This window comes from Flavobacterium sp. UBA7680 (genome assembly GCF_002482975.1).
Lineage (GTDB): Bacteria > Bacteroidota > Bacteroidia > Flavobacteriales > Flavobacteriaceae > Flavobacterium.
In genome coordinates, this window is sequence record NZ_DLHA01000017.1 from 278,185 (window position 1) to 335,855 (window position 57,671).

Below are 57,671 nucleotides of genomic sequence, written 5' to 3' on the forward strand. Positions count from 1 at the left end.
ATTACGGGTGCAAATATAAAGCGGATTTTCGTTTTTCCAAAATAAATTTGCACTTTTTTACACTTTTTTTTGCTTACAAAGCGTTGATTTTTTCAATCAATTGATTAGCAGTTTGTTCTAATTCAACATTGATTTGTTTGAAGTGTGATTTTTTATTTTCAACGTTTTTAGCGTTCACTTTTGTAATCAAAGTATCAAATGCAGCGATAGCCTCATCGATTAAAGCATTCGTTTCTGGAGTAGGATTTCCTGTTGTAGACATCTCAAACAAGTAAACTGCCTCAATAATATCTCCTAATACAAAATTGATGTCTTTCTTTAAATTCTTAACGTTTGCCATTTTTATTATAATTTTAATTTGCGTCTGCAAAAATACACATAATCTTTAGATTACGTGCTATGAAATGTAAATTTCTAAAATTGAAGCTTTTCCACTTAAATTAAATGCATTTATCGCAGCTGGAATTAAAACAGTATCTCCTTTTATGTAAGTATGTTTAAATCCGTCGTATTCAATTTCAAAACTTCCTTCAATACACATATAAACCGTAAATGTTTCGCCAGATTTAGAAACTTCTACCTTGCCATCTAACGGAATAAGGTTTGTCGTGAAATAAGGACAATCTACAACTACGTTTGAAGTATTTGCTTTTGAATCGTATTTCTTTTGTGTATCAACTTTATTGTAGTTAATCGCATCAAGTGCTAAATCTACATGTAATTCTCTTTTATTTCCCTGAGCATCTACACGATCAAAATCGTATAAACGATACGTAATATCAGATGTCTGCTGAATTTCGGCAACCACCAAACCGGCACCAATAGCATGAACCGTTCCTGTTTCTAAAAAGAAAACGTCTCCGGCTTTTGCCTTTACACCATCTAAAATAGAAACTAAAGTATTATCATGTAAATGTTTTAAATATTCCTCTTTACTAGAGTTTTCTTTAAAACCAACAATAATTCTGGCATCAGTATCAGCCTGCATTACGTACCACATTTCAGTTTTACCAAATGAATTGTGACGCTCTTTTGCTAATTTATCGTTTGGATGAACCTGAATCGAAAGATCTTCGCGCGCATCTAAATATTTAAAAAGTAATGGAAACTGTTTTCCAAAACGCTCGTAAACTCTCGTTCCTAAAATTTCATTTGGAGTTTCATTAATAAGCTCCATTAACGATTTCCCTTTTAGGTCTCCGTTAGCAACAGTACTTACATCACCTTCTACTGTAGACAATTCCCAGCTTTCACCAGTAATTTTAGAGGTGATTGGTTTATTTAATAACGTTTTTAATTTCTCTCCACCCCAGATTCTTTCTTTCAAGATTGGTTCAAATTGAAGCGGATATAATTTTTCTGGTTTCATAATTTTTAAGTTTTCGGCTAATATCTATATTAATTAAACAATGATGTAATACTATTTTCTAAATCTACAATACTAATTCTTTTATTATTTCCAGTGCTTTCGGAATATGTTTTGCGGCATTCATACTATCAAAGATATAAATAACCACTCCGTTTCTGTCAATAATAAAAGTTACTCTTCCCGGCAAAAGTCCGAATAGATTATTTTTCACACCAAAAAGCTGTCTCAATCTTTTATCCTGATCAGAAAGCAAGATAAATGGCAGATTATGTTTATTCGCAAATTTATGATGCGATTTTACACTATCGGCACTTATACCAATTACTTCTGCACCTAAAGCTGAAAAATCTTCGTATTGATCTCTAAAGCTGCAAGCTTCTGTTGTACAACCTGGTGTATTATCTTTTGGGTAAAAATAAATCACTAAAGGTTTTCTTCCTAAAACACTTTTGCTTTCAAAAACTTCTCCGTGACTATCTTTTGCAGTAAAATTCGGAACTATATCTCCTATTTTTAATGACATTTATTATTCTCCTTTATAAGTTACAAAATTGCGGTCCGTTTCATAAAGCACGATTTCTAAATCAAAATCGGGCTGAATTCTTTTTCTAATTTTATTCCATATCACAACCGCAATATTTTCTGCAGTTGGATTCAAATCCTGAAATTCCGGAACGTCCAGATTCAGGTTTTTGTGATCAAACGGAATTTCTACTTCTTCCAGTATAATATCCGCTAATACTTTCACATCTAAAACAAAACCAGTTTCCGGGTCAATTTTTCCTGTAACACTTACTGTTAAACCATAATTATGACCATGAAAATTGGGATTATTGCATTTTCCAAAAACGGCATTGTTTTTTTCTAATGACCAATCTTTCCTATGCAATCGATGTGCAGCATTAAAATGCGCTTTTCTTGATATGGTTACTCTCATTTAGGTCTTTGGTTAGTTTGGTTATAATTTATGGTCTTCGAGATAATGATCAAATTCATCAAAAATTATCTTAAACCATACGGTATAAATTTCGGGCTGTTTTTCAATATCCGCTTTAACATCTTCAATACTCATCCATTTCCAGTCTTCAACTTCATCTGGATTTATATTGGGTTCTTCATTATAATAGCCAATCATAACATGATCCAGTTCATGCTCCGTTAAACCGTTGTCAAAAGGAGCCTTATATATAAAATGAAACAGCTCTTTTAACTCTGCTTTAAAACCCATTTCTTCAAACAATCTTCGGCTTCCCGCTTCAATATTCGTTTCACCTTCGCGCTGATGACTACAGCAAGTATTTGTCCACAGTAAAGGAGAATGGTATTTATGATGAGCACGCTGCTGCAGCATAATTTCATTTTTATTGTTTAAAATAAAAACCGAAAAGGCACGGTGCAAAACTGCTTTTTCGTGTGCTTCTAATTTTGGCATTAAGCCAATTTGTTCATCGTTTTGATTAACTAATATTACGTTTTCTTCTGTCATGGTTTGTATTGATGAAACAAAAATACGAAAAAAGAAATGGCTATAAAATCCTAGAAAACATTGTGAAAAGTTTAACTACTGATTACTTTTTATAATATTTTGATTCACAACAACCTATGTTTTGTTTCAGAACAAAAATCCGCTAAAAATAAGATATAAAAACTGCAGCTGTTTGTTTTACGTAAATAATAAAAAGTTAAAACATACTTAAATATATCTGAATTGTAATATAGGCGACATTTCGAAGCAAAATCTCATCGTATCTTTGAAATTCAGATAAATGATCCAAAAATTTATGAAATCGAAAAACTCAATTTTTAGCCTTTGCTTTTTAATTCCGCTCTTTATTTTACAGGCATGCGGACAAAACACAAAAAAAGAACCTGCAAAAATGGTTACTATGGAAAACAAAATAAGTAAGCCCGGAAATCCTTATTATTCAAACACCGATACAACAAAACTAAATGTAAGCAACGCCGAATGGAAAAAGGTTTTGCCCGAAGATGTTTATGCCGTAATGCGCGAGGCTGATACCGAAAGACCTTTTACCGGAAAATACTGGAACACAGATGAAAAAGGAACGTATTATTGTGCTTCTTGCGGAAACTTACTTTTTAGATCAACTGCTAAATTCTCAAGCAGCTGCGGATGGCCTAGTTTTTTTGAACAAGAAAACAAAAAAAGTGTTGTTTACAAAAATGATAATTCACTTGGAATGGAAAGAATTGAAGCGCTTTGCGGACGCTGCGGCGGACATTTAGGCCACTTGTTTGACGATGGCCCGGAACCAACCGGAAAACGTTACTGCATGAATTCGATTGCTCTTGATTTTATTCCTGATAATAAATAATATACAAATGAAAAATATACTTTTAATCTGCCTTTTTGCTTTATCATTAAATGGTTTTTCACAAAATAAAAAACCAGATTACGAAACTATTACACTTGGCGGAGGATGCTACTGGTGCGTTGAAGCAGTTTATGAAAATCTGGACGGAGTAAAATCTGTTGTTTCGGGATTTTCTGGCGGAAATGTAGCTAATCCTACGTATGAAGAAGTCTGCACGGGAGAAACCGGTCATGCCGAAGTTGTACAAATTACGTATGACAAAAATGTAACGGATCTTAATGAAATCTTTAAAGTCTTTTTCACAGTTCACGATCCAACAACTTTAAACCGTCAGGGTGCAGATGTTGGAACACAGTACCGTTCTGTAATTTTCTACAAAAATGCCGAACAGAAAAAAGCTGCCGAAAGCATTATTGCCGAATTGAACAAAGCAAAAGTGTACAATAATCCAGTTGTAACGAAAATTGAGCCTTTTAAAGCTTTTTATAAAGCCGAAGATTATCATCAAAATTATTATGCAAACAATAAAAATCAGCCGTATTGCAGAATGGTGATTCAACCGAAAATAGAAAAATTCGAAAAAGTTTTTAAAGACAAACTGAAAAAGAAACAAAACAACAGCTAATAAAAAAGGGGAAATGATTTTCATTTCCCCTTTTTCTTATATATAGATTTTAAAACTATTGTTTAGCCACTTTTTTAAATCTCATCATTGGCACATCGCCTTCAATTAAATTTAGTTTTCCGTCCTTATCAATAGAGTAACTAGTAATTTTTGCAATTTGTTTTAAAAATTGCTGTTCTCCTCCGCCTTCACAAAACATCATTGTAGTTGGTCCTGCTTCTCCAAAGGTTAAAGATTTTCCGTTTAAAGTATAGGGTGCGCTGTAACCATTGCATCCGTTATTTCCATAAACCCTTTTTTCTTTTTGATCAAAAGTAAGCTGTGGTTTTTTATTTGGAAACAATCCTTCAAAAGCAATTCTTGGTCCCGAAATATATTCTAATTCCCAAGTTGTATCATAAATACTGGCTGTGCCTTTTGTATCTTTTGATGCCATACACGAAGTTATTAATAAGGTTAAAACCGATACGATTGCAATAGTATACTTTTTCATAAATTTACTTTTTAAAGATTTATATAATTTGTTTTTTGAAGATTAAAATTATCCTGCAATATCACTTTCTCAATATTCATGCCTTCTTAGAAACTTTCGCTAAAAAAAATTCACTTTACTATCAGCCAAATTGTAATACAAATTGTATTTTTCTGATCTCTAATTTACGCCATTTTATTTAAAATATTATGATTCAAACATTTAAATTCTAATAAGCGATTCTAATTTTTTCGTAATTTGCATCTATCAAAAAACTAAAAACATCAATAAAAAACCAAAAAAAAATGAAGCCATTTCTTTTATTCTTTGCCTTCTTGATTAGTGCATTCCAAATTCAGGCACAAGAAAACCTTCCAACAGATTATCTTTCGAAAGAATTTCACCAAGGCCGCCGCGAAGCTTTTAGAAACCTAATGCCTGCCAATTCTGTAGCGGTAGTTTTTTCTTATCCGGAAAGAGTTTTTTCAAAAGACGTTAATTACAATTATCACGCAAATCCAGATATGTATTATCTAGCCGGATATAAAGAACCTGACGCCGTTTTATTGATTTTTAAAGAAGAGCAGGGAACCGAAAAATACAATGAAGTATTGTTTGTAAGAGAACGAAATGCCAACAGAGAAATGTGGACAGGAAGACGTTTAGGAGTTGAAGGCGCAAAATCTAAATTAGGTTTTACAACAGTTTACAACGGAAAAGATTTCAACGATTTTGCTATTGATTTTAAAAAATTTGACAAAATTATTTACGATAACATTCCAACAGATGTTGAAAGCAGTAAAAATAGCGATAACTTATATTCATTATTGCAATCTTTCAAAACTAAAGCTGGAATTGAAAAAGAAAATGAAGCTTCTATAACATTGTTTACTAACATTACCAATTCACTTCGCGAAATAAAAACGCCCGAAGAAATGGTTTTAATGCGCAAAACAGTAAAACTTTCATGTGTTGCACATAATGAAGTTATGAAAGCAGTTGGGCCGGATATGAGCGAAAATGAAGCTGACGGAATTCACGCTTATATTCACAAAAAATATGGTGCAGAAGGTGAAGGTTATCCGCCAATTGTTGGCGCTGGAGCAAACGGATGTATTTTGCATTATGGAGAAAACAATGCCGTAAAAATCGACAATCAATTATTATTAATGGATGTTGGTTCTGAATATCACGGTTATTCTGCCGACGTTACCAGAACAGTTCCGGCAAACGGAAAATTTACCGAAGAGCAAAAAGCAATTTATCAAATTGTGTATGACGCTCAGGAAGAAGTTTTTAAACTTTGTAAAGAAGGAACTCCAATTCAGGATTTAACAAAAAGATCGAGAGAAGTTGTGGCGGCTGGGTTAATTAAATTAGGCATTATTACAGATCCTAAAGATGCCAGAATTTATTACCCGCACGGTTGTTCTCACTTTCTTGGTTTAGATGTTCACGATAAAGGGAATTATATGGGAATGCTGAAAGAAAATATGATTTTGACAGTTGAACCTGGAATTTATATTCCGGCAAACAGTAAATGTGATAAAAAATGGTGGAATATTGGCGTTCGTATCGAAGATGATATTTTAATCAAAAAAGATTCCTACGAAAATCTTTCTGCAGAATCTCCAAGAAAATGGCAAGATGTTGAAGCTCTGGCAAAACAAAAAAGCACTTTTAATGACATGAAATTTCCAAAAATATAGTTTATTTTTTGCCACAGATTAAAAGGATTTACACAGATTATATTTCAGTTTTCGACTTTAAAAAAATCTTTTTAATCCTTTTAATCTGTGGCTAAATAAAAAACCAATTCAAAGCCTCATTTAACTTTTTAAGTGAGGCTTATTTTTTGATTTTTCACGTACTTTGTATTCTAAATTAATTAAAAATGAAAGCACTTACCTTCTCTACTTTCGGAGATTCAGATGTTTTAGAATATATCGAAATCCCAAATCCACAATTAAAAAACGATGAAATTTTAGTCGAAACAAAAGCCATTGGATTAAATTTTGCTGACGTTTACAGACGAAAGGGAAATTATCATTTAAAAGGAAATCCACCTTTTATCGCAGGCTATGAAGGTGCCGGAATTGTTGTCGATGCCAATAATCATCCTGAATATAAAGTTGGTGATCGTGTAGCTTTTGCCGACGCTCCTTTTGCAAACGCAGAATTAGTTGCCGTAAATACAAATCACGTCCTTCCTTTACCTGAAAATATTTCTTTTGAAACTGCAGCTTCTGTTTTATTACAAGGTTTAACCGCACATTATTTAGCAACAGACAGTCATAAAACTTCAAAAGGCGAAACGGTTTTAATTCACGCAGTCGCTGGTGGCGTTGGACAAATTCTAACGCAAATCAGTAAACTTCTGGGAGCAACTGTTATTGGTTTAACCTCATCTGCCGAAAAAGCAAAAGTTGGTTTTGATCAGGGTGCAGATCATGTTTTTCTTTATAATGAAGATTGGAAATCTCAGGTTTTTAAAGTTATTTCAAATGGAGTTGATGCTGTTTACGACAGTATTGGAAGTACTTTAAAAGAAAGCTTCGAAGTCACAAAAGAATGCGGACAAGTTGTTTTCTTCGGAATGGCGGGCGGCGATCCTGAACCTGTAGATCCAAGAATGTTAATGGATGGTTCTAAAACTTTAACTGGCGGTGATTTATGGAGTTATTTAAATTCTAAAGAAGAAAGAATTAAACGTGCCACACAATTATTCAATTGGATTATTGAAGGAAAAATTAAACTTTCTGAACCAACTTCTTTTAAATTATCAGAAGGAAAACTGGCGCATGATTTTCTGGAAAGCAGGAAAAGTACAGGAAAAATTATTTTGATTCCGTAAATAATAATCTGGGCGTGCCACCAATATAAAAAGGGGCTGACTATGCAATACGCTTAGTCGCCCCTTTTTATATTGCTGTCGGGCTATCCGCGCTACTTCGGTAGCTTGCTGCTATCCCTCACGCAAAACCCGTTTTTTGTATAACAAAATGTATAGTCCCTATGGGACATTTGAAATTCTTTGAAATATTTTTTCTACCGATATTTAACTCCTAACGGAGTTTTGATTAAAAAAATAAATTATCAGGATAATATCTCGTAGAGATTTCATATCGGTAAAAAAAGAAAACACACTGCACATTTGTCCCGTAGGGACTACACAAGTCACATCACCGAATTATTTATCAAGTTCTACAATTTATCAATCTCAATTTTAGTCAATTCAGATAATTCTAAAATTCTGCTCACATCATGTTTATTGGCAATAAAAAATAAATAATTATCACCATTTGTATTATAACTCATCAATTCTAAACCGCGTTTTTCTAACGCTGATTGAATGTACGGAAATAAATCATGGCTATATGTTTCTTCTGGATATTCGAAATTTAAATCTTCACCAATCATTTCAGAAATAAAATATTCAGCATCTTCGGGATCAAATTTCCAATCGCTGTTCCATGCATTTACACTTTCAAACAAATCATAATGTCCCTCAATAATTATGTGATATTCATCTGTATCTTTTTGATAATTTTTAAAAAGCTTTTTTGATTGTTTTTTGAGTTCTTTTTCTTCAATATTTCCTCTCGAAACTAAGTTTATAAACTCTTCAAAAATTTCCAGCTTAACTTCTTCCGTTTCTACTAAATTTTCTTGTGAGGGAAGTTCAACACTTTGCGGAATTTCAATATTTAAATACTGGCAAATTCCCAGCAAAACTATTTTCAAATCTTTAACTCCAATTTCCTGACTTTCATTCTTTGGATTATTAAAATCTAAAAGCTCACTTTCCAGCAAACCTTTTGTATAATCGAAGAAATGCGTTCCTGAATACAGAATTTTAAAATCATTGATTTCTAAACTATTCGTACCGCAAAAAAAGATAATGAAATTTTTTATGGAACGTTTAAAGAACTTTTTTTCATCAGAAGTAGGCTCAGAATAAAACTGAATGTGTATAAAATCATATTCTAATCCTTCCTGAATCATTTCTTCAGAAAGAATACCAATATCCATTTTTTTATAAAGCTCATTTAAAACTTCATAAGAATTATTGAAACCTGCTTTTTTAATTTCCGATTGGGCCTCTTCATGATCTAATGAACCGGGAAAATAAAATAGATTAACGGAGACATTATCCTGAATTCCTTTTACTTTAAATTCAAGATTGGATTTTTCATTATATAAATAAGAATAAATTGGATCTATAACATCAAAAGAAATAATCGATTTTGGATCGTTATTTCTATTAAAGAAATTGGAGAAAAAGTTTTTCATTGGGCATATAATTATTAAAACTAAATATATTACAAATTTTAATAATCAGAAAGCAATCGACAAGTTACTTCAAAGATTCAGCAATCATCAAAGCACATTTTTCACCATCGATTGCTGCAGAGATAATTCCTCCTGCGTAACCTGCTCCTTCTCCACACGGATACAATCCTTTTATTTGCAAATGCTCTAAAGTATAAGCATCTCTCGGAATTCTAACTGGCGATGAAGTTCTGCTTTCTGGTGCGTGCAAAATGGCTTCATTAGTCAAATAACCACGCATTAATTTCCCAAATTCCTTGAAACCTTCACGCAAAATCTGCGATAAAAATCCTGGGAAAACCTGTCCCATTTCAACCGAAGTTGTTCCCGGAACATAAGACGTTTTTGGAATATCTGCCGAAACTTTATTTTGGGTAAAATCGATCATTCTTTGAGCCGGAACTTTTTGAGTTCTTCCAGCTAAATGCCACGCTTTTTGTTCGATACTTTTTTGGAATTCAACTCCAGCCAAAGCACCAAATTTCGCAAAAGGTTTAAAATCTTCTAGTTTCAATTCGATTACAATTCCGGAATTTGCCGTTGCCTGATCACGTTTAGATGGCGACCAACCGTTTGTAACCACTTCACCCGGACTTGTCGCGCAAGGCGCAATTACTCCACCCGGACACATACAGAACGAATACATTCCGCGTCCGTTTACTTGTTTTACAATTGAATATGGTGCCGGAGGCAAATGTTCACCGCGATAATCACAACTGTATTGAATACTGTCGATTAATTCCTGCGAATGTTCTGCACGAACTCCCAAAGCAAAGGGTTTTGCTTCGATTAAAATTTTCTTTTTATCCAGTAATTCAAAAATATCTCTAGCCGAATGTCCAGTTGCTAAAATCAATTTATTAGCCAGAATCTTATCTCCGTTTTGAGTTACGATTCCTTCAACTTCATTATTCTTAACCAAAATATCAGTAACTCTGGTATCAAACAAAACCTGACCGCCAAACTCGATGATTTTGTTTCGAATATCTTCAATAATTTTCGGAAGTTTATTAGTTCCAATGTGTGGATGCGCTTCAACCAGAATATCTTCTGAAGCTCCAAAAGCTACTAAAAGTTCTAAAATTCTAGTTACATCGCCGCGTTTTTTAGAACGCGTATATAATTTCCCATCAGAATAGGTTCCAGCTCCGCCTTCTCCAAAACAATAATTAGAATCTTCGTTTACGATATGTTCTACGTTTATTGCTTTTAAATCACGTCGGCGTCCGCGAACATCTTTTCCTCGTTCGATTACAATTGGCTTTAAACCTAATTCAATTAATTGCAAGGCGGCGAAAAGTCCGGCTGGACCTGCGCCAACTACAATTACTTCCTGAGCAGAAGAAACATCTTTATAAACAGGAAGCTCAATTTTAGTTTCCTGAAACGGTTCTCCTTTTAAATATATAATAACTTTCAAATTGATTTTAATCGCTTTTTGGCGCGCATCAATTGATCGTTTTAAAATGGTAATATGCTGAATGTCCTGTGGAGAAACTTTTATTTGTTTAGACAAATAATCTTTAAGCAGCGATTCGTTTGCTGCAATTTCCGGCGTTACCTGAAGTAAAAGTTCTCTTGGCATTGTATTTTATTTATTAGCTTTTCTTTCTATGAAAAGAAGTTGCAAAAATAACATTTTAAAACGAGATTATGTCTCTACTGTAAAATTTGCCCACAGATTCACGCAGATCTAAACAGATTTTGTAGATTTTCAGCACAAAGGATATAGTAGAGACGCACTGCAGTGCGTCTACGCGACGAGTATCCACAATACCTTACACGCACTGCAGTGCGTCTCTACAGAAAAAACTCAGAACCTTAGTATCTCAGAACCTCAGAACCTTTTTTTTCAAACTAACCTTTGTACCTTTGCCACTCTGAACCTTTGCACCTATAAAAAAAATGTCTAGAAAAATAAAACTGATTTGGGATTTTCGTGGTCCGGCTGCTGCAAAAACTGCAGAACATCACGAAATTCATCTGAAAGAATATATCGCAATCGAAAAATTACCTTTAAACATTACCGGATTTAAAATCATAAACGACATGCATGCAATCGCTTTTATGGTTGTTACCGATGAAAATATGATTCAGGTAAGAGATGCTTTAAAACCGCATCGTGGGGAAGTTTATGAAGGGTAAAACTCCAATTACTCAGGAAAATCTCAAATAAAAAATTCCAAATTCCAATTGCTTCACTAGCTTGGAATTTGGAATTATATTTTAGTATTTCTTTTTTTGGTATTTGGATTTTTTTTATTGGAATTTAACTTTTAGTTTGCTACTTCACTAATAAACTTTATACGCATTAAACGCAATTCATCGATATCGTAATCACCGTCGAATTCTTTTAGGGCATCTTCGATTTTATCAGATTCCGATTCCATGAAATAGTCGTGAATTTCTTCCTGCTGATCATCGTCGAGCATATCATCAATCCAGTATTTGATATTTAATTTGGTTCCAGAATATACGATTTGCTCCATTTCTTTGATTAAAGCATCCATCGTTAGACCTTTTGCAGAAGCGATATCACTCAATGGCAATTTTCTATCGATATTTTGAATGATGTATAGTTTATTGGCAGAATTTACTCCGGTAGATTTTACAACTAAATCGTCTGGACGAATGATATCATTGTCTTCAACATATCTGCTGATAAGAGTAACGAATTCACCGCCGTATTTTTTAGCTTTTCCTTCACCAACTCCGTGAATATTGTATAATTCAGTTAATGAAATTGGGTATTTTAAAGCCATGTCTTCAAGAGAAGGATCTTGGAAAACAACAAATGGAGGAACACCTAATTTTTTGGCTACTTTTTTACGAAGTTCACGCAGCATTCCCATTAAAACTTCATCTGCAGTTCCAGAAGATTTTGCTGATGCTACAATTGCTTCGTCATCGGCTTCGCTGTATTCATGATCTTCAGACATCATAAATGAAACCGGTTTTTTGATAAAATCTAAACCTTCTTGTGTAATTTTTATCACACCGTATGTTTCGATATCTTTTGACAAATATCCAGTTACGAGAACTTGTCTCAATAAAGCCATCCAATATTTTTCGTCATGGTCTGAACCTGTACCAAAATAAGGCTGTGTATCTGTTTTGTGTGCTTTAATTACCGCATTGATTCGTCCAATTAAAGTAAACACAATTTCTTTTGATTTATAGATATGTTTGGTGTCTCGAACAATTTCAAGTAATTTGACAACTTGTTCTTTGGCTTCAATTTTATTTTTCGGGTTACGAACGTTATCGTCCATATCTGCACCTTCTCCGGTTTCGCTGTCGAATTCTTCTCCGAAATAATGCAACAGAAACTTTCTGCGTGACATTGAGGTTTCGGCGTAAGCCACAACTTCCTGCAAAAGTGCAAAACCAATCTCTTGTTCAGCAACTGGTTTTCCAGACATGAATTTCTCCAGCTTCTCTACATCTTTATAAGAGTAATAAGCTAAACAATGTCCTTCTCCTCCATCACGTCCGGCTCGCCCCGTTTCCTGATAGTAACTTTCTAATGATTTTGGAATATCGTGGTGAATTACAAAACGAACGTCTGGTTTATCAATTCCCATCCCGAAAGCGATTGTTGCTACAACGACATCAACATCTTCCATCAAAAACATATCCTGATGTTTTGCTCTGGTTTTTGCATCTAAACCTGCGTGATAAGGAACCGCGCTAATTCCGTTTACTTGTAAAACTTCGGCAATCGATTCTACTTTTTTACGGCTTAAGCAGTAAATAATTCCAGATTTGCCTTTATGTTGTTTGATAAACCGAATAATATCTGATTCGATATTTTTCGTTTTAGTACGTACTTCGTAATATAAATTTGGTCTGTTAAATGATGCTTTAAAAGTATTTGCATCAGACATGTCCAGATTTTTAAGAATATCTTCCTGAACTTTTGGGGTTGCAGTAGCGGTAAGTCCAATAATTGGCACTTTACCTAATTGTTTAATAATACTTCTAAGGTTTCTGTATTCTGGCCTAAAATCATGTCCCCATTCTGAAATACAGTGTGCTTCATCAATCGCAACAAAAGAAATTGGCACACTTTGTAAAAAGGCTACATATTCTTCTTTCGTTAAAGATTCGGGAGCAACATACAAGAGTTTAGTTAAACCAGAACTAATGTCTTTTTTTACTTGTGCAATTTCTGTTTTGGTAAGAGAGGAATTTAACACATGCGCAATTCCGGTTTCTGAAGAAAGGCTTCGAATCGCATCTACCTGATTTTTCATCAAAGCAATTAAAGGAGAAACAACAATAGCTGTTCCGTCCTGAATTAAAGCGGGTAATTGATAACAAAGAGACTTACCGCCGCCCGTAGGCATAATTACGAAAGTATTCGTTTTACCTAAAATACTCGTAATGACTTGCTCCTGCAAGCCTTTAAATTGGCTAAAGCCGAAATACTTCTTTAATTCCTTGTGTATTTCAATTTCGTTTGAATTCATTCTTTATTTAAATGGATATTTTTGTATAAATTTGCAACACATAAAGATACAACTTTCTTTTATACATACAAATTTTAAATATTCTGTTTTGATCTCAAAAGAAAATATACTGGCAATCGCCAAAAAAACAATACTCTCTGAAAGTGAAGCAATTATAAAGTTAATTGATTTTCTGGACGAAAATTTCTTCGAAGCAACACAACGTATTTACGAAACTAAAGGCCGATTGATCGTTACCGGTATAGGAAAAAGCGCCATAATTGCTCAAAAAATGGTGGCTACTTTTAACTCCACAGGAACACCTTCAATGTTTTTGCACGCTGCAGAGGCAATTCATGGTGATTTAGGAATGATTCAAAATGACGATATCATTATCTGTATTTCAAAAAGCGGTAACAGTCCAGAGATCAAAGTTTTGGTTCCGTTATTAAAACGTTTTGGGAATACCTTAATTGCTATTACCGGAAATGTAACTTCTTTTCTGGCTAAAGGTTCTGATTATGTTTTAAACACAACAGTTGACACAGAAGCTTGTCCTATAAATTTAGCACCAACAAACAGCACAACGGCACAACTTGTAATGGGCGACGCTCTTGCAGTTTGTTTAATGGAAATGCGCGATTTTAAACCCGAAGATTTTGCGGTTTATCATCCGGGAGGTGCTTTAGGAAAAAAACTTTTGCTTCGTGTAAAAGATATGATCGAACATTCATTGAAACCAGCCGTAAGTCCAGATACTTCAATCAAAAAAGCAATTTTCGAAATTTCTGAAAAAAGACTTGGTGTAACAGCGGTAATTGAAGACAATAAAATTATCGGAATTATTACAGATGGAGACATCCGAAGAATGCTAAATGACGTAGATAGTATTGCGGATTTAACTGCAAGAGATATTATGTCTAAAAATCCTAAATTAGTATCTTCAGAGACTATGGCAGTTGATGCCTTAAATATATTAGAAGATTTTTCTATTACACAGCTTATCGTGGCTGACAACGGCGAATACAAAGGAGTATTACATTTACATGACATTTTAAAAGAAGGAATCGTATAATGGCAAAGAAAAACCTTGGCGAGATGTCATTTTTAGACCATCTTGAAGAACTAAGATGGTTATTAGTTAGAAGTACAATTGCAATATGCATTATGGCATTTGTTACTTATTTTATCAGTGATTATTTATTTGATCAAATTATTTTAGGTCCTACAAGACCTAGTTTTTTTACTTATGTATGGTTTTGTGATTTATCACATCAATTAGGTTTTGCGGATAGCATCTGTATTACTAAACTAAACTTTATCATTCAGAATACTGAAATGGAAGGACAGGTAAACATTTTTGTCTGGATGTGTCTTTTAGCTGGATTTATTTTAAGTTTCCCTTATATTTTATGGGAACTTTGGAAATTTATCAGCCCGGCTCTTTATGAGAAAGAAAGAAAAAATGCTAAAGTATTTATATTCACTTCTTCATTACTTTTCTTTTTAGGAGTAATTTTTGGATATTACGTAGTAATACCAATGTCTGTAAATTTCGTTGCCACTTTCTCAATTAGTGAAATGGTTATAAACCAGTTTACTTTAGACTCTTATATGGGAATGGTAAAAACGAGTATTTTGGCAAGTGGATTATTTTTTGAATTGCCAATTATCATTTATTTCTTAACTAAATTAGGATTAGTAACTCCTGACTTTTTGAGGAAATATTGGAAATATGCCGTAGTAATTATTCTAATTATTGCTGCAATTGTGACTCCGCCAGATGTGGTGAGCCAGACTATTGTTGCAATACCAATGTTACTTATTTACGAAGTGAGTATCCTCATTTCAAGGATTGTTTATAGAAATAAATTAAAAGAAAATAATGTCTGAATTAATTCAAGAATTTAACGACTATCGTTCTAAAATGAACGAAAAATTATTAGCTGACAATAACAAAATTGTAAAGCGAATTTTTAACCTTGACACTAATGCTTATGCAGAAGGAGCTCTTGATGTAAAAACAAAAGAACTTTTAGGTTTAGTTGCTTCTGCCGTTTTGCGTTGTGACGACTGTGTAAAATACCATTTAGAAACAAGCTATAAAGAAGGTGTTTCTAAAGAAGAAATGATGGAAGCAATGGGAATCGCAACTCTTGTTGGAGGAACAATCGTAATTCCGCATTTAAGAAGAGCTTACGAATTCTGGGAAGCTTTAGAAGAACAAGGTAAATAAGATAATTTGATAATTATTCAATTAGATAATTTCTTGACAATATGTTAATTCATTTATTCTATTGATTTATTTTCATTTATTTTGCCCATTGGAGATACAATTATCTCATTATCAAATTGACACATTATCTAATTAAAACAAATGAAGCTAAGAGCCGATAATTTAATAAAAACCTACAAAGGCCGAAGTGTTGTAAAAGGAATTTCTGTTGAAGTAAACCAAGGAGAAATCGTTGGGCTTTTGGGGCCAAATGGTGCCGGAAAAACAACTTCTTTTTATATGATCGTAGGATTGGTAAAACCAAATTCAGGAAACATTTATCTTGATGATTTAAATATTACCGATTATCCTATGTACAAACGTGCACAGCAAGGAATTGGTTATTTGGCACAGGAAGCTTCTGTTTTTAGAAAATTAAGTATTGAAGACAATATTTTAAGTGTTTTACAATTAACGAAACTTTCTAAAGAAGAGCAGATTGCTAAGATGGAAAGTTTGATTGAAGAATTCAGCTTAGAACATATTCGTACTAACCGTGGAGATTTACTTTCTGGAGGTGAACGTCGTCGTACCGAAATTGCTCGTGCCTTAGCAACAGATCCAAAGTTTATTTTATTGGATGAGCCTTTCGCCGGAGTTGACCCGGTTGCGGTTGAAGATATCCAAAGAATTGTAGCGCAGTTAAAAAATAAAAATATCGGAATCCTGATTACAGATCACAATGTTCAGGAAACTTTAGCAATTACAGATAAAACATACTTAATGTTTGAAGGAGGAATCCTGAAAGCGGGAGTTCCGGAAGAATTGGTAGAAGATGAAATGGTTCGCCGTGTTTATCTTGGACAAAACTTCGAACTTCGTAAGAAGAAATTGGAATTTTAAGAAGGTATTCAGTCGCAGTCTCAGTTTTCAGTATTGCGAGAATGAAAACTGAGAGTGCGACTGTACACTAATTTATAATCTACGATGAAGTCAGAAAAACCAACTCAGGAAGATTACGACAATTGGCATAAAGATCCAAATAATTGGTATTTGGGATGCTTTTATTATAATCCGAAAGACAAACGGTTAATGCCTCCAAAAAGGATTGAATGGATGGGTCTTACTATAAATTTTGCCAATCCTTATTCTGTCTTACTTCTATTGCCTTTAGTTATAATGATTGTTCTGGTTTCATTAAAATAAATCTAAAGAATACTAAAGAAACATACTGAAAGCCACTGCGACTGCAAACTTATTCAACCGTAATAAACTGCAGCTGTTCTAAATCGCCATTGTAAATATTAACATCAACTCGATGTTTGATTCCCGGTAGAGAAGCTTTTTCTGTAAACTGCCAAAACAGCCAGTCATCTTCAATTTTTTCCCGGTAGAAATTGTAGTTGGCAATCCAAAACAAATATTCTCCAAATTCTTCTTTTAAAAAATCAGAATAATATCTTTCTCCTGAATAAATTATCGGGCGTACCTGATAATGTTTTTCTACTTTAGTTAACCAACGCTTTAAACCTTTTTTTAAACTGTCCAGAGATTGATTTTTTGGTAATTTCTCTATGTCTAAAACTGGCGGCAAATCGCCTTTTTGTAATTTTACGGTTTTAATAAAAAGATTGGCTTGCTCTATTGAGTTTTCGTTTGGACGATAATAATGATAAGCGCCGCGTATTATTTTATTTTCTTTGGCACCTTCCCAATTTTTCTTAAACTGACCATCAACGCGATCGTTGCCGGCAGTTGCACGAATGAAAACAAATTGTACGGGATATTTTTCGTCCAGAATTTCAACTTCCTCCCAATCGACTTTTCCCTGAAATTCAGACACGTCAATTCCAACCACTTTTCCTTTGTGATTTTCGAGAACACGAATATTTCTCACATCAGAAAGATGTTTGTCTACCTCATCTTCATCTAAAACTTTTTCTGATTTAAATCCTAAATAATAAGCTAAGCCCTTACGATAGTGATAAGCAATTCCAATAAAAAGAAGCGCAAAGAAAATTAATAAAAGAGATCGAAAAACCTTGCTTAGAAATGATCTCCCCGCTGGTTTTCTCGAGTATGTTTTACGATAAGTCGTTTTTCTTGCCATTCGAATAAACTACTTTTTTTTCAAAAACAAATTATTTACGATCGATAGTAAAACGTAAAAAATGATGATTAATGGAACAGCTCCAAAATGAAACAATAAAAGTAAAACGAAAGAAATCAAAAGAAATACGATCTGCAAAGCATTGTCTTTCAAATTAAACTTCTTAACTTTTAAAGAGAATAAAGGAATTTCGGCATTCAAAATATAAGCACTGCATAAAGTTATCACTAATAAAACATATTGGTTTGTCAGGATTTCAAGCAATAATAAAGAATCTGAAAACTTTAAAACTAACGGAAGACTCAAAATAAAAAGAGAATTTGCCGGAGTTGGCAATCCTATAAATGAATCTGTCTGACGTGTATCAATATTGAAATTAGCTAAACGATAACAAGAACCTAAAGTCACGATAAATCCTAAAAACGGAATAAAAGCATTTGTTCCTAATTCGTGTGCGCTGTTTGTAAACAAACTGTACATAACGTAACCCGGAGCTACTCCACTGGTTACCATATCTGCCAAAGAATCTAACTGCAAACCAAGCGGGCTTGAAACTTTAAATAATCTGGCAAAAAAACCATCAAAAAAATCAAAAAAGATTCCTAAACAAACCATGTAAAAAGCCATTTCATAATTGGCTTCAGAAATAAAAACTATTGCAACGCAGCCACAAAAAAGATTAATTAATGTAATTAGATTCGGAATGTGTTTTTTGATATTCATATTTAGTTTTTGATAAATTTTGAATGACAAATTTCGCATAAATAAGCGACATTAATAGAAAAAATTTCTATTAAAATTCTAATGAGCAAAAAGCATTGTAAACATTCTTTCAATAAAAATTTAAGTTTTACAATAATTTGAATTAGATGCATAAAATATTATATTTTTGATGAAAATTAAAAACAGGCTTCAGCCTGCAAAAAATCAGCTTTTGAAAAAACTTTCTGCGTTTTTATTATTTTGGAGTTTTACTTCCCAATATGCACAAACCGTTCGAAAATATTCGAATGAGTTTATGAATATTGGTGTCGATGCAGCAGCGTTGGGAATGTCTAGTGTTGTGACGGCTTCTACAAATGATGTGAATGCTGTTTACTGGAATCCGGCTGGTTTAACGCATCTGGAAGATCACCAAGTTTCGTTAATGCACGCCAGTTATTTTGCCAATATTGCGCAATATGACTTTATTGGATATGCAAGCCCTATTGATGATCGAAGTGCCTGGGGAATTTCGATGATTCGTTTTGGTGTCGATGACATTATGGACACGACTCAATTAATCGACAGCCAGGGAAATATTGATTACAACAGAATTCGTTTATTTTCTACAGCCGATTATGGTTTTACTTTTTCATACGCGAGAAAACTTCCTGTTGAAGGGTTTCAATATGGTGTAAATGCAAAAATTATCCGAAGAGTAATTGGAAAATTTGCCAATTCATGGGGTTTTGGTTTTGATGTCGGACTTCAGTTTGAGCATAACGACTGGAAATTCGGATTGATGCTTCGCGATATTACGACAACTTACAATGTTTGGAATATTGATGAGGAAGAATATGCAAAAATTGCGAATGCGATTCCGGGAGAAAACAACGAATTACCAGAAAGTACTGAGATCACTTTGCCAAAAGCACAATTAGGGGTTTCTAAAAAATTCGAATTCCATGATGATTACAGCCTTTTGGCAGCAGGAAATTTGAATATGCGTTTTGAGCAGACAAACGATATTATTTCGTCTAAAGTTGTGAGTATTGATCCTGCACTTGGTTTTGAATTTGGCTATACAGATATTGTTTTTTTAAGAGCCGGAGCTGGAAATTTTCAAAATGTGATGCAGCTGGATAATACTGAAAAATTAAGTTTTCAGCCTAATATTGGTCTTGGATTTAAATACAAAGGCATTCAGATTGATTATGCTTTAACTGATTTAGGAAATCAAAGTGCGGCTTTGTATTCGAATATTTTCTCTATAAAAGTTGATCTTGGTATTTTTAGATAATAAACTTCTTAAAATTTTAAATTATGAAAAAAGTCCTTTTACAAAAAACACTTTTTAGTTTACTATTATTACTAAGTTTTACTATTGGCTTTAGCCAAAATATACCATTATCAAAATACGCTAAAATAAGCGTGATTACCTGCGGATTAGGAAATGAAACGTATTCTTATTTTGGACATACTGCGATTCGTGTAGCAGACCCAATAAACAATCTTGATGTAGTTTATAATTACGGAGCTTTTGATTTTAGGACACCAAATTTTGTTGCCAAATTTACAAAAGGTGACTTGCAGTATTTTGTAGTTGCTCATTCCTTTGCAGATTTTCTTAATGATTACACTTATGAAAAAAGAAGTGTTTTTGAGCAGGAATTACTCCTTTCTCCTGAACTAAAACAGAAGCTTTTTGACAAATTAAATACTGTTTTATTGTCGGAAGAACGTTACTACACCTATAAGTTTATTGATAAAAATTGTACATCGATGGTTGTTGATGTTATCAATTCAACTTTAGGCGGAAATGTAATTGTAAAAAAGAATGATACTGATAAAACATATCGCTCTGTTTTATTTCCTTATTTTAAAGGGCATTTTTATGATCAATTAGGAACTAGTATTATTTTTGGAACTAAAGTGGATCAATTAGCCACTAGAATTTTTCTTCCTTTTGATTTAAAAAATAGTTTAGACGAAACGACTTTTCAAGGTCATCTTTTAGCGGGAAAGAATAAAACACTTTTAAGCTTTCAAAAAGAAACTCCAGCATCTTGGTGGAATAACATTTATACTTATTTGTTTATCTTAGGATTTGTGGTTGTTGTGCACAACAAAATTGTAGACAAAATCTATCTTTTGATTTTATCTTTAATGGGAATCTTTTTTGTTTCGGTTGGATTTTATTCTTTTCACCAAGAACTGGCGATGAATTATAACGTATTACTATTTAGTCCGCTTTTATTGCTTTTAATTTTCTTTTCGATCGCAAAGAACAAAAGATGGACTTATAGATTTGCTGTTTTACATTTAATATTTTTAGTTGTTTACAGCCTATTTATGATCAATAAGGCACATTTTTTAATTGTACTGCCAATGATCATTACAAGTGGTTTTGTTTTGGTAAGAGTTGTGATACGAAATGTAAAACGCATCCCGATAATAATCTAATATTATTGGCCTCTGTAAAATAAAACAGTCGTAATTGTTTTAAAAGTAATACTTAAATCAAGGAAAACACTTCTGTGTTTGATGTAGTATAAATCGTATTGCAGTTTTATCAAACTTTCATCAATCGATTCTCCATAGGAGTAATTTACCTGCGCCCAACCGGTAAGTCCTGGTTTTATTACATGGCGAGTTTCGTAAAAAGGCATTACTCGGGCTATTTCCTCCACAAAAAATGGTCTTTCAGGCCTTGGGCCAATTACAGCCATATCTCCTTTTAAAATATTATAAAACTGCGGTAATTCATCTATTCTGGATTTACGCATGAATTTTCCAAATGGAGTAATTCTTTTATCATTAAAAACGGTAAAAACAGCACCGTTTGTTTCAGAAGCTTCAATCATGGTTCTGAATTTATAAATCTTAAAAACATTGCCATTCTTTCCAACACGATCTTGTGTATAAAAAAGACTGCCTTTGTTTCCGATAAGATTTGCGATAAAAATAAAAGGAATGAAAACCGTGCAGATTATTAAACCAGTAAAAGAGAATAAAAGTTCTATGAAACGTATTAAAAACAAATACAACTTATTGTTATTACTACGACTGAAAGGAAAGAAACGATAAAAATCCCGAGCGATATAATGCACTGGTATACGTTGTGTTTTACTTTCATAAACCTGCGTATATTCTCTAATAATATTTCCGGATTCCAGTAAATGAAGTAATTGCTGGTATAAATCGGCAGTGATTCCATCTGTTTTTTGGGAAGCAATTACTATTTCTGAAACGCTGTTTTTGATTACAAAATCTTCTAATTCACTTTTATCAATTTCTTTTACATAATGAAAATCAGAATTTGTTGTAGAAAGAGAATCAGAATTAACAAAACCAATAATTTTATAATGCGGATCAACATTTTCCAATCCTAATACTAATTCTTCTACCTGATCCTGATCGCATATTAAAACTACATTTTGCGAAAAACGATGTGATGCCAGAAAAAGTGCATAGAAAAAACGCCATAATAATACAACCAGCAATATTGTTAAATAAAAAATCAATATTATCAATCGCTGTTTTGGCAATTCTGGCGATAAAACTGGTGTAAGTAGATATACCAAAACAGTTGTAGAAACCGAAAGAACTACACTTTTAAGTATTTGAAACTGATTACTTGCAACCTGTAAATTATACATTTCGAAAATTGTTCCAAAAATGAACAAATAACCAATAAGTATAATGGGTCTGTAAATAATATCTATTTCTAAAGCAAAATAACGATAGTCAAAAAAGAAACTTAAAAAATACAATGCAGACAAAACGAAAACAGCATCAAAAGCAAAAAGCAAAACTTTTCGTTCTGAAATTTCAAAATGCATTTTATTAGTTGAACGCATATTATGGCAGGTTTAGGGGCTTAAACTTGGGAGCAAATGTATTATAAAAAACGAAACTTATTTTAGGTTATTACTTGTTTTTTCAGGAATTTTTATCTGAACGGAAAGCAGCATCATTGCATATACAAAAGCAGGGGCTGCGATTCGCATTGCTGCATGGTTTATTGTTAAAAGCCAAAAGACAAAAAAAGATAAGAAATACAAATGCTGCCTGTTGTTAATATAAAGCACAAATGGAGGTATAAAAAGCAATAAAAGTCCAAAAATACCAAATATACCATGCTCACTAAGCATTCTGGATATTTCATTATGTGAAGCAACAGCTTGTCCTAAAGATTCTTCACGTAATTTTTTACCAATTCCGGCGCCAACACCTAAAATTGGATTATCTAAAAAAAGTTTTAAATCAGCATCCATAATAGCTTCTCTTCCTCCTAATCTATCTTTTTTTACACGCCCTTTTGCATCCTGATTCGCATAACGTTTTTCGATAAGACCTCTTGTCTGTAATGAACTATATACCCAGGTTCCAACACCCATTGATCCGATTAAAACAAAGATCAAAATAAACTTCTTTTTTGCTCTTGCATTTGAAAAGTAATACAAAAAAAGAAGTGAGAGAACAATCATCGCCGCACCAGTAATAACTCCTCCTCTGGAAAAAGTTACTATTCCTCTATAACTAATGAAAATTAATATTAGAATATTCAATAAAACGATTCTTTTGGATTTTGAAAACAATATCAATTGTGTAAAAAAGATAAACATTCCTAAACCTAATATAGTAGAAACCTGATTAGGACCAAATCCCCCTGAAGTTTCAAAATTAGAACTTGTTCCGGTTACTACATCTTTTACGCTGGGGTTATATAAGAAAAGATAAATTACAGTTGTAATTATTGGCATTCCCATGGTAGTCAAAATATTCTGTAAATCTGTAAACAGAATTCTTCTTTTATACATATATATAGAAGAAATTGCCAAACAAAACGGCCCCGACAAATTAAAAACCAAGGCTTTTTTAATATCTGTATCTACATCAGCTTCAGCAAGTGCTATAAAAATACCCGGTATTAAAAAAATAATAAAGAGAACATAAATTAGGGCATTTATAGAAAAGTTGCTATAAATCATGCCCAAAAACATAAAAATAATTACGCAGAGTTTTATGTATTCATTATTTAAGTTACCACCTGTCATTCGCAAAAAAACCTCCGATCCAACCAAATATGCTGCTACAAAAAGCACTTCGTTATTTCTGTTTTTATTACGGCTAACAATATAAAGTCCCACAACAGGAATTAAAAGTGCATAAATTTTTGACAAAAAAGGAATGGCAAAAACTGCCAATGCAATTACAGCATGAATTAAAATTAAAAAACTGTAAGACAAGGAAAGTTTTTTCATTAATTTAATTTTTTATATTCAGACATTAATTTTTCGATTACAACTTTTTCTGAATAATTCTTCATAACTGATGTTCTAAAATTATCTGCCGCTGTCTTCCTAAACTGTTCTTCTTTTATCATTTTTTCTAGTTGTACTTTCAACTCTAAATCATTGAAAGGGCTAAACACTAACCCTGTAACTTCATGTTGAATAATCTCTGCACAAAAACCAACATTTGTTGAAACAACTCCTAAGTTGCTCATAGCATACTCTAATAATGCAACAGGGAATCCCTCTTCTGTAGAAGCTAAAACTCCTATATCTGCTTGAGATAATATATGTTTAACATCCTTTCTTTCTCCATACAAATGTATATGCTTTTCTAGTTCATGATGCTTTATAAAGCTTTTTAATGAATTTGAATATTCATCTAAATAATCTCTTCCAATTAAATGCAGTGTCCAATCTGAGTCTTGTAATTTTAAATCTTGAAAAGCTTTTAAAATTAAAATATGATTTTTAGGGTTTTTCAAATTTGCTAAAACAACAATTCGTTTTCCTTCTATACCTTTCAAATTTGTAATTTGATTATCATCTTTTTCCTCTATAGTAAAGTTAGGTATAAAAACTACTTTTTTACATAGCATTGTTTTCTGACTCCAGTTTCTTAATTGATAATTGACTACAAAAATGGATGAAAAAAAAACAGATAAAAAAATTAAAACTTTATTTTGTTTCCATGATTCATTAACGCGGCTTCCATAATGATCGTGCCATACAATTTTAATTTTAACAAAGGTTAATTTGACCAAAACAGCAGTAAAAAAAGAAGAACTATGAGCGTGAATAATAGTAACTTTATTTTCAAGTATATATCTTCTTAATTTAAAGATGACTTTAAAGTCTATTTTTCTTTTTTTGTTTAAAAACAAATAGGAAACATTCTCACTTATTTGATGAATTAACTCTCCTTCTTTTCTTGTCGCAATTAAGCCGGAAAAAGTTATTTCTTTTGAAAGTGCATTTGCATAATTAACAGCCATTCGTTCTGCCCCTCCAGATTCTAAAGAATCTATTAATTGTACTATTCTCATTTTTCTAACAGCTTTTTAATTTCAAGTTCAAAAATTTCTGTTGTATAATATTGAGACCAATCAGCAGCAGTTTTACTAAGTGCTAAGAAATTATTTTCGTTTAAAACATCATTAATTTGATTTACATCTTTCTCTAGATCCATTTCCAGCATAATACCTCTTTTTCCATGATCAAGCATATATGGAATGCATGAAACTTTTGTAGCTGCAGGAATGCAGCCCCAAAACATTCCTTCTGCAATAGCTTTCGGCCATCCTTCGCTTTTAGAAGGCAGGATCACAAAATGACTTTCCTGATATGCGGTTTTTACTATTTCTTTTGTTTGATTTCCATGTAGAAAAACAATACTGTCAAGTTTATTATTTGTTATGTATCGCTGCAAAACATTTTTTTCTGCACCATCACCATATAAATTTAAAATAACGCTTTTTCCTTTTTTAGCTAATCCTTCAACTATGTTTACTGCATACATAGGATTTTTTCCTGAGACTAAACTTCCAACAAAAATAAATTTTATGACAGGATCTAAAAACGGTTTTTCTGGTTGAATTTTCTCCAATTCTGAATAAGTCGCTGTAAAGAAAGGTTTAATATTTTTAGATTGTTTATCCCAGTCACCATAAACTAAAACTGTCATGTTTTTGGTCAAAAAAGTATTATTTAAAATACTTTTTTGTAATTTATAAGTCCATGGCTGTTTACTTTGAGGATCCCAATTTCCTGCATATTTTGCAGTTTTTATTTTCCCTGGAAATAATATTTGAACGAAGCAGCCTAGTAAACCCATATTCCCAGGACATCTTAAATGAATATGATCTGCATTTTTCATTGCCCAAAATATACTCCAAAGAATTACTGGAATTTTAACTATTGAGAATAATATATTCTTAAAACTGGTAAAGCTAAAATCAGATACTTTTCTAAATTCAATTTGGTTATGAATATAGGCAATATCGATCTCTGTTGGATTAGCTTTAATTAACGGGGCAACTATTATTACTTTATCTACATATTTAAACCAGATGTTCATTTCACGCACATAAGGTGCGTAACCAAAAAATTGCCCGCTATTTTCAACATGATTAACATTGGTAATAATTGCAAATTTCATTTCAATATTTCTTTAGAAAAATTAGAACAATATTTTTCTATACTAAATTTATCTAAGTAAGTTTTTCTGGAATTAACTGCCATTTTTGGCTGATGGATAAAACCATCTTCTACTCTTTTAAATAATAATTTTATAGATTCAATAGTTGGATCAAATTTGAAACATTCCTTCCCGTCTTCTAAATAGTGAGTTAAACCGGTTGCATTTGATATTAACAAAGGCGTATTATTCATCATAGATTCTAATCCAACTGTAGGTAGATTATCAATTTTTGATGGTATTATTGCGAAATGACTATTTTGAAGATATTGGTCAATCTCAGTATATTTTAGTGCGCCAAAATATGTGATCAAATTTTCGTCTTTGATTAATTCTTTAATTTCTGATTCTAAACTCCCGCTTCCGGCAATATTCAAAATAATCTTCGAAGACTGATTCTCTTTCTTATAAATTTTAAATGCTTCAATTAATTCTATTATCCCCTTTGAGTGAGCGAGTCTGCCTAAAAAAGAAATTACAATCGCATTTCCATCAATAGCTTTTGAATTCAAAAACCTATCCTTCATGGGATTTAAAACAACTAATCCTTTTTTAGAATGATAGTTTTTTTCAAAATCCGTTTTAGCCAATTCTGACGGACAAATGACCACATCACAAAACAGTTTATAAAATACTTTTTTTCTGAGAAATAAAATATCTTTTTTTAATTTCATCTTTTTATTATCTAACTCAATTTGTTCCATTAGAGTATGATAATAAGCAAATGTTCGGGTTTTATTTAATGATAATAATTTTGATATCCCAATAGTAATATTAGCTCCAACAAAGTGACCAATTACGGCATCGGGTTTGTATTTAAAATATAATGTGGAGAACCAGAAAGCATCTTTTAATGAAGTTGGCCGGTTTTCAGATGGCCATGAACATATTATTATTTCCCCTTTTTCTTTTTTGATGATTTCAGTTTCAGAGAAATAAGGTCTGTAAGAAATAAAAACAACTCTATTACCAAGGTCTGCCAAATAATTAGCTAATGAAAAACTAATTACGGCAAATGAATTTTCATTGTAATTGTGAGCTATTAAAATGGTTTTCATAAACCTAATTTATTTAATGTATTAAGTGATTATAGATTTGAAGAAATCAACATTTTGCTTAAAAATATGTTCTAACGCATATTTTTGAAGTACAAATTCCCTTGCCTTTTTTCCAATTGTTTTGGCTTCTTGTTCATTCGAAAGAAACCAAATAATTTTTTCAGCAATATCTTCAGAGCTATGCGGATCACATAATAATCCTGTTTTATAATCTTCAATAGCTTCCGGACCTGGACCTAATTTTGTAAAAACTACTGCTTTTTCCATTGCCATAGCTTCTGGAGCAACTAATCCCTGCGTTTCCATATGAGAAGGAAACACACAAACTGATGCTTCAGAATATGCCTGTGGAATATTAGAATAAGAAATTGCTCCGTGAAACCGAATGTCTTTTGACTGTTCTTTTAGTTTTGGTAATTCCTTCTCTTTTAACATTTCTATATATGATGTGCCGTCTGGAAAAAACCAATCTCTTCCATAGATTTCCAGCGTAGTATCAGGAAATTCTTTTTTTACAAAAGGAAAAGCCTGAATTAATTGACGTATTCCTTTTTTCTCACAAACTGTTCCTGCAAAGACAATTTTGTTTTGAACTTCATTTTTACCAATTGGTTTAAAAAAATCACTATCGATGGGATTGCTTATGTATGCTATTGGTTTATTATTATAACTCAAATATTTCTCAGTATGTTTTTTTACATATTGAGAAACTGCAATAAAAGCATCGGCTTTCTTAAACGATCTTTTTTCCTGAAACCCTTTCCATCTATTAATTTTTCTGTTTTCGCCTTCGGCAAAAAAATGATGCCCTCCATGAAGACGAATAATATATTTTATATCTTTTATTTTGGGTATAAAACCAAAACCCAGTTCAGAAGATTCTATAATTTGTATAGGATTCTGTTTATGAATTTCAATAATTTTTTGAGTTAAAACTTTTGAGTTAAAATACCATGAAAACCCTTTGACAGTACTTTTCTTTAGTCGATAAACATTGACTCCTTCTACAACTTCTGTTTCCTCGTTTGGAGTATAATTAATACCAATAACAGATACTTGAATATCCTTTTTCACTAATGCTGCTGCTAGTGTTTTAACAAAACTGCCAATTCCGCCATGTGGAAATCCTTGCTTTGGAAATTCGTTAGTTAGGAAACAAATATGCATTTATGAATGTTTTTTAATAAACTCCTCTATTGAAAGATAGAAATCATTTACAGATTGTTTTACCTTTTCATCAGACCAATCCCACCAGCTAATTTTATTCAAAGCATCAATAATTTCCTGATTGTGTTTGTATTTAATTATTTTAGCCGGAACGCCCGCCGCAATTGCATAATCCGGAATATCATTTGAAACAACAGCTCCAGACATGATTGTAACTCCATTTCCGATTTTCACGCCTGGTAAAATTGTCGCGTTCATTCCAATCCAAACGTCATTTCCTATTATTATACCAGCCTTTTTCGCTTTTATTTTTTCATTTATGTCACTGACTTTGTAAGCTATTTTGTTGATTATTACTTCATCATTTTTCTCCAAAATTTGATGAAACAAAGGAAATGAAGTAACTTCACTTTCTGTGTGAAAGCCAGAGTCGCAAATGAAATTTACATCATTTGCTATGGAACAGTATTTACCAATTTTTAAGCTCGAATCATTATACCATTTCCAGACAGAAGCGCCGTTATCGTAAGTTTTATTTCCAACAACTGCCCACTTTGCATCTTTTAAGTAGATATTATTTTTACCTTTTAAATAGTTATAGTAATTAACCCCTAAAAGGCGCCATAACAGTTTTCTAATGTATAGAATCATGAGCTTTTATTTTTTAAGTGTTTTTTATAACATTCGAAATGTTAGAAACAATATTATTTTCTTTTCCCGTAACAATTTTATACCAGTTTTTTAGAGGTGCTATTGAGTTCCAATTTTTTTTATCAATAATTTTATCGATAATCTCTTCTTTACTGTTGAGCCACAGTACTGCATTAGTATCTGGCATACTCTTAAAATGTTGAAATTGGTAAATTGTTTTTACTGACCAGTTTTTGTCATTTTGATTTTGTTGGTCATAATTAATAAAAACACAAGGTTTATCAAACTTCCCAAAATCAAAAGCCATCGTTGAGCCTACATTAACTACTATTTCAGAGTAAAATACGGTACTTACTAATAATTTAACATCTTCAAAAGTTGGATAAATCGTGTTCCATTCTTTTGAATTACTAAAATACCATAAAGGTGGCGCTTCTTTAATTAAATCTTTATGTTGCTTTATAATTGCTTCAAATCTTCCTGAAAAATCAACTGGACATCTTCTTAATAGGATTTGATATTCGTTCTGTAAATTTGCTTTAATAATTTCATGGGCTATATCTTTTAGATATGCAGGATCATCTGGAGAGGTTTTGGTATCATCACCAGAAAAACAGATAATTTTTTTATTTAAATCTAAATTATATTTTCTGTAGAAAGTTTCCTTATCAATTATATTATCTGGGTTATTATAAAATTCAAACTGCGGAGTTCCCGTAACATGAATATCTTCTGATGGAATTTCAGGATAATATAATTTTAATTCATCCTTCATATAATCAGACCACACTAAGTAATTGTTTGCTCTCAGCGCTAATCTTGCTTTTGGTAAATTATCCCATGAATAAATTACAGTACTTGTTTTAATTCCTAAATCTGCTGCTGCTGCAAAAACAGGAGCCGCACTTAAAGCTCTTTGATGCGAACAAAAAATATGATTAATTTGTGTGTCTTTTAAAAGATTTATTATTTCATTGTAAAATGGATTTTTGCGAATTGCTTTTCGATACATTTTTTCTAGTTTCAAAATGCTTGAATATTTTTTAAAAAAGATAGATGATACTTCAATTGTTTTGTAAAATATCTTTTTAGACAATCCCTTTTGGTTCCAGTTCCAATTGGTCAGTAAACTTGGATTATTGACTTTAGAATTATTATAATATAATCTCGAAAGACAGATTAATTCTCTTAAAAACTTCTCTTTTGCAGATTCTTTATAATTGGGAATTAAAATCTCTTCATTAATTGGAGTACTTTCTTTTATTGCGGTTATAGTTTCCGGATCGAAATTATGGAACAAAACTATATCTTCTTCTAAATTATCAAAAACATTAGAGTAAAGATAATTTCTAATACCAACACCATCTGGAAACAGCAATGCAATTCTATTTTTCTCCATTGAAAAATTATTTTTTAAAAAAATCTTTTAAAATTCTGGCAGTAAACATTTTTGCTCCAGTATCTGTCATATGTCCGCAAGATGAAAAATATTTATTTTCAACTACTGTGTTTTCATAATTATGAATTTCAGGATATGCTTTTTTTACCTTTTCAAAATAATTCATTCCAACAACATTTTCGCACATTGGCGTCATTACCGGAATAAAATTGATATTATGAGTCTTGCAGATATTTTTAATTTCTTCGTAATATTTGTTATGCGCTAATGGTTTTAAATTGACAATATTGTTTTTCATATTGCCATTTTTATGTTTTACAAGCGGGTAATATCCTAAATTATCCAACGCATTTGTCTGTTCGTTTTTTAGGATTTTAAAAGCTTCTCTAAACCCTATTTTACCATCATATTTTATATATCTATAAAATGGAACATAATACAGTTCATTAAAATCTGCTTCGTTTACAAAATGATTTCTGATCGTTTCTGAATTATGAATATAAGGCAAAAATTTTGCTGAAATTCCTTCGGCCTGATGATCGTTTGAAAGATTTAAATCGGCTTCGAGAATAACATTTTTTATTTCATATTTTCTTTCAATCATTAATTTTAACATTAATGAAGCTTCAAATAAATGCCCGCCGCTCATTCCGTAATTAAATGTTTTTAGTCCTTTATCTTCAAACATTTGGGCTACAAAATGGTTATTTGCTCTGGAGGAACCCAAAATAACAACATCGTATTTCTGAGCTTTTGAATTGAAAACTTTTTCAACTTTACCTCTATTATCAGACTGCATAAAAATATACGTATACAGTCCGTCTAGTAGAAATGCTATAATTACAGTTACTAAAATAATTTTAGTGATATAGATTAAAAACTTCTTCATTAAAATTGGAAATATATAAATTCTTTATAATCTGAAAAAGTTCCAAAAGCCATAATAGCTAAAATTGCCAGAGCGACTTTTAATGTGCTCCATTTTCCAGAAAGTGGTTCTACTTTACTGCGATTATTCCATTCGATTAAAACAAATATCCCAATCATAAGTAACAATTCGTAACTATAACGTTCGTTATCTAAATATTGAAAACTAAAATCTTTATTGGTAATAATTCGTTTTAAATACGAAACAGCATCTGTAATAGTTCTAGCTCTAAAAAATACCCAGGCAACACAGGTTAATAAAAATGTGTAAAGTATACTTAATAGTACTTTAAAAGAATCGAAATTAAACTTCAATTTAAAGGCGTCTATATTATTTCTGTTGCTGTTTGAAAGAAGCAGCGGTAAAAAATAAACAGCATTTATAAATCCCCAGACAATATAAGTCCAATTTGCTCCATGCCAAAAACCACTCACAACAAAAATGATAAATGTGTTTCTAATTTTCATCCAAAGTCCGCCTTTACTTCCTCCTAACGGAATATATAAATAATCCCTAAACCAGGAAGAAAGTGAAATATGCCAGCAACGCCAAAACTCTGCTATATCTCTTGAAAAATAGGGATAATTGAAGTTTCGTAATAAATCTAAACCAAACAATTTTGAAACTCCAAGTGCAATATCTGAATATCCTGAAAAGTCTCCATAAATTTGAAAAGCAAAATATACAGCTCCCAAAATAAGTGAGAAGGAATTCATGGAAGTATAATTATCAAAAATAGCATTTGCATAAGTTGCGCACGTATCTGCAATAATTACCTTTTTCACTAAACCCCAAATAATTTGATAAACTCCTTGTTTTGCATTTTCTAAATCAAATTCGCGTTTAACTTTTATCTCTGGAAGTAAATGTGTTGCTCTTTCAATTGGGCCTGCAACGAGTAATGGAAAGTAACTTACAAATAAAGAATAGTCTACAAAATTATATTCGGCTTTTATCCTTTTAAAATAGATATCTATTACATAAGAAAGTCCGTGGAAAGTGTAAAATGAAATTCCGACAGGCAAAATGACCTCTAATAATAATGGGTTTGCTTTTAGACCAGCTGAATTTAATAATTCAGAAAATGATGTTGCAAAAAAGTTATAGTATTTAAATATTCCTAAAAAACCCAGATTGACCAGAATGCTTAACCAAAACCAAAATTTTCGGCTTTTTTCAGATTTCCCTTTTTCAATTTGAATTCCTGTATAGTAATCAAGGAAAGTTGAAAAAACTAAAAGAAATAAGAATCTCCAATCCCAACAAGAATAGAAATAATAGCTGGCAATAATTAATAAAGCATTTTGCGTGCTTTTGTTTTTATTAAAAACAAACCAATACAAGAAAAAAACGATTGGTAAAAAGATAGCAAATGCTATAGAATTAAAAAACATAGGTATTTAAAGTGGTATTAATAAAAAGACATTATATATCTCTAAATTGTTTTTGGTGATTGAGCTGCCAAATATCGTCTTTCTTTATTGATTGCAAAAACAATTCATTGCTGTTTCCTTGTCCAAAATCATTTTCTGAAACCTGAACTTTATGAGAATCTATTTTTGAAAGTGCTTCTTTTATGTTTTTTTCTAAGTAATCCACATTCATAATATCTGCATGAATGGCTCTATTTTGCTGGCGGGTTCCTATGTTTATAATTGGGATTCCGTAATAAGGAGCTTCACGAATTCCGGCGCTGCTGTTACCTATTATAAATTGACTATTTTTTAATAATGTTAGAAAATACTCAAATCTAAGAGAAGGAAAAATTCTAAATCGTTTATTTTCTTCCAGTCTTTTAAATTCATCGATTATGAATTGACTTCCTAAATCATTATTCGGGAAAATAACAATGTAATTATGATTATCCTCCAGTAAACAATCAACAAAAGTAGCTGCATAATCTTTCATTGAGTTAAATTCTGTTGTAACTGGGTGAAACATTACAACAGCAAATTTATTAAATGGAATTCCGTAATATTCTTTAGCTGTTTCAAGAGATGGCAAATTACTAGAAAACATAATATCGATATCTGGAGAACCAATAGTAAATATAGATTCTTTTACTTCTCCCATTTGAATTAATCTCTTTGCGGCTTCCTTGTTAGATACAAAGTGTATGTGACTTAGTTTACTAACACTATGACGAATTAATTCATCAACAGTTCCTGAAACTTCGCCGCCTTCAATATGGGCAACTAAAATATTATTTAAAGATCCCACAATAGCACCGGCAAGAGTTTCTACTCGATCTCCGTGTACTACAATCATATCTGGATTTATTGTTTTGCAATAATTTGACAATCCTTCAATGGTTTTTGCCAATGTCAAATCCATTGTAGTTTCGTGCGTATGATTTTCGAAAGTAAAAACATTAGTAAAATTACAGCGCTCAATTTCTATAAGAGTGTATCCATAAATTTCCTGCAGATGCATGCCGGTAACAAAAACAAAAACTTCAAAATCCTGTTGTTCTTCAAGGGTTTGGATTAATGATTTTATTTTTCCGAAATCAGCACGGGTACCGGTAAGAAATAATATTTTTTTTGGAGAATTACTCAAAATCAGTAAAATCTAATTGTTCATCATTTTCAATATCTCTGGAAGCTGTTTTACCTAACAAATCATTAAAATGTTCCGCTAAAATTTTACCAGTTCCCGGGCGTTTAACCCAGATATTTTCCTTAGATAATACTTCTCCTTTTTTAATTGGTTTTATAGCGCAAACTGTAGCAAAAGCAAAATCAATTGTAACTTGTTCTTCAAGAGCAGGTTTTTTAGTTCCGCCACGCATTAAGGCAATTTCTGCACTTGAAACAATTAATTCGCCACATGCTTTTTCATCCATACTGCAAACAATATCCGGACCTGTTCGCTGCATATGATCTGTAAAATGTCTTTCTAAAATACTTGCTCCAAGAGCGACTGCACCTAAACAAGCATTATTATTAAGAGTATGATCGCTTAATCCGAATACTTTATTTGGAAAAGCTTCGTGAAGTTCTACCATTGCACCAAAACGAACTAAATGAATGGGAGTAGGATATAAATTTGTGGTATGCAATAAAGCAACCGGAATATTATGTTTATCGAAAATCGCAACCGCTTTTTGAATACTTTCGATCGTATTCATTCCTGTACTTAAAATTACAGGTTTTCCAAATGAAGCAATATGTTCTAACAAAGGATAATTATTACATTCTCCCGAACCAATTTTATATGCCGGAATATCAAATTTTTTCAGTCTTTCAGCAGCTGCTCTTGAAAATGGAGTTGAAATAAAAATCATGCCTTTACTTTCCACATAATTTTTTAATTCTAACTCTTCAGATTCGTTTAATGAGCATCTTTCCATAATCTCATAAATAGAAACATCTGCATTTCCCGGAATTACTTTTTTTGCTGCGCCAGACATTTCGTCTTCTACAATATGAGTTTGATGTTTTACAACCTCAACTCCGGCACGATGTGCGGCATCAACCATTTCTTTGGCAACCTGTAAAGAACCTTCGTGATTGATTCCGATTTCTGCAATAACTAATGGTGGAAAATCTGGCCCAATTTTACGACCTGCAATTTCTATGTATGGATTCATTATTTTTTAAAATTTGGGGTTTTAATGTTTTTGATAAAGGTATCTCGCATAATCTAAATCATCGGGAGTATCAATATCAACTTGTGCAAAAATATGATTTACTTCGAATGGAAAAGCATTTTCTGAAATAATAATATCTTCTAGAATTAAAGAAGCTTTTGAAATATAAAGTAATCCGTTTTCAAAAAAAAGAGGTTCCAGATCCTGACTTCTTTGCCCGATAGTATAATTAAAAGGCTGGAATTTATTATTGATAATTTTTCCAAATTTTTGATGATTTCTTGAAACTGTAAATATGCTGTCTAAATTATTATTTTGATATTTTTCGAAAACTTCTTTTAATAAATTTTCAGGGCGCAATGGATTTGTAGCTTGCAATAAAATAACATTTTCTACATCTGAATCAATAGACTTTAAAACATGTTTTAAAGCAGAAACCGTTGGCTCCATATCTCCCGAAATAGAAATTGGTCTATCGATGACTTTCGCACCAAATTGCAATGCTATTTTTTTTATTTCCGCATCATCAGTTGAAACATAAATATCCTCTATTATATCACTATTTTCTTGTGCATACACTATTGAATGAGCAATTAAAGGTAATTCTCCCAATAATTGAATATTTTTTTCAGGAATTCGTTTCGATCCTCCGCGGGCTGGTATTATAGCTATTGTTTTCATTTGGTTTCTTTTTTCAATCTAATCTTGATTTAGCTTTTTCAATGATTTCATTCATACCTAAATTCCATGCTTCTGTGGTATATAAATTTTCCGGAAGAGGATCAAACTTTAATGGTTGTTCCATAAATTCAATTATAGCATCTTCCCAGTTTGCTATAAAATGCGGGGCTTCAATTAATTTTCCAAATCGCCCATTTTGAACAACTTCAGATACTCCGCCCACATTTGAGGCAATACAATAACAACCGGAATGCAATGCTTCAGTAAGACTTAAAGGAAATCCTTCCTGACAAAGAGAAGAGAACAAATAACAATCAGCACTTTGCAAATAAGATGCAATATTCTCATTTGGAATTCTGCCTAAAAACTTCACTCCTTGCTGCTCTTGTTTTGGTTCACATCCTATCACCCATAATTCGATATTTTTATATTTTATAGAGATGTTTTTCCAAGCTTCGAGTATAACGTGCAAGCCTTTTTTTGGTCTATCTTGCGAGCACCAAACAAATACTTTTTTATCCTTTACACCAAATTGATCTTTTAATTGATCTTTTGTTGAATTTTCAATTTTAAAGAATTTCTTATTATCAATTCCATTATGCAAAATCGAAACCTTAGCTGGTAAAGCCGTATAATACTCTTTGTGAGCCAGATATGATTTATAAGTTAAAAGAACCAGTTCATCTATTGATTCAAAAAAATAATTGGCTTTTTGATTGTCAAAAAAAGGTGGATAACTATGATAAAAAAATTGAATATAACAGTTAGTGCGAATTTTTCTTTTCTTCAAAAAATCTACAACGTGTTCAACTAAATAAAAGTTATCTACTATTTGAATAATAAATTTTTCTTCATTATTCACGATTTTGTCTAAAGCTTTTATATATGATAAATATCTCTTTTTAGTAAATTTTCTAAAAGCTTTTGTTAGGAAAGTGTTTTTTACAAAACTGTATTTGATATTGCTAAAAGAACTAGTAGGTTGTTCACAAACAATATAATCTATTTGGTTAAGTGGAGAACAGATGTAATTTTTATACAAAGTTGTCCAGCTCCCTATCTTTGAATAGGGTAACGGTAATTGAGAGATTAAAATTGTTTTTGCCATTTAATTAGAGTTGCTTTTTTAATAATGCTTTGCTTCTTCTTTTGTTAAGCCTTTATATATTAAAAACTTCTTTTTTATGCTTTTGTGAAAGATAAATCTATAAAACAGATCATTTTTTATCCATGAGATTATCTTTTTTTCTTTTTGCTTATCAAATTGAATTTCTTCTACTATATCATCGGATGAAATTATGGTTTTTTCTAATTTTTGCGACATCCATTCTTCTTCAGTATTGCCCATATGGTACACAAAATTATCTTCTGTAGATAATCGCCAGAATCCATTTCTTACCACTGTTTTATCGAGAATTTCGTCTTCACTATTTCCTCCCAAACTATAGTCTGAATATAGAACACCAAGATTAGAGAATACATCTGATCTGTAAGTCGCTACAAAATGCCCTGCTCCAATAACTGCATTTAAATTTCCGTCAGAAAGGGTCAGATATTTTTCTAAATGCGGGCTTTTATAAAATTTAGGATTTCCAATACTATTTGCGAAATATTGTAAGGCTTTGGGATTTTTTACGGGAGTGAATTTTAATAGATTAGAGAAAAGATTCTCAAAAATTACATTTGCTGTTTTATTGCTAAATGATTTTGGAGAAGGCGTTGGACAAACTGCTCCTGCTTTTGCAAAGGCCTTAAATACTTCATAAGTTGCATTTTGCCATCCATTTAAAAACAATGCATCTGCATCTGCAATTGTAATAAGTTTAAATTTTTGTCCTGTTATTCCTTTTAAAACAGCATTAATTTTACCAATATTCGAAGTGTGAATTAACTCATGTATCTTTTTATCATGATACAGGTTATTTAAATACTCTACTACTTCATTATTACTTCCGTTGTTGACGATTGTAAAATATGTTTTATTATGGCAGGTTTTAAACAGTGACTCTAAGCAATATTGAAGAATTTTAAAACTATCTTTAAAATATCCTTCCTGATTGGGTATATAAACGGGTATTATAACTTGATGAAAAAAGACATTATCTTCCTGTACCTTATCTTTATTTGGATTATAGCCTACTCGCATCTTGTTATCTTTTTATTAAAATAAAAGTAAGTAATTTTAAATTTCTCCATTTGAACATCCAAAATGGATTTAATTCAAAAAGATTACGGACAGATTTATAACTAAACTTCTTAATCATTTTAATCTGCATAGCGCAAAGATTATTTAAAAGTATCTTATATTGGATATTATCTATGATTTTTTCAGAATTGAATTTAGTTAGCACCTTTTTTAAAAACAATGAAAGATCAGCATATCCTTTTGCTTCTGTAGAAATGTTATTATTATGAACTCTGTATTGAACTAATGGTTCGTCAACGTAATAAAATTTGGTAAAAAAAGAACATCTGATCCAGTATTCAGCATCTTCCCCTGCAGAAGGCATTTTTTCATTAAATAATCCTACTTTATCTACAATCGATTTATTTAAAAGAACCGAAGGAGTCATTAAAGTCCAATTCCCCATCATTTTCATAGAAACATTTCCGTGTTTTACATCTATAGATCCTGGTCTGCCAGCTATCTGTGATTGAAGTATACCATTTTCATTAATTACCTGACAGCAGCCATGAATTAGACCAAACTCTGGATTTTGTTCTAAAATATTAACCTGAGTCTCAATTTTATTAGGAAGCCATAAATCATCATCATCTATAAAGGCAATGTATTTACCTTTTGCAAGATTAATTCCTGTATTTCTTGGTTTTGCCGGACCTCCGCTATTTTCAATTTTAATATATTTTACTTCTTTGAATGTTTGACAGAGAAGTAAATTTTTATCATTTGGCGTACCATCATCTATAACAATAATTTCTAAATTTTTATAGGTTTGATTAATGATACTTTCAATAGTCAATTTAAGAAATTCTGTCCTATCGTAAGTGGGAACAATTATGCTAACTAACGGATACGACATATTTTTTTTATCTTGTTTTTAACTCTTTTCATTAAACCAAAAAACGTTTTTTTACGAACTTGATTTAATTCTTGCTGTAATTGCAACATTTTTTTATAGTCATCATAGTAAATACCATAATGATTTTGAAGCATCTTATCACATTCTAATAAATGTTTTTCTTGATGAGATTTATCATTACTTACTCCTTTTAGATCAAAGACCGTAAGAGGATATTCAATATGTTTGAAAATAAACTTATTGCTTAAAAAACATTTGATAAAAAAATCTCTATCAGAAACTACCTTATATTGCTCATCATAATGTCCCATTTTTTCAAAAACTTCTTTTTTAAAAAATGTACTTTGATGCGGCAAAGAAGTGCGTACAAAATATAGTGGAGATAAAGAATCGGGGAATATTTTGAAACCGCTTTCAAATTTGTAATCTCCATAAATAATATCTCCTTTAAAATCAGAATGATTTATAAAATCTTTTAAAGAAGTATTTCCATTTAAAAAATCGCCACTGTTTAAAAATAATAAAAACTGACCATTTGCTGCTTTAATACCTTTATTCATGGCATTATAAATACCATTATCTGGCTCACTAACCCAAAATTGAATAGATTTTTCCTGACTCTTGATGTATTGCTTACTTCCGTCGTTACTTCCTCCATCAATCACTATGTATTCAAAATCTGTGAATGTTTGTGACAATACAGATTGCATAGTAGTTTCTAGACCTGCTCGATTATTAAAATTAATAGTAATGATGGACAAGTATGGCTGCATAGTTTGGTATAGTTAAATCCCAGTGATAAATTTCTAACTGATATACTATTTAATAAACAATATTCTCTTAATTGCTTTTTTTATATTTTTCTTATACTCTGTATTCATCAAGTGAAGTAATTCTCTGTAAGTTTTCGCTTTAGGTTTTTTAGGTGATTTTATAACAGTATCAATTATTTCTAAAACATCTTTTCTAATTTTAACCGGTGAATCAATTTTTTCATTAAATACGGGCTGAGATAATATATCAAGTGCAATTTCCGGATTTTTATCAATTTCTAACAGTCGTTCTATAAGAGCTTCTTCTGTTTCAAAATCATGATAATTTAAAAATCTCTTAGTATTAAACTCTTTACCTACATGTTTATTTCCCCAATAAATTGGAATACTGTCAACAAACATTGGTTCAATAATTTTTTCTGTTGTATAGCCATCATGGCATTCGTTTTCAAAAGAAATTACAAACTTATATTCTTTTATAAATTCTTTTTTATTGGGCACTGGTCCTCCAACATTATTTAATACTTTGCCCCCAGAGTCAACCTGAATATATGTTGATAGTTTATGAAAAAAATTAATTCTGTCTATAGCGTTTGGATTAGAAACAACCATACAGCATAATTTCTTTTTTTGGCTCCAGCTTTCTGCTAATTCATTTCTGGATTTAATTTCAGAAATTTTGTTATTCATATTGTCTTCATCTATGTACAATAGATAAAGCGGCAGTCTGTAATGATCTTCTCTATCATTAAAATCAAAAGTGAAAGCAAAATCACAAGCAGAAAAATTTGGTCTGGTGTTTTCTCCTGTAAAATAAATTCTTTTGCATTTATATTTGAGATATTCTGTGCCAAAACAAGAGTAAAAAAGCAAATCAGGATTTACCTCGTCTATAATCACATTATAACGTTCTGATAATAAATTGTAGAAATAATTATTCGTTTTATCTAATGGCCAAAAGTCAACGAAGTTAATTCGTACTTCTTTCATTTCTGATAGATTTTCACTTATCATATAAATTTTCTTATTGCTTAATTGATGTCGTATAAGCTTTTTTATAAACAGCTAAACATTCTGCTGCTGCTTTTTCCCAACTAAATTTTTTAACTTGATCTAATCCTTTTATTGAAAATTCATTTCGTAAAATAGGATTTTGAACTAATGAGTAAATTTTATTTTTTAAATCTTCTGGATTTCCTGTTTCATAATATACTCCTGCTTCGCCTGCTACTTCTGGAAAAGAACTATGTTTTGATAAAACTACCGGACATCCGCAAGTCATTGATTCTAAAACCGGAATTCCAAATCCTTCATATAGCGAAGGAAAAGCAAAACAAATTGCATTTTTATAATAAATTCCTAATTCATCGTCCTTAAATTCTCTCTGAATAACTTGATTTTCCAGACTTAATTCTTTTAAAAATTCCTTTTCTTCGTTATCAAATTCGCCTCCACCGGCACACAACAAAACTAGATCACTATTTAATTTTAAAAGTTCTTTTATAGAATTTACCAAAAAAATAAAGTTTTTATAATTAGCTCTGGTACCTACAAACAAGATATATCTTTTTGGAAGGTTATGCGTATCCGCTTCTACAATTTTTATTGAACAGCCATGATAAACTACATCAATTTTAGATTTATCAATATGCGGATATATTTTGATAATGTCGCGCTTTGTGTTTTCTGAAACGGCAATAATTCTTGTTGCTCTTTCCATTAGCAGCAATTTATTAGTACTAATCGATGAAATTACTTCTTTCTGATCTTCAAAATAATGTGGAAATAATTCATAAATCATATCATAAATTGTCAACACAAAAGGCTTTGAGTCTATCAATTTTAAAAAACTTACATCATAATATGTTGGAATAAAAACATCAAAGTCTTTCTTTAAAATTGTTCGTTCAAAAAATTTATCATTTCGTTTTCGTGTTTTTTCAAAACGACGAATTTTAAATTTTTCAAGTAATTTTATATATAATGAATATATTTTTTGTTTAAAGGTTACTAGGTTACTTTCGTTATAGTAAATATTAGAAGTACCATATAGAGGAATTTTGACCTTATTATTTTTAGAAAGTCTTGAAAATATTTCTGTGTAATATCTGGAAATACCTCCATATTTTTGCAAATTGAATGTTTGTGGATGTACTAAAATTTTCATTTTGGCTTTATAAAATTAAGTACGTTAGTTATTGTTATTAATTTTATTTATTATCATATGATAATCTTTTTCCAGTAGACTTTCTGAATGAATTTGATTTGTTTTCTGATTCTTAGAATGTTCTAATTTTCTAATAATTTTATAAAGCCCTCTAACAACAAAGGATTTTTTATTTTTATTCTGCCATTTTTGAAAAGGGTTTGAAACCAATTTCTTTTTTGTCAAAATGTGAAGGTTATTTCCATTTGAATAAAAATGACAATTCAATTTTTCGGCTATTATTTCCAATGATTTTATATTATAAAAAGCAACGTGCTGTCCTGTTTCTTTTGCAAAATATCTCCAGTCTTGTATTGATTTTATTTCTATTTGTGGCTGTAATTCTGTCGAAAAAAATATAGAATCAGAATAATCAAACATTTTTTCAATTTCTTCAAAAGGATTAACCAAATGTTCAAAAACTTCAAAGGCAGTTAGCAGTTCATATTTATCGGTATTGGTTTGATCTGTTACATCAAAATATTGTGCGAAATAATTTTCACAATAAAAATCTTGTCTGTAAAAATCTAACCCCTTATCTCTCATTAATCTTACGAACAAACCATATCCGCCAGCAAAATCAATAAACTTTGCTTTATAATTAAAGTAATTCTTTATAATCCAGTTTGTAATATTTTGAAGACTTAAATTTCTGGCAACTAATCCAATATCTGTCATTGCAATAACAGAAGAATAGGATTCTTGCAACCAAAAAGGCTCTTCGGTTTGGATAAAACCACAGTTCTGGCACTTGAAATAATCTATTTCGTATTTGTTTAATATTTTGCCAGAAAATATTTTCTCTGAATTAGATTTACAAATTTTACAATTCATGAATTCTTTGTTTGCTTTTTGTGTTTTTATCTTTCGTTTTCAGGAATGGTTCTTATAACTACAGCTGGATTTCCGCCAACAACTGTCCAGTCAGGAACATCTTTTGTTACAACGCTTCCTGCTCCAATTATTGCTCCTTCACCAATTGATACCCCTTTTAAAATAATACTATTAAATCCAATCCAGGCTTTATTCTTAATCTTAATTTTCCCTCTCTTAATATTATTCCAATCTTTATAAAATCCACCTATTTTATTTTCTTCTAAACCTTTCTTCCATTGAGATAGATCGTCTTTTCTTTCTGACCAGACAATTGAATGAGAATTATTATCGATAAATGTGCATCCCCAAGAAATCAAAACGTCATCGCCAATTTCAATTTCATCTATACAAATAAAAAGCCCGCCACCAATAAAAGTTCTATTTCCAATTTTTATTTTCCCTTCCTGAATTTCAAAAATATAATCGCCTTTTATGATAGATTCATTACCTATTTCTAAATATTTTTTTCCCTCAAAAGGTTTTCTCACAAATATATTGAGAGAGGAAATGTCGGAAGAGGGCGCAGATAAAATATACTTTGACTTATTAGACTGTAAATCAATGTTTTTTATACCCAAAAATAATTTTATTCTTTTCTTTATCTTTTTTAGCATGAAAAATGATTTTTGAATTCAATTTGAAATGATCCCATAATTAAAATAATCTTTTGATTGCTATTAAAAATCAGCCTTTTGATTTTTTTAAATATTTAAATCCTTTTTTAACGATATTAAGCACTGCGTTTTTAATACCTTTCTTATTGCTAACAATTTTAAAACAAACATCTGAAATATATCTATCTATATTTTTGTTAACTTGGATATTATTAGGGTGAATAATATTTCCTATGTTTTCTGTTGGTAAATTTTCAAATTCACTTGATCCAGTTGTGTGTGTTGCATTTATTCCAAATCCTAAATTAGATACAAGATTTACGTTTGGAGCAATCACAATTCCCTGATTATTCCAAATAGAAAAGCTCCATTGATAATCCCATGTATCGATCTCTTTATTTAAAACTTTTTCGAATATAGGAATCCAATAATTTTTAAATATTACTCTATTATCAATTCTATTTATTAGATTATTGGTTTTAAAGTTTTCTAAATGTTTTAAATTAAAATCGTATTGCTTCCAAGCTCTTCTCCAACTTGCCCATCCCCAAACAAAAGCATAATTAGAGAAAAAATAAGAAGAATTATCAACTCTCTTTTCACTGTACAAATTACTTCCGTTAATTGCATAAATATTTTCGTCTTCTTTATATTTTTCTAATAACTGTTGGCAATAATTAAAAAAGGAAGGATGTGGCAAACAATCATCTTCTAATATTATTCCTTGTTCTACATTATCAAAAAACCAAGTTATAGCTTGAGAAACTGCGAGACCACAACCTAAATTTTCATCTCGAAATAATGTTTTCACTTCACAATCCCAATCTATGCCTTCAAGAACTAAATCTCTGGTTATTTTACATTTTTCAGCATCCTGAATAACATTTGATCGTGCTCCGTCTGCAGCAATGAATAAATATTTAGGTTTTTGTTTCTTTATCTCATCAAAAACTACTTTTGTAGTATCGGGACGATTGAAAATAAGGAATAATATAGGGGTTTCAAACATGGTTATTTTTTAAGAATACTAATAAAAAATCTTCTAATCGATTTTACAAATGGCATTAGCTTAAAGTTTAAAAAGTAAAGCCTTATTATAAAAATCCATTCTTTTAATGTTGGCTTTCTATTTTTTTTTATTGTGACTTCATAAGTCATCAGCAATTCCAGTCTTTGATCTTTTTTAAATGTGTACAAATAATCTATTATTACATCTTTAAAAAAACGAATGCTTGTTTCTTTTTTTAAGGATGTATTTTCTTGTCGGCCTGATATATTTATATTAGAAATTCTAAAAAAAACAATAGATTCATTTATTGTATATATTAATTTTCCGTCTGGAAAATCTAAAAATGCTTTATAATCACTACACCAAGCTAAAGGATAATTACTAAAACCATATTTTTTATAACTAGCTTTTAAAAAAATGTATTCAGATAAGGAGCTTCTTGTTATTCCTTTAAAAATCCTCACAAAAGAATCTGCTGCTGATTCCCAAACAGGATGGGTATATTCCTCTGAAATTGTATTAGAATCTTCTAAAACAATTTTTGTTGCAAATCTAATTACATTGGATTTGTCTTTAAATTTTTCGAAATTTTGATGCCAAGATTCAATTACAGAATGGTCTAAAAAATCATCGTCTCCCAAAATCATTATCCAATCTTCTTTTTCAGAAAGTGAGATACATCTTTCCCACTGTTTTGTCAATGAAATACTTCCTAAATTAGTTTCAAAACGATGATATTCAAAATCAAATTTTGATTCATATTTCTTGAGAAGTAAAGTTGGGCTTTCAGGACTGGCATCATCGCCAATATAAACCTTAAATCTTTTATCTGTTTGATTAGCTAATGATTCTAACGTCTTTTCGAAGAAGGTTATTTTATAATAAGGAATTATAATTGCAATCATTATTGTAATAACAATTTAAAAAACTTAAAATGAAGTTTTGATTTTGGTTTTAATAAAAGTAGTTTAAACCAAATTTTTATTGAATGTATCTTTTTTATGTGCTTAAACGATTCGAAAAGAAACTTGGCACCATTATCAAACTCTAGTTTTTTTAAATTAAAATTTGATTGGCTATTTAGCTTTAACGGTAATATATCAGCATACATATCATGTATTTTAATTACAGACTGATACCATGAAGGATTGATTGTTCCTATAGAAAAATGCTCGATCAAAATTTCTTTTGCCACCACAATTTTGTAATTATGTTTTAAATATTCAAAAGACAAGTTCAAATCGTAATTATGAAATCCTGTTAATGTATTAGAAAAATGAATTTTATCAGGGCGTCTGGCAGCCATAAAAACTCCATCTATTGCTACTACTTCTTCAATCTTTTTTTCCCAGCCTTTCTCCCAATGTTCTATATGACCAGATTTAAGATGCTGAATTATATTAATACTCTTAACATTTTCGGGACAATCCCACCAGGCTGAAGGCATTCTAGTTTTTACTTTTGCACCTGCCACGCCTATCAGTCCTATTTTAGAATTCTGTTCAAATATATTCTGGACTATTTTTCCCCAATTTTTGTTATGAAAAAAAATATCATCGTGAATAAAACAGCAGAAATTTCCTTTACTTTTACTAATTCCAAGATTATAGGCTTCAAAAATAGAATATTTATTTTCGGAATTATCAATTACAATCAATTCGTAATCAACACCAATTGTTTCATCAATATTACTTGAAAGTATTGGTTTGATTTCTGCTGTTCTGGAGCATATTATAATTGAAAGTGTCAAGCTGTTTTAAAAAATCTTTTTATTTTAATACTAAGGTTTTTACGTATTTTATATTTTTTATAAAAAACATCCATTATGGTTAATAATAGTAAATACCCCTGCAGTTTTTTTCCTCCCCTAATAAGTAAAAAAGCCTTTTCGTAGGTTAAAAAATTTCGTTTTATAAATCTATTTTCTGCTTTAATTTTATGAATATTATCAATATTTATAGTTGATAAATAATCCATTAAAACTTTTCGCATTTTATAATCAATATCAATAATTGCGATTCTCTTTTCTGATTGAATGGCTTTTGCGATAACACTCGTAGAATGATATCTAAAATTATTTAATGACTCTGGTATGAATGCTATTTTTTTATTTACGATTAATTTAAAATAAAACATCCAATCTCCGCAGTATCGAAACTCATCTGCAATGTCAAAATGATCCTCAATATTAACCGCATTTTTTTTGAATATAACTGCACTGGCATTTGGAATTACATTTTTAAATATCAAAAACTTTTCAATGAATTTGTTTGCATTCATTGTAAAAGAATTCAAAAATAAATTTTCGTCAATGTCATTGGTGTGAGTAATCCAATTACCTGTTGTTTCTCCAAATTCATTAACTCTATTTGACTGACAATAAGCTAAAACAACTTGCGAATCATTTTGAAAAGGTTCAACTAATTTTTCTAAAAAATTATTGTCACAGTAATCATCTGTTTCAGCAATCCAGATTAAATCTCCTTCTGCTAATGTTATTCCTTTTGACCATTGTTTAAACGTATTTCCAGAATTAATTTGGTTAAAAACACAATGAGAAACTTTTTCTTTCTTTGCATAGATTGACAAAATTTCCCGGCTGTTATCTGTGCTGCAATCATCTAGTATGATTACTTCAAAGTTAGAATAGTTTTGAGTAAAAATAGTATCTAGCCGTTCGACCAGATATTTTTCATGATTGAAATTTGGAACAATTATAGAAACTAATGGTAAGTTATTTATCACTTCTAATCTTTTTTAAAAGCTTTTTTATTTTTTTTTTGAATTGATTAAAATCGAATATTTTTTCTTTTTCAATCGATCCATCATATTTTTTTATCTGATCATTAAGTATTTCCTGAACTTCAGAATCAAAATTTTTTCTTATATTTTTTAAGAAATCTATCCAAATTTCTTCTCTTTTTGATTGAGTTTGAGAAGACCATATTGAACTATTATGAAGTCTGTATACGCTCATAAATTCATTTAAGAATTTAATTTTTCCATATTTGGCATTAAGCATATGTAGAAAGTAGTCTCCTACTGGTGCATTATGAAAATATTTAGGGAGCTTATTAAATAATTTATTTCTAAAAACTACACTACAAGTATGAATGTAATTTCCTTTAGCAAGATCTTTTATTGTTGTTGTTTCTAATACTTCACTGGTTATATCATCTTCTTCTAAAACGCCATTCCTTAATACTTGGACTTTATGATAACAAATGCTATAATCTAAATTTGCTTCTAAAAAATCTACTTGTTTTTGCAGTTTTAATGGATCTGTCCAATAATCATCTCCTTCACAAAGTGCAACATATTTTCCTGAACATTGATTAAAGGCAAAAATACCATTAGCTTGCATTCCAATATTTTTTTTATGCCTGAAATATTTGATTTTACTTCCTTGCGAATGTGTTTTTATTATATCATTAACTATTTCCTCTGTTCTGTCAGGAGAACAGTCATCGGCGATAATTAATTCATAATCAAAATCCGTTTGCTGCATTAAAATTCCTTTTATAGCCTGCTCAATATAGGATTCATGCTTATAAGTAATCATATTAACCGAAACTGTCTTTTGCATATAATTACCGTTCATTTAACTTCTTAGAATTTTTAAATTATTCATTCAATTTACTATTGAGCAACTATTTGAGAATCAATAAATCCATTTTTCTTAACAAATACTAATTCAACCAGCCACAAGACTTTTAAGTCAAAAGGCCTGTTTAGATCTGTAATTTCAAATAATCTATATCCATTTTCATCCATGAAATTTATCAACTTCAAGAAACTATTATCAAATGATTTATTAACAACTCCAGCTTCTACCATAAATATTTCTGTTTTTCCAAAATAATCACTTGCTCCTTGCAAAACTTCAATATCTAATCCTTCGGCATCAATTTTAATAATATCAGGAGTAGGAAAATTCCCTTCGATAAGCAATTCATTTAGAGTTATAACAGGAATTTCTATTTGTTGTAATCCAGCTGTTTCTGCTTCTTCTTTTGTGTATCTAAATGAACAACTATCGTCACGATCTACAATTGTAAAAAGAAAAGAACCTTTTTCTTTACCTGCACCAAAGGGATAAAATCGAACTTTAGAATTGCTATCTAAAACATCTTGAAATGATTCTTTTAGCCAATTTTGAGGCTCTACAAGAGTATAATATGCATCTGGAAAATATTTCAAAGCATCACGTGTCCAAGTTCCATGATTTGCTCCAATATCAACAATATGTTTTGGTTGAAAATTGATCTTTTTTAAAGTATTATAAAAATTCGACAATAAGGAACTTTTATCATCAATATGAACAGATTCAATAGGTGATTGAGAGATTGAGCTTATCTTGGTTAAATTATAACCAAATCTTTTTAATAATAATTTAATTTTCTTTTTAATTTTCATTTTACATTAATTATCTATTGACCATTCAAATCTTGGTTTTATAAATCCCGGTTCTCTTCCCATCCAAGCGCCAATTGGTCTTTCTCCTTCCTGAATAATAAATGACATAATGTCTTTTTCAATAAATAAAGCACTTTTTCCATTTTCTATTATAAAAAGAGATAGGTAATAAGTACCTATATTTAAAAATCCTTCGGGAAAAACACATTTAATTTTATTTAAACCATTTCTTAATTTTAAATCATTATTAATATGTGAAAAAGTAAAAAGAGGTTCACCAGCATCATTATTTAATACTAAAGTTAAATGCAAGTTTTTTGAACTATCTTTTAAAGTAAGCATCGTATTTAGCTCTATTTTTTGATATTCATCTAATGGGTCCTCAGATGATTTGCCAAATGCATTTAAACTTATTTCGTGAAGTGTAAATTCTGGTTTATCGTATTCTGAAGAAAAGTTTCTCATGTTCATTGACTCTGAATCCTGACTTAGATAATAATTCACCGCTTGTTCTGTACTGCCAACCATTGCTACTTTTCCATTAATAAGGACCAAACCCTTTGTACACAAACTTTTAACTGCAGCCATATTATGACTCACAAACAAAACTGTTCGCCCCTCACCTCTAGAAATATCTTGCATTTTACCAATTGCTTTTTTCTGAAACTCTGCATCCCCAACTGCTAAAACCTCATCGATAACCAAAATTTCCGGTTCCAGAAAAGCAGCTACTGCAAATGCAAGACGAACAGTCATACCACTACTGTATCTTTTTACAGGAGTATCAATATAACGCTCGCAGCCAGAGAATTCTATAATTTCATCCAGTTTAGATGCAATCTCTTTTTTTGTCATTCCCAGAATCGCACCGTTTAAGAAGATATTCTCACGACCCGTCATTTCTCCATGAAAGCCTGTACCAACCTCTAATAAGGAGGCAATTCTTCCTCGCGATTTTATGCTTCCGGTTGTTGGTGCTGTTACTTTTGAAAGTATTTTTAATAAAGTAGATTTTCCTGCTCCATTTTTACCTATAATTCCTAAAACCTCACCTCGTTCAACCTCAAAATTAATATCATGTAATGCCCATACGTATTCTGAAGTTCCTTTTGTAGAACGATCATTAGTATCGCCTATTTTTAAGTATGGATTTTCTTTACCACGAATTTGGTGCCACCATTTATTTAAATCGTGATTTAATGTACCTGTTCCTACTTCTCCTAAACGATATTGCTTAGAAATATTTTCGGCTTTTAAAATAATATCTTTTTCCAATTATAATCTTTAATCGTTAATTACCTAAAATAAAATCTTATAGATTTTTAATCCTAAACTGTATCAATAAAACTTTTTTCTGTCTTGTTAAAAATTAAAAGGCCTAGAAAAAATATGGCAATTGTAATGGTTACGGTATATCCTAATCCTATTACGGAAATTTCTCCAACATTTAATAACATGTAACGTGAGGATTCAATGATATACGCAAGTGGATTATATTCTACGATCCATCCGTAAGCAGGTAATTTTGCTTTAATAAGTTCCATTGGATACATTACTGCAGATAAATACATAAGCAATTGTATTCCAAACGCTACCAAATAACTAAAATCGCGGTATTTAGTCACCATAGAAGAAATCAACATTCCTAATCCAAGCCCTAAAATTCCCATAATAGCAATCAATAAAGGAAAAAGCAACAATGAACTGTTTAGACTTAAATCCGATCCCTTAAAATAGTAAAAAATATAAAAGGCAATAAAAATTACAAGTTGAATTCCTAACTTAATCAAGTTTGAAATTACAACAGAAAGAGGTGTAATTATTCTTGGAAAATAAACTTTTCCAAATATACCTGCGTTGGCTTTAAATGTATCCGAAGTTCCATTTAAACAAGCTGTGAAATAATTCCAGACAGTAATACCTGCCAAATTAAACAAGAATGGAGGAACAGAACCGGTATTAATACCAGCAACATTATTAAATATTATGGTGAATGTTATTGAAGTAAATAGTGGTTGAATTAAATACCACAGTGGTCCTAATACAGTTTGTTTGTATACTGTAATTACATCTCGTTTAACAAAAAGAAATAATAAATCTCTGTATTGCCATACTTCTTTAAAGTTTAGTGAAAAGAACTTATTTTTTGGTGTTATTTCGAACAGCCAGTCATTAGAATTATTATTCATTTTATATTCTATATAATCAATTTTTAATAATACATATAAGAGTTCTTCAACCCTTGATTTAACAAGATTTTTAGCCTTTTATTATTTATTTAAAAAGGAAAAAGGCGTTTTAAAAAAACACCTTTTTAATATATCTATTGAATTTGTCAGAATTATTTATCAAGAACTTCAAAAGCAGAATTCATACTTTTAAATTCAGGAACAATTTTTTTCATTTTTGCCACTATATCTTCATTATCATAAAAATCAGCAATTCCGATTAGCTCATCAATATCTGTATGCAGATTTTCATATTCATCTTGTATTTCCTGTGCAATCATAATTTTATTATGATAGGTAGGTAATGTTTTAGAAGTATCGTTTAATAATTCTTCATATAATTTCTCACCAGGTCGTAATCCAACTATTTTTATTTTGATTTCCTTATCCGGAATAAATCCTGCAAGTTTAATCATTTTTTTAGCCAAATCTATTATTCTTACTGGTTTACCCATATCAAAAATATAAATTTCACCTCCATTACCCATTGCCCCGGCTTCTAAAACTAGCTGACAAGCTTCTGGAATGGTCATAAAATATCGAATAATATCTTGATGAGTTATTGTTACCGGCCCCCCTTCTGCGATTTGTTTAGTAAACAACGGAACAACAGAACCGTTAGATCCTAAAACATTCCCAAAACGTGTTGTAATAAACTTAGTTACTCCAGGTATATTTTCTTTTTGATTTTTCAAAAACAAAGACTGGACATATTTCTCTGCAATTCGCTTGCTGGCTCCCATAACATTACTCGGATTCACAGCTTTATCGGTCGAAACCATCACGAATTTTTTGACATGATATTTACATGCCAAATCCGCTAAATTTTTGGTTCCTTTAATATTTGTTAAAATGGCTTGCGATGGATTTTCTTCCATTAAAGGAACATGCTTATAAGCAGCAGCATGAAAAACAACATGCGGATTATAATTTTTAAATACTTTTTCTAATGCTTTTTTACTTTTTACATCTGTAATAACTGCCACAATTTTTGCAGTTGTATCCATGCTTAATGTTTCTAAGCAAAGATTATGTAAAGGAGTTTCTGCGTGATCTAAAATAATAACCGTTTTTGGATTAAATCCAAGAACCTGTCTTACTATCTCACTACCAATTGACCCAGCAGCTCCAGTAATAAGAATGGTTTTATCTTTTAATTGTTTAGAAATGGACTTACTGTCTAAAACTATAGGTTTTCTTTCTAATAAATCTTCAATCTGAATATTTTTTACTTTTTGAGAAATCTCTTTTTGGTTTTCCCAATCTGAAATTAAAGGAACTGTATAAACTCTGTAATTGAATTCAAGACATTGATCAACTATAATTAATTGTTCGTCTTTTGACAAACTTTTATCAGCAATAATAACTCCTTCTGCAGCAACAGAGCGCATTAAAGCAGGAAGTTTTTTTCTTAAAATCAAAATAGGAAGATCTAACATTCTCTTCGATGCATTTTGATTATTTTTATCTACAAAACCAACAATTTTAAATCTAGATGGAGTTTCAAATTTTAATGCATTTGCAACAGAAATAGCATTTGCATCAGTTCCATAAATAACGGTTCTTATAAGTTTTGAATTTGTTTTTTCTGAAAAATACAGTTCAAATGTTTGTTTTACAATTACACGGTATAAAAACAAACCACAGAAGGACAGCACTAAATTGATAAATAATGCCGTATTTAAGAATGCTTTTTCTCCTGTATATAATTCATAAACAAGATTTATAAACAAAAAAAACACCAATACTGACATTTGAGAAAACAACAATTTTATAGCATCAATATAGGATGAATGTCTAATAATTCCTGAATATGTTCTAAAAAGCCAAAAGAAAAAAACATTTACTATTATTAAACTGGATACAAAGTAAAAATCATGTGAGACAATAATATATCCTAACGCTGTACCTTCAAACAACATATAGGTAAATGTAAATGAAAAAAGAAGCACCATAACATCTATGGCAACAATAATCCACCTTGGTAAATAACTAAGGTTATTAATATTTGCTCTCAAATTTCTTGGTGAAAAAGAGTTATACAATAAGGATGCTATTTTGGTTGGTTTATCTGTATCCAATTTTGTTTAGTTTAATTCTGCACACTTTGTATGGCTTACAAAAATACAAATTAAAGGTTTAAAATTTTATTTATTAGTTAAAATTAAACTTTAGAACCTTTTTTCTTTTGTTTTAAAAATTCTATTAAATAAGATCCATATCCAGATTTCACTAAAGGTAAAGCTAGATCCTCTAATTGTTCATTATTAATAAATCCTTGTCTCCATGCTACTTCCTCGATACATCCAACCTTTAAACCTTGTCTTTCTTCAAGAACCTGTACAAATTGGCCTGCCTGCATCAAGCTATTAAAAGTTCCAGTATCCAGCCAAGCTGTACCGCGACTTAATATGCCTACTTTCAATGTTTTTCTTTCTAAATATACTTTATTAACATCGGTAATTTCATATTCTCCTCGTGCACTTGGTTTAATATTTTTAGCAATTTCTACTACTGAATTATCATAAAAATACAAACCTGGAACTGCGAAATTTGATTTTGGAATTTCCGGTTTTTCTTCAATACTAATTGCATTTAGATTTTCATCAAACTCAACTACACCATAACGTTCCGGGTCTGAAACATGATAAGCAAAAACAACTCCGCCTTCTGGTTTTACATTAGATTTTAATAATTCCTGCATATTAGACCCAAAAAATATATTATCACCTAAAATCAGGGCCACATCATCATTACCTATAAACTCTTCGCCAATAACAAAAGCCTGTGCCAAACCATTTGGTATTGCTTGTTCAGCATAGCTAAATTTGCATCCTAAACTTGAACCATCACCTAATAATTTTTTAAAGTTTGGCAAATCATGCGGAGTTGATATGATCAATATTTCATTAATTCCTGACATCATTAATGTGGACAATGGATAATAAATCATTGGTTTATCATAAACCGGCATCATTTGCTTGCTCATTGCAAGCGTAAGAGGGTGTAAACGTGTACCCGAACCTCCTGCTAAAATTATTCCTTTCATAGTATCTTTTTTAAATTTTAAAGATTTTCAATAAATCTTAAAATTAGTTTATACAAACATCTTTTTTAAACTATCTCTATAATCAGGCACATCCAAATTATAAATTGACTTTATTTTTTCTTTATTTAATAGTGAGAATTTTGGACGCTTTGCAGGTGTTGGGTAAGCTGAAGTGGGAATTCCACCAACATTACATTTGTAATCACCCAATACTTTTATTGCTAATGCAAATTCATACCAGCTTATTTCGCCTTCGTTTGAAAAATTATAAATTCCCGGAATCCATTTTGAAGATTCTATGATATCAATCATAGCAATAGCCAAATCAGTTGCGTAAGTTGGTGAACCTATTTGATCGTTCACAACATTAATTTCATCTCTTTCCTGCATTAGTCTCTGCATTGTTTTAACGAAATTATTTCCGAATTTACTGTAAACCCAAGAAGTTCTTATTATAATTGAATTAGGATTTTCTTTTAAACAAGCAATCTCTCCAGCTAGTTTACTTTCCCCATATACATTTATCGGATTTGTTTCCGAATCCTCGCTTAAAGCAATAGAAGAAGTCCCATCAAAAACATAATCTGTTGAAACATGAATTAAACTCACGTCATTTTCTGCAGTGTACCTAGCAATTAATTCTATTGCTAAATGATTGACCCTAAAAGCCAATTCTTTTTCAGTTTCTGCTTTATCAACAGCTGTATATGCGCCGCAGTTCAATATTATATCTGGCTGAATGTCCTTTAATTGTATCTGAAGTATATCTAAATCATTCAAAGTAATTTTTGTTCTATCGGCAAAAATCCACTCATATTTTGGATAACTTTCAGACAAGACCGCTATTTCAGATCCTAACTGTCCACTTGATCCTGTTACTAATATTTTTTTCATTAAAATAAGCTATTACAGTTTTCAATAAAAGGAAGTATTTGATCTTTTTCAGAAACAATAGCATCATTTAAGTCCAGCCCCCAATCAATATTTAATGATGGATCATCAAATTTAATCCCTCCTTCAGAAGGTTTATTATAAAATTGATCACATTTGTACATTACAGAGGCCGTTTCACTAATAACTGAAAATCCATGCGCAAAACCTTGTGGAACCAGCAATTGCTTTTTATTTTCTGCAGATAACAAAATACTAAATGATTTACCATAAGTTGGAGAATCTTTTCTTAAATCTACAGCGACATCAATGATTTCACCTTCTAAAACACGTACTAGTTTTGTTTGAGCAAATGGGGGGTTTTGATAATGTAATCCCCTTAGAGTTCCATATTTTGAAAAAGATTGATTGTCCTGAACAAAATCGATTTCAACACCAAGAGTCTCAAATTTCGTTTTACTATAAGACTCAAAAAAATAACCTCTTTCATCTCCAAAAACTGTTGGTTCAACTATAAGTAAATCTTTAATAAATGTTTCTTCAATTTTCATATTAAAATAATTCTTATTTTTTAGCAATTAAAAAAAGATCTAATTACTTTTTTAATTCTGTTTTTATCTTCATCTGTAAGGCTTGATCCCGAAGGCAGACAAAGTCCGTTTACAAATAATTCTTCGGCAACTTTTTCTCCATAATAAGGAAATTCTTGAAAAACTGGCTGTAAGTGCATCGGTTTCCAAATTGGTCGACTTTCTATATTTTGTGTTTCGAGTGCTACCCTTAAAGCTTCTCTATTTATATTATTCTTAGAATTTTGTTTTATTAAAACTGTGTTCAGCCAGTAATTTGAATAAAAATTCTCATTTGAAATTTCAAAAAGCTCTACATCTTCTATATCACAAAAAATATCTTTATAAAAAAAATGATTTTTCCTTCTCTTTTCGATGTTTAACTCTAGAATTTTTATTTGACCAAGGCCTATCCCTGCACAAACATTACTCATCCGATAATTATAACCTATCTTGCTATGCTGATAATGAACTGCTTTATCTCTTGCCTGTGTAGCATAAAAAATAGCTTTTTCTTTTAAATTTAATGAATTACAAATTAAGGCTCCTCCGCTTGATGTTGTAATTATTTTATTCCCATTAAAAGATAAAATTCCAAAATTCCCAAAAGCTCCACATTCTTTACCTTTGTACTTACTTCCTAATGCTTCGGCACTATCTTCAATTACAGGAATTTCGTACCGATCTGCAACTGCATGAATTTCATCCACTTTGTAAGGTATTCCATACAGATGAACTGCAATAATTGCCTTAGGTTTTTTACCTTTTTTTATTCTGTTTATTATAGCAATTTCCAGATTTTCTGGACACATATTCCAAGTTTCTGGTTCACTATCGACAAACACTGGAATAGCATTCTGATACAGAATAGGATTTGCTGATGCCGAAAATGTAAGTGTTTGGCAAATAACTTCGTCTCCAGCTTCTACCCCTAGCATGATTAACGCTAAATGTATTGCAGATGTTCCAGAATTCAAAGCTGTTACAAATACTTTTTCATTAAAATATTCTTGAATCTTAACTTCAAAGTCATCAACATTTGGGCCTCCCGAAGTAATCCAATTAGACTCTAGTGCTCTTTGAATATATTCCTGTTCGAAACCGCTTTGTTCCGATAATGACAAAAAAATTCTTTTACTATCCATTTATGTTCCAATAATCAAAAGGAAAACGAACATCATCTTCTTTAACTTTTGTTAATGGTAAAGTCGAAAATGAAATTAATTTTGAGTTTTCTTGTATAGACTCAATTGCATTTGCATAACCAGCTGGAATATGAACTATTTTACTCTCAGATTCTGAAACAAATATTGTTTCAATAAGTAAATCTTTTGAAGGATTATCCCAATCATCAACTTTTACGAAATGAATTTTAAATGATCCTTTTAAACAGTAAAAATTTTTAGAATCTAATTTATGACCTTGCCAAGCCCGAATTGGATTTTCTTGAGAATTACTTATTATGTAAAATCTCTCTATATCTTGAAAACTAAAATCATTAACATATGAAATAGTTCCTCGATGATCTGAGAAATTCCCGCCTTGAATTATTTTAGGCATCATAAACTTAATCTTAAGTTGTTTTTTCTTAATAGATAAAACTTTAATGAATATATTAATAGTAATGGAACAATTACAATTACAAAAAGAATTAGATCTTGAACTTTTTGATACAGAAATATAACTAAAAATGAAATTCCAGTCTGTACAATCGCATAATACAAAGACACTAATCTATGCTGTATTTTATATTCGTTACTCAATACTTGATATAGATGTAAGCGGTGTGCTTCAAATATATTTTGTTTTAAATATAAACGATGAAGGATTGTACATACAGCATCAATGCCGTAAACAGCTAAAAATAAAAACCAAATAAGACTGTTTGTAATTAAAATTAATTTTAAAACTAAATAAATAATCCAAAAAGCTATTGCAATACTTCCAACATCACCTGCAAAACACTTAGCTTTTTTTCTATAGTTAAAAAACAAAAAAACTAAACTTGCAATAATTGCATATTTTATAAAAGTACCACTAATAAAAAGTTGAATCTTAGTATTTACATATAATAATGATCCCATTATAACTAAAGTGTAAAGCCCTGTAATACCATTAATTCCATCCATGAAATTGTATGCATTAATGAGGCCAATTGCCAAAATATAAGCAATTACAACGCCCCAGATTGGAACTAAATTAAATAATTCTAAGTCATAAAAAATTAAGGTAATAGAAAGAAAATGAATTGAAATTCGGATTTTGTTAGACAAACTCTGAATATCATCCCAAAAACTAACCAAACTAACCAAAGTTAATCCAGTAAAGAAAAAATAATTATTTTGAACATTCTGCACAAAATAAAGTAATGCTGAAAACCAAAAAATAACTCCTCCTCCTCGTAAGGTTATTTCTGT

The 57,671-nt window shown here is 30.8% G+C and carries 59 protein-coding genes (1 of these 59 running past the window's edge); 12 read left to right on the forward strand and 47 right to left on the reverse strand.

Annotation, left to right across the window (positions count from 1 at the left end; translation table 11 throughout):
• Nucleotides 1–73: 73 nt before the first annotated feature.
• From B3C18_RS03765 to idi, 5 genes are all read right to left on the reverse strand, one after another.
• Nucleotides 74–340, reverse strand: a complete 267-nt coding sequence (locus B3C18_RS03765; protein ID WP_253791356.1) for a hypothetical protein — start codon at nt 338–340, stop codon at nt 74–76.
• A gap of 57 nt (nt 341–397) precedes the next feature.
• The gene (locus tag B3C18_RS03770; protein WP_291142603.1) at nt 398–1,369 is read right to left on the reverse strand and encodes a type I phosphomannose isomerase catalytic subunit; all 972 of its coding nucleotides are present in this window, start codon (nt 1,367–1,369) and stop codon (nt 398–400) included.
• 64 nt (nt 1,370–1,433) lie between these two features.
• A complete protein-coding gene (locus B3C18_RS03775) occupies nt 1,434–1,892 on the reverse strand; it encodes a peroxiredoxin (RefSeq protein WP_053470927.1) in 459 nt (152 codons plus the stop codon).
• A 3-nt stretch (nt 1,893–1,895) separates the two neighbouring features.
• Nucleotides 1,896–2,306 carry a 6-carboxytetrahydropterin synthase gene (locus tag B3C18_RS03780; protein WP_053470926.1) on the reverse strand — a complete coding sequence of 137 codons (411 nt, stop codon included), beginning with the start codon at nt 2,304–2,306 and terminating at the stop codon, nt 1,896–1,898.
• A gap of 21 nt (nt 2,307–2,327) precedes the next feature.
• Nucleotides 2,328–2,855 carry an isopentenyl-diphosphate Delta-isomerase gene (idi, locus tag B3C18_RS03785; RefSeq protein ID WP_053470925.1) on the reverse strand — a complete coding sequence of 176 codons (528 nt, stop codon included), beginning with the start codon at nt 2,853–2,855 and terminating at the stop codon, nt 2,328–2,330.
• Between the two features lie 295 nt (nt 2,856–3,150).
• On the opposite strand from idi, the gene msrB reads away from it, so the two are divergent.
• Together msrB and msrA are read left to right on the forward strand one after the other, a co-directional pair.
• Complete coding sequence (msrB, locus tag B3C18_RS03790) at nt 3,151–3,705, forward strand: peptide-methionine (R)-S-oxide reductase MsrB (protein ID WP_291142611.1); 555 nt, start codon at nt 3,151–3,153, stop codon at nt 3,703–3,705.
• A gap of 7 nt (nt 3,706–3,712) precedes the next feature.
• Nucleotides 3,713–4,330, forward strand: a complete 618-nt coding sequence (msrA, locus tag B3C18_RS03795) for a peptide-methionine (S)-S-oxide reductase MsrA (protein WP_291142614.1) — start codon at nt 3,713–3,715, stop codon at nt 4,328–4,330.
• A gap of 55 nt (nt 4,331–4,385) precedes the next feature.
• On the opposite strand, the gene B3C18_RS03800 is transcribed toward msrA, so the two are convergent.
• Entirely contained in the window at nt 4,386–4,823 is a 438-nt protein-coding gene (locus B3C18_RS03800) for an META domain-containing protein (RefSeq protein WP_291142617.1), read from the reverse strand.
• A gap of 284 nt (nt 4,824–5,107) precedes the next feature.
• On the opposite strand from B3C18_RS03800, the gene B3C18_RS03805 reads away from it, so the two are divergent.
• Both B3C18_RS03805 and B3C18_RS03810 read left to right on the forward strand, forming a co-directional pair.
• Nucleotides 5,108–6,511 (forward strand): aminopeptidase P N-terminal domain-containing protein, encoded by a 1,404-nt coding sequence (locus tag B3C18_RS03805; protein WP_291142620.1) that lies wholly within the window; start codon nt 5,108–5,110, stop codon nt 6,509–6,511.
• Nucleotides 6,512–6,696: 185 nt separating this feature from the next.
• The gene (locus B3C18_RS03810; RefSeq protein WP_291142624.1) at nt 6,697–7,656 is read left to right on the forward strand and encodes a quinone oxidoreductase family protein; all 960 of its coding nucleotides are present in this window, start codon (nt 6,697–6,699) and stop codon (nt 7,654–7,656) included.
• A gap of 350 nt (nt 7,657–8,006) precedes the next feature.
• On the opposite strand, the gene B3C18_RS03815 is transcribed toward B3C18_RS03810, so the two are convergent.
• Together B3C18_RS03815 and B3C18_RS03820 are read right to left on the reverse strand one after the other, a co-directional pair.
• A complete protein-coding gene (locus tag B3C18_RS03815; RefSeq protein WP_291142627.1) occupies nt 8,007–9,095 on the reverse strand; it encodes a DUF6630 family protein in 1,089 nt (362 codons plus the stop codon).
• A 64-nt stretch (nt 9,096–9,159) separates the two neighbouring features.
• Nucleotides 9,160–10,719, reverse strand: coding sequence for an NAD(P)/FAD-dependent oxidoreductase (locus B3C18_RS03820; RefSeq protein WP_291142630.1), 1,560 nt, complete (start codon nt 10,717–10,719; stop codon nt 9,160–9,162).
• 320 nt (nt 10,720–11,039) lie between these two features.
• On the opposite strand from B3C18_RS03820, the gene B3C18_RS03825 reads away from it, so the two are divergent.
• Nucleotides 11,040–11,279, forward strand: a complete 240-nt coding sequence (locus B3C18_RS03825; RefSeq protein ID WP_291142633.1) for a hypothetical protein — start codon at nt 11,040–11,042, stop codon at nt 11,277–11,279.
• A gap of 131 nt (nt 11,280–11,410) precedes the next feature.
• Here B3C18_RS03825 and recQ read toward each other — a convergent pair whose 3' ends face one another.
• Entirely contained in the window at nt 11,411–13,606 is a 2,196-nt protein-coding gene (gene recQ, locus B3C18_RS03830; RefSeq protein WP_291142636.1) for a DNA helicase RecQ, read from the reverse strand.
• Nucleotides 13,607–13,694: 88 nt separating this feature from the next.
• On the opposite strand from recQ, the gene B3C18_RS03835 reads away from it, so the two are divergent.
• The 5 genes from B3C18_RS03835 to B3C18_RS03855 all read left to right on the forward strand — a co-directional run bounded on the left by B3C18_RS03835 (nt 13,695) and on the right by B3C18_RS03855 (nt 17,006).
• On the forward strand, nt 13,695–14,660 hold the full coding sequence (locus B3C18_RS03835; protein ID WP_291142639.1) for a KpsF/GutQ family sugar-phosphate isomerase: 966 nt from the start codon (nt 13,695–13,697) through the stop codon (nt 14,658–14,660).
• Nucleotides 14,660–15,478: a twin-arginine translocase subunit TatC gene (tatC, locus tag B3C18_RS03840; RefSeq protein ID WP_291142642.1), complete on the forward strand. Its 819-nt coding sequence runs from the start codon at nt 14,660–14,662 to the stop codon at nt 15,476–15,478. The genes B3C18_RS03835 and tatC overlap by 1 nt, the downstream gene beginning before the upstream one ends.
• The gene (locus tag B3C18_RS03845) at nt 15,471–15,821 is read left to right on the forward strand and encodes a carboxymuconolactone decarboxylase family protein (RefSeq protein ID WP_291142645.1); all 351 of its coding nucleotides are present in this window, start codon (nt 15,471–15,473) and stop codon (nt 15,819–15,821) included. The genes tatC and B3C18_RS03845 overlap by 8 nt, the downstream gene beginning before the upstream one ends.
• Nucleotides 15,822–15,962: 141 nt before the next feature.
• On the forward strand, nt 15,963–16,703 hold the full coding sequence (gene lptB / locus B3C18_RS03850; RefSeq protein ID WP_053470913.1) for an LPS export ABC transporter ATP-binding protein: 741 nt from the start codon (nt 15,963–15,965) through the stop codon (nt 16,701–16,703).
• A gap of 84 nt (nt 16,704–16,787) precedes the next feature.
• Nucleotides 16,788–17,006 carry a DUF5808 domain-containing protein gene (locus B3C18_RS03855; protein ID WP_291142650.1) on the forward strand — a complete coding sequence of 73 codons (219 nt, stop codon included), beginning with the start codon at nt 16,788–16,790 and terminating at the stop codon, nt 17,004–17,006.
• Nucleotides 17,007–17,055: 49 nt separating this feature from the next.
• On the opposite strand, the gene B3C18_RS03860 is transcribed toward B3C18_RS03855, so the two are convergent.
• Both B3C18_RS03860 and B3C18_RS03865 read right to left on the reverse strand, forming a co-directional pair.
• A complete protein-coding gene (locus B3C18_RS03860; RefSeq protein ID WP_291142653.1) occupies nt 17,056–17,910 on the reverse strand; it encodes a glycoside hydrolase family 25 protein in 855 nt (284 codons plus the stop codon).
• Nucleotides 17,911–17,919: 9 nt separating this feature from the next.
• Nucleotides 17,920–18,633, reverse strand: coding sequence for a CDP-alcohol phosphatidyltransferase family protein (locus B3C18_RS03865; protein ID WP_056200789.1), 714 nt, complete (start codon nt 18,631–18,633; stop codon nt 17,920–17,922).
• A 295-nt stretch (nt 18,634–18,928) separates the two neighbouring features.
• Here B3C18_RS03865 and B3C18_RS03870 point away from each other — a divergent pair, with 295 nt between their 5' ends.
• Both B3C18_RS03870 and B3C18_RS03875 read left to right on the forward strand, forming a co-directional pair.
• Nucleotides 18,929–19,912, forward strand: a complete 984-nt coding sequence (locus B3C18_RS03870) for a PorV/PorQ family protein (RefSeq protein WP_414655338.1) — start codon at nt 18,929–18,931, stop codon at nt 19,910–19,912.
• A 23-nt stretch (nt 19,913–19,935) separates the two neighbouring features.
• Nucleotides 19,936–21,075 (forward strand): DUF4105 domain-containing protein, encoded by a 1,140-nt coding sequence (locus tag B3C18_RS03875; protein ID WP_291142663.1) that lies wholly within the window; start codon nt 19,936–19,938, stop codon nt 21,073–21,075.
• A 2-nt stretch (nt 21,076–21,077) separates the two neighbouring features.
• Here B3C18_RS03875 and B3C18_RS03880 read toward each other — a convergent pair whose 3' ends face one another.
• The 36 genes from B3C18_RS03880 to B3C18_RS04055 form a co-directional block, all read right to left on the reverse strand.
• A complete protein-coding gene (locus tag B3C18_RS03880) occupies nt 21,078–22,472 on the reverse strand; it encodes an exopolysaccharide biosynthesis polyprenyl glycosylphosphotransferase (RefSeq protein WP_291142667.1) in 1,395 nt (464 codons plus the stop codon).
• Nucleotides 22,473–22,529: 57 nt separating this feature from the next.
• Nucleotides 22,530–23,879: an O-antigen ligase family protein gene (locus B3C18_RS03885; RefSeq protein WP_291142670.1), complete on the reverse strand. Its 1,350-nt coding sequence runs from the start codon at nt 23,877–23,879 to the stop codon at nt 22,530–22,532.
• Nucleotides 23,879–24,955, reverse strand: a complete 1,077-nt coding sequence (locus B3C18_RS03890; protein ID WP_291142673.1) for a glycosyltransferase — start codon at nt 24,953–24,955, stop codon at nt 23,879–23,881. The genes B3C18_RS03885 and B3C18_RS03890 overlap by 1 nt, the downstream gene beginning before the upstream one ends.
• Nucleotides 24,952–26,067: a glycosyltransferase gene (locus tag B3C18_RS03895; protein ID WP_291142676.1), complete on the reverse strand. Its 1,116-nt coding sequence runs from the start codon at nt 26,065–26,067 to the stop codon at nt 24,952–24,954. Before B3C18_RS03895 ends, B3C18_RS03890 begins: the two co-directional genes overlap by 4 nt.
• Entirely contained in the window at nt 26,064–27,164 is a 1,101-nt protein-coding gene (locus B3C18_RS03900; RefSeq protein WP_291142679.1) for a glycosyltransferase family 4 protein, read from the reverse strand. Before B3C18_RS03900 ends, B3C18_RS03895 begins: the two co-directional genes overlap by 4 nt.
• A 21-nt stretch (nt 27,165–27,185) precedes the next feature.
• Nucleotides 27,186–28,331 carry a glycosyltransferase family 4 protein gene (locus tag B3C18_RS03905; protein WP_291142682.1) on the reverse strand — a complete coding sequence of 382 codons (1,146 nt, stop codon included), beginning with the start codon at nt 28,329–28,331 and terminating at the stop codon, nt 27,186–27,188.
• Nucleotides 28,332–28,982 carry a CatB-related O-acetyltransferase gene (locus B3C18_RS03910; protein ID WP_291142685.1) on the reverse strand — a complete coding sequence of 217 codons (651 nt, stop codon included), beginning with the start codon at nt 28,980–28,982 and terminating at the stop codon, nt 28,332–28,334.
• A gap of 13 nt (nt 28,983–28,995) precedes the next feature.
• Complete coding sequence (locus B3C18_RS03915) at nt 28,996–30,381, reverse strand: UDP-glycosyltransferase (RefSeq protein WP_291142688.1); 1,386 nt, start codon at nt 30,379–30,381, stop codon at nt 28,996–28,998.
• Nucleotides 30,382–30,388: 7 nt separating this feature from the next.
• Nucleotides 30,389–31,270 carry a hypothetical protein gene (locus B3C18_RS03920; RefSeq protein ID WP_291142691.1) on the reverse strand — a complete coding sequence of 294 codons (882 nt, stop codon included), beginning with the start codon at nt 31,268–31,270 and terminating at the stop codon, nt 30,389–30,391.
• A complete protein-coding gene (locus tag B3C18_RS03925; RefSeq protein ID WP_291142694.1) occupies nt 31,270–32,703 on the reverse strand; it encodes an MBOAT family O-acyltransferase in 1,434 nt (477 codons plus the stop codon). The genes B3C18_RS03920 and B3C18_RS03925 overlap by 1 nt, the downstream gene beginning before the upstream one ends.
• Before the next feature lie 31 nt (nt 32,704–32,734).
• On the reverse strand, nt 32,735–33,868 hold the full coding sequence (gene neuC / locus B3C18_RS03930) for a UDP-N-acetylglucosamine 2-epimerase (RefSeq protein ID WP_291142697.1): 1,134 nt from the start codon (nt 33,866–33,868) through the stop codon (nt 32,735–32,737).
• The gene (neuB, locus tag B3C18_RS03935; protein ID WP_291142700.1) at nt 33,861–34,901 is read right to left on the reverse strand and encodes an N-acetylneuraminate synthase; all 1,041 of its coding nucleotides are present in this window, start codon (nt 34,899–34,901) and stop codon (nt 33,861–33,863) included. The genes neuC and neuB overlap by 8 nt, the downstream gene beginning before the upstream one ends.
• Before the next feature lie 21 nt (nt 34,902–34,922).
• Nucleotides 34,923–35,582 carry a cytidylyltransferase domain-containing protein gene (locus B3C18_RS03940; RefSeq protein ID WP_291142703.1) on the reverse strand — a complete coding sequence of 220 codons (660 nt, stop codon included), beginning with the start codon at nt 35,580–35,582 and terminating at the stop codon, nt 34,923–34,925.
• Nucleotides 35,583–35,595: 13 nt separating this feature from the next.
• Nucleotides 35,596–36,690, reverse strand: coding sequence for a glycosyltransferase family 4 protein (locus B3C18_RS03945; RefSeq protein ID WP_291142707.1), 1,095 nt, complete (start codon nt 36,688–36,690; stop codon nt 35,596–35,598).
• Between the two features lie 18 nt (nt 36,691–36,708).
• Nucleotides 36,709–37,728, reverse strand: a complete 1,020-nt coding sequence (locus B3C18_RS03950) for a glycosyltransferase (RefSeq protein ID WP_291142710.1) — start codon at nt 37,726–37,728, stop codon at nt 36,709–36,711.
• Nucleotides 37,729–37,732: 4 nt separating this feature from the next.
• The gene (locus B3C18_RS03955; RefSeq protein ID WP_291142712.1) at nt 37,733–38,623 is read right to left on the reverse strand and encodes a glycosyltransferase; all 891 of its coding nucleotides are present in this window, start codon (nt 38,621–38,623) and stop codon (nt 37,733–37,735) included.
• Entirely contained in the window at nt 38,608–39,396 is a 789-nt protein-coding gene (locus B3C18_RS03960) for a glycosyltransferase family 2 protein (protein WP_291142715.1), read from the reverse strand. The genes B3C18_RS03955 and B3C18_RS03960 overlap by 16 nt, the downstream gene beginning before the upstream one ends.
• A 45-nt stretch (nt 39,397–39,441) precedes the next feature.
• Nucleotides 39,442–40,386 carry a glycosyltransferase family 10 domain-containing protein gene (locus tag B3C18_RS03965; protein WP_291142718.1) on the reverse strand — a complete coding sequence of 315 codons (945 nt, stop codon included), beginning with the start codon at nt 40,384–40,386 and terminating at the stop codon, nt 39,442–39,444.
• A gap of 34 nt (nt 40,387–40,420) precedes the next feature.
• The gene (locus tag B3C18_RS03970; protein ID WP_291142721.1) at nt 40,421–41,563 is read right to left on the reverse strand and encodes a glycosyltransferase family 4 protein; all 1,143 of its coding nucleotides are present in this window, start codon (nt 41,561–41,563) and stop codon (nt 40,421–40,423) included.
• A gap of 24 nt (nt 41,564–41,587) precedes the next feature.
• Nucleotides 41,588–42,436, reverse strand: a complete 849-nt coding sequence (locus tag B3C18_RS03975; protein WP_291142724.1) for a class I SAM-dependent methyltransferase — start codon at nt 42,434–42,436, stop codon at nt 41,588–41,590.
• Between the two features lie 26 nt (nt 42,437–42,462).
• A complete protein-coding gene (locus B3C18_RS03980) occupies nt 42,463–43,092 on the reverse strand; it encodes an acyltransferase (protein ID WP_291142726.1) in 630 nt (209 codons plus the stop codon).
• A gap of 70 nt (nt 43,093–43,162) precedes the next feature.
• Entirely contained in the window at nt 43,163–44,101 is a 939-nt protein-coding gene (locus tag B3C18_RS03985; protein WP_291142729.1) for a nucleotide-diphospho-sugar transferase, read from the reverse strand.
• A gap of 2 nt (nt 44,102–44,103) precedes the next feature.
• Nucleotides 44,104–45,006, reverse strand: coding sequence for a glycosyltransferase family 2 protein (locus B3C18_RS03990; protein ID WP_291142732.1), 903 nt, complete (start codon nt 45,004–45,006; stop codon nt 44,104–44,106).
• Complete coding sequence (locus B3C18_RS03995) at nt 45,006–45,851, reverse strand: glycosyltransferase (protein ID WP_291142734.1); 846 nt, start codon at nt 45,849–45,851, stop codon at nt 45,006–45,008. The genes B3C18_RS03990 and B3C18_RS03995 overlap by 1 nt, the downstream gene beginning before the upstream one ends.
• Complete coding sequence (locus tag B3C18_RS04000) at nt 45,848–46,846, reverse strand: glycosyltransferase family 2 protein (protein WP_291142737.1); 999 nt, start codon at nt 46,844–46,846, stop codon at nt 45,848–45,850. The genes B3C18_RS03995 and B3C18_RS04000 overlap by 4 nt, the downstream gene beginning before the upstream one ends.
• Complete coding sequence (locus B3C18_RS04005) at nt 46,836–47,702, reverse strand: glycosyltransferase family 2 protein (RefSeq protein WP_291142740.1); 867 nt, start codon at nt 47,700–47,702, stop codon at nt 46,836–46,838. The genes B3C18_RS04000 and B3C18_RS04005 overlap by 11 nt, the downstream gene beginning before the upstream one ends.
• Nucleotides 47,703–47,740: 38 nt before the next feature.
• Nucleotides 47,741–48,517: an FkbM family methyltransferase gene (locus B3C18_RS04010; protein ID WP_291142743.1), complete on the reverse strand. Its 777-nt coding sequence runs from the start codon at nt 48,515–48,517 to the stop codon at nt 47,741–47,743.
• 6 nt (nt 48,518–48,523) lie between these two features.
• Nucleotides 48,524–49,792: an ABC transporter ATP-binding protein gene (locus B3C18_RS04015; RefSeq protein ID WP_056200706.1), complete on the reverse strand. Its 1,269-nt coding sequence runs from the start codon at nt 49,790–49,792 to the stop codon at nt 48,524–48,526.
• 53 nt (nt 49,793–49,845) lie between these two features.
• Nucleotides 49,846–50,706 carry an ABC transporter permease gene (locus tag B3C18_RS04020; protein ID WP_291142747.1) on the reverse strand — a complete coding sequence of 287 codons (861 nt, stop codon included), beginning with the start codon at nt 50,704–50,706 and terminating at the stop codon, nt 49,846–49,848.
• A gap of 152 nt (nt 50,707–50,858) precedes the next feature.
• The gene (locus tag B3C18_RS04025) at nt 50,859–52,826 is read right to left on the reverse strand and encodes a polysaccharide biosynthesis protein (RefSeq protein ID WP_291142750.1); all 1,968 of its coding nucleotides are present in this window, start codon (nt 52,824–52,826) and stop codon (nt 50,859–50,861) included.
• An 83-nt stretch (nt 52,827–52,909) separates the two neighbouring features.
• Nucleotides 52,910–53,794: a glucose-1-phosphate thymidylyltransferase RfbA gene (gene rfbA / locus B3C18_RS04030; protein WP_291142753.1), complete on the reverse strand. Its 885-nt coding sequence runs from the start codon at nt 53,792–53,794 to the stop codon at nt 52,910–52,912.
• Between the two features lie 48 nt (nt 53,795–53,842).
• Nucleotides 53,843–54,688 (reverse strand): dTDP-4-dehydrorhamnose reductase, encoded by an 846-nt coding sequence (gene rfbD / locus B3C18_RS04035; protein WP_291142756.1) that lies wholly within the window; start codon nt 54,686–54,688, stop codon nt 53,843–53,845.
• Nucleotides 54,688–55,236, reverse strand: coding sequence for a dTDP-4-dehydrorhamnose 3,5-epimerase (rfbC, locus tag B3C18_RS04040; RefSeq protein ID WP_291142759.1), 549 nt, complete (start codon nt 55,234–55,236; stop codon nt 54,688–54,690). The genes rfbD and rfbC overlap by 1 nt, the downstream gene beginning before the upstream one ends.
• A 20-nt stretch (nt 55,237–55,256) precedes the next feature.
• Nucleotides 55,257–56,399, reverse strand: a complete 1,143-nt coding sequence (locus B3C18_RS04045; protein WP_291142762.1) for a DegT/DnrJ/EryC1/StrS family aminotransferase — start codon at nt 56,397–56,399, stop codon at nt 55,257–55,259.
• Entirely contained in the window at nt 56,392–56,817 is a 426-nt protein-coding gene (locus tag B3C18_RS04050) for a WxcM-like domain-containing protein (RefSeq protein WP_291142765.1), read from the reverse strand. Before B3C18_RS04050 ends, B3C18_RS04045 begins: the two co-directional genes overlap by 8 nt.
• A protein-coding gene (locus B3C18_RS04055; RefSeq protein ID WP_291142769.1) for an MraY family glycosyltransferase crosses the window boundary here: on the reverse strand, nt 56,814–57,671 show its 3' portion. 108 nt of this gene lie beyond the right edge of the window; the window shows 858 of its 966 coding nt (coding positions 109–966); the start codon falls outside the window, past its right edge; it ends in the stop codon at nt 56,814–56,816. Before B3C18_RS04055 ends, B3C18_RS04050 begins: the two co-directional genes overlap by 4 nt.

Bases quoted from the DNA above. Each gene is read 5' to 3' on its own strand.
- B3C18_RS03950 (WP_291142710.1), bottom strand. From the start codon at position 37,728: ATGCGAGTAGGCTATAATCCAAATAAAGATAAGGTACAGGAAGATAAT.
- B3C18_RS04050 (WP_291142765.1), bottom strand. From the start codon at position 56,817: ATGATGCCTAAAATAATTCAAGGCGGGAATTTCTCAGATCATCGAGGA.
- B3C18_RS03860 (WP_291142653.1), bottom strand. From the start codon at position 17,910: ATGGCAAGAAAAACGACTTATCGTAAAACATACTCGAGAAAACCAGCG.
- B3C18_RS03870 (WP_414655338.1), top strand. From the start codon at position 18,929: ATGAATATTGGTGTCGATGCAGCAGCGTTGGGAATGTCTAGTGTTGTG.
- B3C18_RS04010 (WP_291142743.1), bottom strand. From the start codon at position 48,517: ATGAAAATTAAAAAGAAAATTAAATTATTATTAAAAAGATTTGGTTAT.
- B3C18_RS03780 (WP_053470926.1), bottom strand. From the start codon at position 2,306: ATGAGAGTAACCATATCAAGAAAAGCGCATTTTAATGCTGCACATCGA.
- B3C18_RS03880 (WP_291142667.1), bottom strand. From the start codon at position 22,472: ATGCGTTCAACTAATAAAATGCATTTTGAAATTTCAGAACGAAAAGTT.
- B3C18_RS04020 (WP_291142747.1), bottom strand. From the start codon at position 50,706: ATGAATAATAATTCTAATGACTGGCTGTTCGAAATAACACCAAAAAAT.
- B3C18_RS03775 (WP_053470927.1), bottom strand. From the start codon at position 1,892: ATGTCATTAAAAATAGGAGATATAGTTCCGAATTTTACTGCAAAAGAT.
- B3C18_RS03810 (WP_291142624.1), top strand. From the start codon at position 6,697: ATGAAAGCACTTACCTTCTCTACTTTCGGAGATTCAGATGTTTTAGAA.
- B3C18_RS03955 (WP_291142712.1), bottom strand. From the start codon at position 38,623: ATGTCGTATCCGTTAGTTAGCATAATTGTTCCCACTTACGATAGGACA.
- B3C18_RS03875 (WP_291142663.1), top strand. From the start codon at position 19,936: ATGAAAAAAGTCCTTTTACAAAAAACACTTTTTAGTTTACTATTATTA.
- B3C18_RS03915 (WP_291142688.1), bottom strand. From the start codon at position 30,381: ATGGAGAAAAATAGAATTGCATTGCTGTTTCCAGATGGTGTTGGTATT.
- B3C18_RS03765 (WP_253791356.1), bottom strand. From the start codon at position 340: ATGGCAAACGTTAAGAATTTAAAGAAAGACATCAATTTTGTATTAGGA.
- B3C18_RS03970 (WP_291142721.1), bottom strand. From the start codon at position 41,563: ATGAAAATTTTAGTACATCCACAAACATTCAATTTGCAAAAATATGGA.
- rfbD (WP_291142756.1), bottom strand. From the start codon at position 54,688: ATGAAAAAAATATTAGTAACAGGATCAAGTGGACAGTTAGGATCTGAA.
- B3C18_RS03945 (WP_291142707.1), bottom strand. From the start codon at position 36,690: ATGGCAAAAACAATTTTAATCTCTCAATTACCGTTACCCTATTCAAAG.
- B3C18_RS04005 (WP_291142740.1), bottom strand. From the start codon at position 47,702: ATGAACGGTAATTATATGCAAAAGACAGTTTCGGTTAATATGATTACT.
- B3C18_RS03975 (WP_291142724.1), bottom strand. From the start codon at position 42,436: ATGAATTGTAAAATTTGTAAATCTAATTCAGAGAAAATATTTTCTGGC.
- B3C18_RS03925 (WP_291142694.1), bottom strand. From the start codon at position 32,703: ATGTTTTTTAATTCTATAGCATTTGCTATCTTTTTACCAATCGTTTTT.
- B3C18_RS03940 (WP_291142703.1), bottom strand. From the start codon at position 35,582: ATGAAAACAATAGCTATAATACCAGCCCGCGGAGGATCGAAACGAATT.
- lptB (WP_053470913.1), top strand. From the start codon at position 15,963: ATGAAGCTAAGAGCCGATAATTTAATAAAAACCTACAAAGGCCGAAGT.
- B3C18_RS03825 (WP_291142633.1), top strand. From the start codon at position 11,040: ATGTCTAGAAAAATAAAACTGATTTGGGATTTTCGTGGTCCGGCTGCT.
- tatC (WP_291142642.1), top strand. From the start codon at position 14,660: ATGGCAAAGAAAAACCTTGGCGAGATGTCATTTTTAGACCATCTTGAA.
- B3C18_RS03800 (WP_291142617.1), bottom strand. From the start codon at position 4,823: ATGAAAAAGTATACTATTGCAATCGTATCGGTTTTAACCTTATTAATA.
- B3C18_RS03770 (WP_291142603.1), bottom strand. From the start codon at position 1,369: ATGAAACCAGAAAAATTATATCCGCTTCAATTTGAACCAATCTTGAAA.
- B3C18_RS03885 (WP_291142670.1), bottom strand. From the start codon at position 23,879: ATGAAAAAACTTTCCTTGTCTTACAGTTTTTTAATTTTAATTCATGCT.
- B3C18_RS03855 (WP_291142650.1), top strand. From the start codon at position 16,788: ATGAAGTCAGAAAAACCAACTCAGGAAGATTACGACAATTGGCATAAA.
- B3C18_RS03905 (WP_291142682.1), bottom strand. From the start codon at position 28,331: ATGCATATTTGTTTCCTAACTAACGAATTTCCAAAGCAAGGATTTCCA.
- B3C18_RS03990 (WP_291142732.1), bottom strand. From the start codon at position 45,006: ATGATTGCAATTATAATTCCTTATTATAAAATAACCTTCTTCGAAAAG.
- msrA (WP_291142614.1), top strand. From the start codon at position 3,713: ATGAAAAATATACTTTTAATCTGCCTTTTTGCTTTATCATTAAATGGT.
- B3C18_RS03890 (WP_291142673.1), bottom strand. From the start codon at position 24,955: ATGAGAATAGTACAATTAATAGATTCTTTAGAATCTGGAGGGGCAGAA.
- B3C18_RS03900 (WP_291142679.1), bottom strand. From the start codon at position 27,164: ATGAAAACCATTTTAATAGCTCACAATTACAATGAAAATTCATTTGCC.
- B3C18_RS04045 (WP_291142762.1), bottom strand. From the start codon at position 56,399: ATGGATAGTAAAAGAATTTTTTTGTCATTATCGGAACAAAGCGGTTTC.
- rfbC (WP_291142759.1), bottom strand. From the start codon at position 55,236: ATGAAAATTGAAGAAACATTTATTAAAGATTTACTTATAGTTGAACCA.
- rfbA (WP_291142753.1), bottom strand. From the start codon at position 53,794: ATGAAAGGAATAATTTTAGCAGGAGGTTCGGGTACACGTTTACACCCT.
- B3C18_RS03820 (WP_291142630.1), bottom strand. From the start codon at position 10,719: ATGCCAAGAGAACTTTTACTTCAGGTAACGCCGGAAATTGCAGCAAAC.
- B3C18_RS03920 (WP_291142691.1), bottom strand. From the start codon at position 31,270: ATGAAGAAGTTTTTAATCTATATCACTAAAATTATTTTAGTAACTGTA.
- idi (WP_053470925.1), bottom strand. From the start codon at position 2,855: ATGACAGAAGAAAACGTAATATTAGTTAATCAAAACGATGAACAAATT.
- B3C18_RS03980 (WP_291142726.1), bottom strand. From the start codon at position 43,092: ATGCTAAAAAAGATAAAGAAAAGAATAAAATTATTTTTGGGTATAAAA.
- B3C18_RS03985 (WP_291142729.1), bottom strand. From the start codon at position 44,101: ATGTTTGAAACCCCTATATTATTCCTTATTTTCAATCGTCCCGATACT.
- B3C18_RS03815 (WP_291142627.1), bottom strand. From the start codon at position 9,095: ATGAAAAACTTTTTCTCCAATTTCTTTAATAGAAATAACGATCCAAAA.
- B3C18_RS03960 (WP_291142715.1), bottom strand. From the start codon at position 39,396: ATGCAGCCATACTTGTCCATCATTACTATTAATTTTAATAATCGAGCA.
- B3C18_RS03895 (WP_291142676.1), bottom strand. From the start codon at position 26,067: ATGAAATTTGCAATTATTACCAATGTTAATCATGTTGAAAATAGCGGG.
- B3C18_RS03805 (WP_291142620.1), top strand. From the start codon at position 5,108: ATGAAGCCATTTCTTTTATTCTTTGCCTTCTTGATTAGTGCATTCCAA.
- B3C18_RS03910 (WP_291142685.1), bottom strand. From the start codon at position 28,982: ATGATTCTATACATTAGAAAACTGTTATGGCGCCTTTTAGGGGTTAAT.
- neuB (WP_291142700.1), bottom strand. From the start codon at position 34,901: ATGAATCCATACATAGAAATTGCAGGTCGTAAAATTGGGCCAGATTTT.
- msrB (WP_291142611.1), top strand. From the start codon at position 3,151: ATGAAATCGAAAAACTCAATTTTTAGCCTTTGCTTTTTAATTCCGCTC.
- B3C18_RS03965 (WP_291142718.1), bottom strand. From the start codon at position 40,386: ATGAAAGAAGTACGAATTAACTTCGTTGACTTTTGGCCATTAGATAAA.
- recQ (WP_291142636.1), bottom strand. From the start codon at position 13,606: ATGAATTCAAACGAAATTGAAATACACAAGGAATTAAAGAAGTATTTC.
- B3C18_RS03845 (WP_291142645.1), top strand. From the start codon at position 15,471: ATGTCTGAATTAATTCAAGAATTTAACGACTATCGTTCTAAAATGAAC.
- B3C18_RS03865 (WP_056200789.1), bottom strand. From the start codon at position 18,633: ATGAATATCAAAAAACACATTCCGAATCTAATTACATTAATTAATCTT.